Consider the following 55,581-nt stretch of genomic DNA (forward strand, 5'->3'; position numbering starts at 1 on the left):
ACGAAGCATTCTTTATCGGCGCTTTGGTGGAAGGGGTGGGGCGATGTCTCCCACGGTCTGTACTGCGGCTAACAGTCAGAAGCCAGCTTGAGGTCCCACCCACCCCTTCGAGTCCTACCATACAAGCCAGCCTGCTGGCGATTGCAGGCTCTGCGGTCTGTCAGGCTGGCGCCAGATCGAAAAACGCCTGAATCAAGCGCAACTCGCGTCGGCGCTCCACACAGCCAAGCATGTGCCGATTGAGCAATCCTTGCCCGGCAATCGGGATCGCCACCACACGCGGGTCATGGCTGACTTCCACCGAGGACACCACCCCGACACCCAACTCGGCCGCCACTGCTTCGGTCACCGCCTCACGACTGTCCAGCTCCAGCAACACCCGCGGCTGAATCGACGCCTGCGCACACGCCTGGTCAAAGGTGCGCCGGGTGATCGAACTCGGCTCGCGCAAAACCATGATCACCTGATCCAGTTCGCTGAGTTTCACTTCCCCGGCGCGATTCGCCCAGCGATGCCCCGCCGGTACCAGCGCGCAGATCCGCGATTCGCTCAGGCCTTGCAAATGCAACCCTTTGCGCGGCTCGACCTCGGTCAGCACCGCGACATCCGCATGCTCGGACAGCAACGCCGCCAGCGTTTCCTGCGCGTTGCCCAGGCGCAGATTCACGGTGATGCCGGGATATCGCGCACGCAGACTGGCGAGCATCGGCATGACCATGTGCGGGCCATCCGCTGCCACTTCCAGGCGCCCGGTGAGCAATTGCCGGTTGGCTTCAAGCATCGTCTGCGCCTCTTCGGCCAGACCGAACATCGCGCGGGTGATCGCGGCGAGTCGGGTGCCCTCCTCGGTCAGCTCCACCCGTCGCGCGGTGCGCCGCAACAGAGTGATCTGGTAGTGCTCCTCCAACGCCTTGATGTGCCCGGTGACCGCTGGCTGACTGATGAACAAGCGCGCAGCGGCGCGGGTGAAGCTGCCTTCACGGGCGACGGCATCGAAGGCGCGCAGCTGGAACAGGTTCATGAATAACTCTCACTGATGGCTGGCATAACAACAAACAATTTGATTGATGCAACGGCGAATTGCAACGTATGCGCCGTAGCTTCATCCCCAGCGCCACCCGAGGACACCCGCCATGAGTATTGCCGAACCCATCCTGCTCACCCCCGGCCCGTTGACCACTTCGGCCCGCACTCGCCAGGCGATGCAGGTCGACTGGGGTTCCTGGGATGACCGCTTCAATCAACTGACCGCCAGCTTGTGCGAGCAATTGCTGGCGATCGTCAATGGCGCCGCGACTCACCACTGCGTGCCATTGCAGGGCAGCGGCACGTTCGCCGTCGAAGCGGCCATCGGCACGCTGGTGCCGCGTGATGGCAAGGTCCTGGTGTTGATCAACGGCGCCTATGGCAAGCGTCTGGCGAAAATCTGTGAAGTGCTCGGCCGCTCGTTCAGCACCTTCGAAACCGCCGAAGACGAGCCGACCACCGCCGCCGACGTCGACCGTCTGCTGCGCGCGGACAGCTCAATCACCCACGTCGCACTGATTCATTGCGAAACCAGCACCGGCATTCTCAACCCCTTGGCAGAGATCGCTGCAGAGGTCGCGCAGCACGGCAAGCGCCTGATCATCGACGCCATGAGCTCGTTCGGCGCGCTGCCGGTGGATGCGCAGAAGGTCCCATTCGATGCACTGATCGCAGCCTCCGGAAAATGCCTGGAAGGCGTGCCGGGGATGGGGTTTGTTTTCGCACGCAAAGCATCACTGGCCGCTGCCGCCGGCCATTCGCATTCATTGGCCATGGACCTGTTCGATCAGCACACCTACCTGCAAAAAACCGGGCAATGGCGCTTCACCCCGCCGACCCATGTGGTCGCGGCGCTGCACGAAGCCCTGCAGCAATACCAAGAAGAAGGTGGCCTGCCGGCGCGGCATGCGCGTTATGCCGCCAACTGCCAGGCATTGATGGAAGCGATGGGCAAGCTCGGGTTGCGCAGCTTTCTGCCGGCAGCCATTCAGGCACCGATCATCGCCACGTTCCATGCACCGAAGGACCCGCGTTATCAATTCAAGGAGTTCTACGAGCGGGTCAAGGCCAAGGGTTACATCCTCTATCCGGGCAAATTGACCCAGGTGGAAACCTTCCGTGTCGGCTGCATCGGCCACGTCACCCCCGAGCAAATGCGCGAAGCCGTCGCGGCCGTCGGTGAGGTACTGCGCGAAATGGAAGTGCTCGATATCTGAACCCTACACACCCCCCCCCGGTAGGAGTGAGCCTGCTCGCGATAGCGGTCGTACATTGAACATCTTCGTCGACTGACACGACCTCATCGCGAGCAGGCTCACTCCTACATTTGAATTGCATTGCCATACAGGAATTTGACCGACATGAACTACAACAACCCAACCCAGCTGCAAGCCGCCATCCTCGACTGGGCCGGCACCGTGGTCGATTTCGGCTCGTTCGCGCCGACGCAGATTTTCGTCGAGGCGTTCGCCGAGTTCGACGTGCAAGTGTCCATCGAAGAAGCCCGTGGCCCGATGGGTATGGGCAAGTGGGACCACATCCGCACCCTGTGCGATCAACCGCAGGTCGCCGAGCGTTATCGCAAGGCATTCGGCCGCACGCCGACCGATGATGACGTGACCGCGATCTATAACCGCTTCATGCCGCTGCAGATCGAAAAAATCGCCGAGCACTCGGCGCTGATTCCCGGCGCACTGGAGACCATCGCCAACCTGCGCGAGCAAGGGATCAAGATTGGTTCCTGCTCGGGCTATCCGAAACAGGTGATGGACAAGGTGGTCGAACTGGCCGCGCGCAATGGTTATGTGGCCGACCATGTGGTCGCCACCGATGAAGTGCCGAACGGCCGCCCATGGCCGGCGCAGGCCTTGGCTAACGTCATTGCGCTGGGCATCGATGACGTGGCCGCCTGCGTGAAGATCGACGACACCGTACCGGGCATTCTCGAAGGCCGCCGCGCCGGGATGTGGACCGTCGCGCTGATCTGCTCGGGCAATGCGCTGGGTCTGGATTACGACGGTTTCCGCGCTTTGGACAGCGACGAACTGGCCAGCGAGCGCAAGCGCATTCACGCGCTGTTCGCAGGTTCGCGCCCGCATTACATGATCGACACCATCAGCGACTTGCCCGAGGTGATCGCTGACATCAACCAGCGGCTGGCCAAGGGTGAAATGCCGCAATCGAGTTGATTCCCTCGGTTGTTGCAGAAAAAGCGCCACTGTCATCGCGACATTGGCGTTTTTTTACGCCTGGGACTGACGCAACGCAGGGAAAGTCCAGTCAGCCTCGGGCAATTGCGCCAAAGCGGATTACAGTTAACCCATGCCGTCATTGAGAACGGCCGTTGCGACCCTGATCCGTGAGGTAATCCCGAATGCCGTGGACAAGTTCCGAATCGCGCTACAGCACCGTCTCGGTTCTGCTGCACTGGCTGATGCTGGTGCTGTTGGTGCTGGTTTACGCCAGCATGGAGTTTCGCGGCCTGTTCCCCAAGGGCAGTGGCGGCCGCACGCTGATCCGCGAAATGCATTACCTGCTCGGCCTGACCGTATTCGTGCTGGTGTGGTTTCGCCTGCTCGCACGCAGCCTCGGCCCGGCGCCGAAAATCTTTCCGGCCTCCCCGGCGTGGCAAACGCTGCTGGCGCGGCTGATGCACTGGGCGTTGTACCTGTTCATGCTCAGCATGCCGATTCTCGGCTGGCTGATCACCAGCGCCGAGGGCCATCAAGTGATGTTTTACGGCTTCGATCTGCCGCTGCTGGTCGGTGAAGACAAGGCGTTCGCCAAACAAGTCGAAGGCTGGCATGTGCTGATCGCGACCATCGGTTACTGGCTGATCGGCCTGCATGCGCTGGCGGGCATTTATCACCATTACGTGGTGCGCGATAACACGCTGCTGCGGATGATGCCCAAGCGCGGCTGAGCGTCAGCGGCCGGCGAGCATGGCACGCCGACCCTGCAAGCCACCGCTGTGGACAAACAGCAGCCGCGTACCCGGCGCAAACCCACCGGCCTCGACCTGCTGTTTGAGCGCCAGCAAGGCTTTGCCGGTGTACAGCGGCTCCAGCGGCACACCGCTGGCCTGCTCGGTCTGTTCGATAAACCCCAGCAAAGCCGGATCGACCCTGGCAAAACCGCCCCGGCTGGCATCGATCAAGGTGTAATCGGCGCTACCCTGCCCGGCCTGTTGCAGAATCGATTCGACCTGCGCCGCGACGCCATGATCTTCCGGCACCGCTAACGCACCATAAACGTGTCTTGCACCGGCCTCGGCGAGCACCAGCCCGGCCAGCGTCGTGCCAGTGCCGCAGGCCAGCCACCAGGCGTGATAATCGCTCCAGCCCAGCGCCGTCAACTGCGCTTGCGCCTGAGAATGAATGGCCGCACAGCCGCATGCGCCGGCCAATCCCCCGCCACCCTCCGGCACCGCATACAGCTGTGGATATTGCGCCTGCCAAGGCTCCCAGAATCCAGGCTCGTTACGCGCGCGATAACCACCGTAACCCAACCAGTGCAGTTGCATGCCAAACGCCTGCAAATCACTCACTGTCGGCGTTTGCTGCGCGTGCCCGCGCAGCAGGCCCACCGTGGCGAACCCCAGGCGCTTGCCCGCCGCTGCCAGCGCATGCAGGTGATTGGAATGCGCACCGCCGAGGCTGATGATGCCTTCGGCGCCGGCACGCTCGGCTGCTTCGAGGTGTTCGGTGAGTTTGAACCACTTGTTGCCGCTGATCAGCGGGTCGATCCGGTCGAGACGCAAAATCGCCACTTCGATGCCGGCAGCGCTGAGCCAGTCCAGGCAGAGGTGTTCGAGAGGGGCTTGGGGTAGCCAGTTGGCGGGGGGCAAAAGCATGAATGCCGGCTCTGTTGCAAAGAGCCGGCATCTTAACAGCCAGGCGCAAACAATCTTCCAGCGTACGCCAGTCCCTGTGGGAGCGAGCCTGCTCGCGAAGGCGTCGTGTCAGTCGACAGTTGTATTGGCTGACACTCCGCTTTCGCGAGCAGGCTCGCTCCCACAGGTCCGGCGTTGAGCTTAAAGTTCTGCCGCCAGACGCGATCCCTGATTGATCGCGCGCTTGGCATCCAGCTCCGCCGCCACGTCAGCGCCACCAATCAAGTGCACATTCTGCCCTGCCTCGACCAGGCCATCGTGCAACTCACGCAGCGGATCCTGCCCCGCGCAAATCACGATGTTGTCCACCGCCAGCACTTGCGGCTCAGCGGTTTCGCCGATGCGGATGTGCAGGCCGTCGTCATCGATACCGAGGTATTCGACGCTGTTGAGCATCTGCACCTGCTTGTTCTTCAGACCGGTACGGTGGATCCACCCCGTGGTTTTACCGAGGCCGTCGCCGACCTTGGTTTTCTTGCGCTGCAACAGGAACACTTCACGCGCCGGGGCATGCGGCGCGGCTTTGATCCCGGCAACACCACCGCGGGCCTCCAGCTGCGTATCGATGCCCCACTCCTTCCAGAATGCTGCACGATCCTGACTGGTCGCCACACCTTGGTGGACGAGGAATTCGGACACGTCGAAACCGATACCGCCAGCGCCGATGACCGCCACGCGTTTGCCCACTGGTTTACGCTCGAGAATCACGTCCAGGTAGCTCAGCACCTTGGCATGCTCGACACCCGGAATCGCCGGCACACGCGGAGCGATGCCGGTGGCGAGGATGATCTCGTCGTAGCCGCCCTCGACCAGTTTCGCCACATCGACGCGGGTGTTCAGGCACACCTCGACATGAGTGGTCTGCAACTTGCGCTTGAAGTAACGCAGGGTTTCGAAAAACTCTTCCTTGCCCGGCACACGCTTGGCGATATTGAACTGGCCACCGATTTCGCTGGCCGAATCGAACAGCGTCACCTGGTGGCCACGCTCGGCAGCCACGGTCGCAGCGGACAACCCGGCAGGGCCGGCACCGACCACGGCGATTTTCTTGATCTGTTGCACCGGCAGGTAATTCAGCTCGGTTTCATGACAGGCGCGCGGGTTGACCAGGCAACTGGTGAGCTTGCCGCCGAAGGTGTGATCGAGGCACGCCTGGTTGCAGCCGATGCAGGTATTGATTTCGTCGGCGCGGCCTTCAGCGGCCTTGTTGACGAAATCCGGATCGGCAAGGAACGGCCGCGCCATCGAGACCATGTCGGCATCGCCTTCGGCGAGAATCTGCTCGGCGATTTCCGGGGTGTTGATGCGGTTGGTGGTGATCAGCGGAATGCTCACCGAACCGCGCAGCTTGGCCGTGACTTTACTGAATGCGGCGCGCGGCACTTTGGTGGCGATGGTCGGAATCCGCGCTTCGTGCCAGCCGATCCCGGTGTTGATAATAGTCGCGCCGGCCTGCTCGATGGCTTTGGCCAAGGTGACAATCTCGTCCCAGGTGCTGCCGCCCTCGACCAGATCGAGCATCGACAGTCGGAAAATAATGATGAAGTTCGGGCCAACCGCTTCGCGCACCCTACGTACGATTTCCACCGGCAGGCGCATGCGGTTTTCGTAACTGCCGCCCCAACGGTCGGTGCGGTGGTTGGTGTGTGCGGCGAGGAACTGGTTAATGAAATAACCTTCGGAGCCCATGATCTCGACGCCGTCGTACTCGGCAGTCTGCGCCAGCACCGAACAGGTGACAAAATCGCTGATCTGCTTCTCGATGCCTTCCTCGTCCAGCTCTTTGGGCTTGAACGGGTTGATCGGCGCCTGGATCGCACTCGGCGCGACCTGTTTCGGGCTGTAGGCATAACGGCCGGCGTGCAGAATCTGCATGCAGATCTTACCGCCCGCCTCGTGCACCGCGCGGGTGACGATGCGGTGCTTGAGCGCTTCCTCTTCGGTGGTCAGCTTGGCTGCGCCGGAATACACGCCGCCCTCGTCATTCGGGCCGATACCGCCGGTGACCATCAGGCCAACACCGCCACGCGCACGCTCGGCAAAGTACGCCGCCATACGCTCGAAACCACCCGGTTTCTCTTCCAGGCCAGTATGCATCGAGCCCATCAGGGTGCGGTTGCGCAGCGTCGTGAATCCGAGGTCCAGCGGGGCCAACAGGTGCGGGTAATGAGCGGCGGTCATCGGTAACTCCACAACGAGCAATCACGGAAAAATTGCGGGCGCTCTGCGGCTCCCGTCAGTCATGCTCAACAGACTAAGAGCCGCCTCGCTGCGGCTCAATGACCGTAACTGACAACTTATTGATCCAAATGCGCAGCGCCCCTTGGCAATCGCCGCCATGCGCCCTACCCTAGTCGCCATACCCTGCACCCGGTCGTTGTTGGTTTTCATGCGCAAACTTTTGTACCTGACGTTTTCCATGGCCCTTGTGGCTGCCCTCACCACCTACGCAATGTGGGCGGCGGACCGGCCGGTCGGGCATTACCTGTCGGACCTGCGCATCAAACTGGCAGTCGACCAGGGCACACCCGCCGACCGTGGCAATCTGCTGGGCATCCAGCCCGAACTGTTTCCCACCGACTATCAAAGCCCCGAACGCCTGCACCGCAAGCTCGCCGCCTATTTGCAGCAGGCGCAGGATCAAGGCTTATTGAATGAAAAAACCGTCGTGGTCTTGCCGGAAAACATCGGCACCTGGCTGCTGCTCAGCGGTGAAAAAGACGAGCTGTATCAAGCCCCGACCGTTGACGAGGCGATGAACTGGCTGGCGGCGAGCAATCCGTTGTTGTTCGCCCGCGCCTGGTTGCGGGCCAGCGGCAACGATCGTCTCAACGACGCCCATCTGCGCATGAAAGCCAAATCCATGGCCAAGCAATATCAGGCGCTGTTTGGCGGTCTGGCCAAGGAATTTCGCGTGACCCTGGTGGCCGGCTCGATCGTGTTGCCGGAGCCGGAAATTCGCGATGGACGGCTGAAACCGGGCAGCGGCCCGCTCTACAACAGCAGCGTGGTGTTTGGCCGCGACGGCGTGCCACTCGGCCAGCCGCAGCGCCAAATGCACCCGGTGTTCGCTCAACGTGACGTAATCCGGGCGGAGGACAAAGAGCGCATCAACGTGGTCGACACCCCCGCCGGACGTCTCGGCGTACTGATCGGCAGCGACAGTTGGTATCCACAAAACTACCGCACGCTCGACGAGCAAAACGCGCAATTGGTCGCCGTGCCGGCGCAGTTGTTCGGCCAGGACGCTTGGAATCAACCGTGGCGCGGTTACAAAGGCTCGAGCACACCCGGTTCGGTGAGCCTCAAGCCCGGTGAAGTCACTGAGGGCCAGGCCTGGCACCGCCTGACCCTGACTGCCCAGCCACCGAGCAGTCGGGCGATTGCCGGCGTCAGCGTGTTTATGCGCGGGCAGTTCTGGGACAAAGCCAGTTCCGGCCAGAGTTTTCTCAGCAGCAACGGTCAGCATTTCTCCGACGGCGACGCCCGTGGCGCGCGCTTGCTGAATATCTGGCTGTAAGCCATGAAGCCACAGCCGATGCGCCTCGGTGATCTGTCGGTAGGCTTCGTTCATAGCCTCGCCGACGCCGTGCGCAGTCATGGCCTCGACCCACAGCCGCTGCTGGAACAATACGGCCTAGACGCGGCGCGACTGGCCGAAGCGGGTGCGCGCTTGTCGATCCCTCGCTACATGCGCCTGGGCCACGCAGCGATTCAACTGACCGGCGACGCCGCGCTGGGTTTGCGCATGGGCCAACTCAGTCGTCTGAGCCAGGCCGGGCTTGCCGGCGTCACCGCCGCGCAAGCGCCGACTGTGCGCGAAGCTGCGCGCTGCCTGATCCGCTTCGAACCCTTGTACGGCTCGAACTATCGCGGCCAATCGAGCTTTCACGAAGATGCCCATGGCGCGTGGCTGCGCTTCTATTCGATCAGCCCGTACAACGCCTACAACCGCTTCGTCGTCGACTCGATCGTCGCCGGCTGGCTCAATCAGCTCTCCACCATCAGCCGTCAGCCGCTGCGGGCCGAGCGCATCGAGATCGAATTTGCCGAGCCCGATTATCGCCAGGCCTACAACTCGCTTGGCGATTGCCCGATCCAGTTCAGTGCCGAGGGCAACCAATTGCGCCTGAATCTGGACAGCCTCGCACAGCGCAACCCGGAGCATTGCCCGAGTACCTGGCGGCATCTGCTGCAACTGTGTGAGCGAGAACTTGAGCAACTGACGCGAACCCGCAGCCTGCGCGAACGCATCACGCAACTGCTGGGTCCTTTGCTTAACGGCGGTCGCGAACCGGATCTTGAAGAAGTTGCGGCACGCCTGAAACTGCCGACCTGGACGCTGCGGCGCAAACTGGCCGAAGAAGGCACACAATTTCGCGCCATCCTCAACGACACACGGCGGGACCTGGCAATGACCTACATCCGCGACACCGAACTGGCGTTCGGCGAAATCGCCTACCTGCTCGGCTTTGCTTCAGCCGAAGCATTCCAGCGAGCGTTCAAGCGCTGGAGCGGCCAGACGCCGGGCGAGTTTCGCCGCAGTCATCGAATCCGGGCTTGAAGCAGCTACAAGCTAGAAGCTGCAAGCTCAGAGCTCGGTTGCGTCGTCTGCGGGTTCTGGTTGATCCAGTTCGTAGGCCTGGTATTCGAGCAGTTCTTCCTGATACTCATCCATCGTATAAATCCCCCAACTGCTCGTCATGAAAAATGGCTTGATCAATCGACCTGTGCCCCGAGCATAAAGTGCCCGTGTGAAGGAAAAGTGAAACGCAGCCTTCATGAATAAAACGTAGCAGGTGGTTGGGGATTTATCGCGGGGGGATTGTCAGGGGAATGTAACCAATCTTTAAGCTGCCCCGGATACCACTGTGGGAGCGAGCCTGCTCGCGAAGGCGGTGCGTCAGCAACAGCGTCGTCGACTGACACACCCTCATCGCGAGCAGGCTCGCTCCTACAGGGTTTTGTTGAAGTGAATTATTGCCCGGACGCAGGCATCGCCGGAATCGGCTCGGACGGCGGCGGAATGTCCGGGTTCGCTGGCGGTGTGATGGTTTCGCTGGCCGGCGCCGGCGCCTCAACGGGTGCAGGGGTAATCGGCGCCGGCTCCGCAGGCGGCACCACCGGCTGGGAATCGACTGGCGCGGTTTCCGCCGGAGCCGGGGCTGGCTCTGCAGCAGGCGCAGGCGTTGCCGCAGGTTCCGCTGCAGGTGTCGGTACCAGCGGCGCAGGTGCCGGTGCTGGCGTCGCTTTCGCCTCAGGCACACCAAGGTCAGCCTTGGGCTTCTCCTCGATATGCGCAGCCTTCTTCGCATCCGCCGGCAGGAACTGCTCGACCAGGGTAAAGAAACGCTCGTAGAACTTCTGCGCAGTGACCGTCTCACTGGCAACCTTGACCATCGAGTCGTCAGACGAGCCGATCGGCATCGACACCGAGCCCAACACACCCACACCGAGACTGGCCGAGTTATTGGTCTTCTTCAGCGCATAACGATCCTGCAAGGCATTGGCAAACATCGTCGCATGGTGCCCGGCACTGCCGTCATCGGCGCACACCACATTGAAACTGATCTCCATGTGGGTATCGCCAGTCTGCTGGAAACTCTTGTGCCCGCTGACCAGTTTCGGATCACTGCTGGTAATGATGTAGCCCTGACTGAGCAACGCCCGCCGCGCCGCTTCGCAACTGGCCACATCCGTCACCGGATAATTGCGCGAAAACGTACCGGAGTCGTCGAAGTTCTCGTGCTCATACATCGGCTTGTCTTTCGAACAGCCAGCAACGGCAGCCAACAACAGCGCCAACCCGGCTATACGCAAGGGAATGGAAATCAACATTGAACATCCTGAGAGAAAACAGTCCGGGGCGTATTGTGCAACAGATCGCAACCCCGCGGCGCATGGAATAGTGTCTTGAAACGGTTACAACGCTATGTCATCTGCGTAGCGGGGAAAAGGCCCGACACCAAATGATCGATGAACACGCGCAATTTCGCCGTGGCGTGACGACTCGATGGCCATAGGACCCAAAACTCACCGGTGTGTTCCAGGTGCGCATCGAGCACCCGACGCAAGCGTCCTTGCGCCTCGGCTTCGCGGGTCATGAAATCAGGCAGACAGGCAATCCCCATCCCGGCCAGCGCCGCATGGCTCACCGCTTCGATCGATGTACTGACCAAGCGGGCGGGCAACGTCGGCTCCACGGCCCCCTCTTCGCGGATCAATGGCCAGGCTTCCAGTTTTCCAGTGGCATGGAAGGTGTGCCGCAGGCATGCGTGAGCGGCAAGATCAGCCGGCGCCTGCGGTACGCCACGCTGCTGCAGATACGCCGGACTGGCCACCAATACCATGTGAAAGGTACCCAATCGTCGCGCCATCAGGCGCGAGTCGCGGGGCTTGCCTGTGCGGATCACGGCATCGAAACCCTCTTCCACCACATCGACCATGCGATCGGTCAGATCCAGGTCCAGCTCGATTTGCGGGTACATCGCCATGAACTCAGCCATGACCGGCATCACCAGCCCATGCACCTGCGGCAGGCTGATGCGCAACCTGCCGTGAGGTTTGGCGGAGGCGTCGCACAGTTCGAATTCCGCCGCTTCGACTTCTGCAAGAATCTTTCGGCACCGCTCAAGAAACATCGCGCCTTCGCTGGTCAGCGTGACGCTGCGGGTGGTGCGCTGAAATAGCCGCACGCCCAGTCGGGCTTCCAGCCGCGCGATGCTTTTGCCCACCGCCGACGATGAGACACCTTGTAGCCTGCCAGCCTCGGTAAAGCTGCGCGTCTCGGCGACTTGAACAAACACCGCAATACTGCCAAGGCTATCCATACCACTCCCCCATTGCTGACATCCATGTCCGATATGTTCGGAACCTTAACCCGTTTTTCATCGCCGTGCAGCGCCCTACTCTGCGCTTCTCGTCAAATTCGCACATGGAAGCCGCTCATGAACGATGCTCAACCCGCTTGCACCGCTTTCGATCAACCCGAACGCTTACCCCTCGCCGCGCTGCTGGCACTGGCCACCGCCGGATTCATCACGGTCATGACCGAAGCCATGCCGGCCGGTCTGTTGCCACAGATGAGCAGCGGGCTGAATGTCTCGCAGGCACTGATCGGGCAATTGATCACCGTATACGCTTTCGGCTCGATCCTGGCGGCGATTCCGCTGACGATCGCCACCCGAGGCTGGCGCCGAAAACCACTGCTGCTGTCCGCTGTCGCCGGTTTCGCGATCGCCAACAGCATCACCGCCGTGTCGGAGCTGTACTGGCTAAGCCTGATCGCACGCTTTATTGCCGGCGTGTTCGCCGGTCTGCTCTGGGCGCTACTGGCGGGTTACGCGAGCCGAATGGTCGCCCCGCACCTGCAAGGACGTGCCATTACCGTAGCGATGCTCGGTGCACCTCTGGCGCTGTCGCTGGGAATCCCCGCAGGCACCTTGCTCGGTACGCTGGTCGGCTGGCGCCTGAGCTTCGCGATCATGACCGGGCTGACCATCGTGCTGGTGATATGGGTACGCTGGCTGGTACCGGACTTTGCCGGCGAACGCGCGGGACACCGCATCCCTTTGCGGCAGGTATTTACCTGGCCCGGCGTACGCCCGGTATTGTTTGTAACCCTTACCTACGTGGTCGCACACAATCTGCTGTACACCTACATCGCGCCTTTTTTGCAGCCGTCCGGACTTGATGCAACGGTCGACCGGGTGTTGCTGGTATTCGGCCTCGCATCGGTGTTGGGCTTATGGATCGTAGGCGTCCTGATTGACCGCTGGCTACGCGAACTGGTGTTGATCAGTGCCGCGCTGTTCATGCTGTCCGCGCTCGCGCTGGGCCTGTGGCGCGACTCGCCGAGCGTGGTTTACGCCGCCATCGCCATCTGGGGACTGGCCTTCGGCGCAATGCCATCCTTATTGCAAACCGCATCAGCGAAAACCGCGAGCAACGCAGCCGATACCGCGCAATCGATGCTGGTGACGCTATGGAATGTCGGAATTGCGGGCGGAGGATTGATCGGCGGCCTAATGCTTGAAGACTTCGGTGCAGGAACATTTCCGTGGATTGTTGCAGGCTTGCTGGTTTTGACCGTGGGGGTGACGGTCAAGGCTCGCAGACATGGATTTCCACCTGCCGGATAGGTGACGCCTGGATTGCCGGGAAATGCTTGAGTCTGTCCGAAAATCAAAAGCCCTCACCCTAGCCCTCTCCCGAAGGGAGAGGGAACCGACCGTGGTGATTGGAAGAGATACGCTGACATGAAATACCGAGTCGAATTCAGACTTTAAAAAGCCCACAAATCGGCTCCCTCTCCTCGGGGAGAGGGCTGGGGTGAGGGGCGAATCCACCACAAATCCCTAGCCATGCGGCGCTTCTAACCACTCAACAATGAGCGTTAGCTCGAGTGCCTTTGATCTTGCCTAACCAGCGACATCGGAAGGAACCCGAGCCTGCGAGGGCCGAACGCAGGAGCAAAGCCTTTTGGTTCCTTTTTGGCGTCTGAAAAAGGGACTCGCCGTAAGGGCGAAACCGCCATATGCCACAACCGAAGCAACGGATAATCACCCAAAACACCAGGAGCCTGGTCGGCCCAAAGGCCGCCAAGACGCAAAAAAAAGCCCCGACCTAAAAAGGCCGGGGCTCCCATGTCTCCAGTCAGCTATCAGAACCGCTCGATATCCGCCTGACTCTCCAACTGCTTGCGGTACGCCGCGAAATCCTGCTGCCCCTCACGGGAAGCCAGGAACCGCCGGTACTGCGCCTTCTCTTCTTCCGTCGGCGCAGCCGCTTCGTTAACGCCGTTCAAGCGCACGATCATCAGGCTACCGTCCGGCAGCGTCACACTGCTGAACGTCGGCTTGTCCTTGGCGGCCGGCTTCGGCATGCGGAACAGCGCCTGCAACACCGCCGGGTCAACACCTTCCTGACCACGGGTCGCCGCTTCGGTGACTTTCCAGCTCTGACCGTCGATCGCCTTGTCCAGTGGCGCCTTGCCGTCGCGCAGATCAGCAATCAGCTTCTCGGCACGGGTCTTGGCGGCTGCGCTGGCATGCTCTTTGGTCAACTGAGTGCGGATCGCCGCATTCACGCTTTCCAGCTGCAACTGCGCAGGCTTCAGATGTTCCTTGGCGCGCAACACGACCACGGTTTCCGGATCCAGCTCGATGGCAGTGCTGTTGGCGCCTTCATCAATTACTTCAGGGCTGAATGCCGCGGTGACCACGGCACGGTTGGCCGCAACGCCTTCGCCACCCTCACGGCCGAACGGCTTGGAAGTGTGCACGGTCAGCTTCAGATCGGCCGCAGGTTGCGCCAGATCGGACGCTTCGAACGCCGAATCTTCCAGTTGCTTGGTCGCTTCAACGAACCGCTGCTCGACCTGCGCGGCTTTCAGCTCACGGGTCAGCTTGTCTTTCAGGCTGGCCAAGGTCGGCACTTCAGGCGCTTCGACACCCAGCAACTTGATCAGGTGATAACCGAAATCGGTGCGAACCGGCTCGGAGACCTGATCCTTGCCCAGCGAGTACAAGGCCTTTTCGAACGCCGGGTCGTAAACACCAGGACCTGCGTAACCCAAATCACCGCCATTGTTGGCCGAACCCGGATCCTGCGAGAACTCTTTGGCCAGCGCTTCGAACTTCTCGCCCTTGGCCAGGCGCGCCTGAACTTCGTCGATCTTCGCCTTGGCTTGAGCTTCGGTGGTCTTGTCGTTCACTTCGATCAGGATATGCGCCGCGCGACGCTGTTCCGACAGGTTGGCGATTTCTTTCTGATAAGCCGCTTCCAGGTCTTCATCCTTGACGGCGACCTGGTCAAAGAACGACGCCTTCTTCAACTCGACGTAATCGATAATCACCTGATCCGGGGTCATGAACTCTTTGGCGTGCTCATCGTAGTAAGCCTTGACCTCGTCGTCGGTGAGCTTCACCGCGGCCGGGTCAGCCTTGACGTTGAGCGTGGCGAAATCGCGGGTCTGTTTCTCCAGACGGGCGAATGCCAGCACTTCGGCGTCGGTGACGAAACCGCTGCCAGCAACACCAGCGCGCAGCTGGCCGATCAGCATTTCCTGCGCCAGCATCTGGCGGAACTGCATGCGGCTGTAACCCAGTTGGCGGATTACCTGGTCGAAACGCTCGGAGCTGAACTTGCCGTCCACCTGGAATTCAGGCGTCTGCAGGATCACTTGATCCAGCGCACCTTCGGAGAAAGCGAATTTGGCCTGTTCGGCACCTTGCAACAACAGCTTGCGATCGATCAGACCCTTGAGGGCCGATTCACGGAGCATTTTTTCATCGAGCAAGGAAGCATCGAAATCTTTGCCCAACTGTTGCATCAGCTGACGGCGTTGCATGTCAACGGCCTGGCTCAGCTCGTTCTGGCTGATTTCTTCGCCATTGACCTTGGCCGCCTCATTTTTATGAGTCGTGGCCTGGAAAATGGCATCGAAACCGGTCAAAGCCATCAGTGCAACGATGACTCCGATAATGGTCTTGGCAATCCAGCCTTGTGAATTGTCCCTGATATTCTGCAGCATGCGTCCCCCAGAAACGGTTGAACTTCAATTTAGGCAACCGTGGAGCGTGGGTAGAATCCGGATAGAAGAAAGGCGCATCCGAGGATGCGCCTTCTCGTAACTGGCGGAGCGGACAGGGCTCGAACCCTCGATCCCGGCGTTACAGGCGACTTTCTCAGTGGCCTGCTCTACCGCTCCGCTGCCAAGTCAGGCTTGACCCCGACCCGGATGGGTAAAAACCTGAAAACTTAGTTAACAGCTTCTTTCAGTGCTTTACCGGCTTTGAAACCTGGCTTCTTGGCAGCCGGGATTTCCAGAGTCTTGCCGGTCTGAGGGTTACGACCGGTACGAGCCGGACGGTCCGTCACGGAGAAAGTACCGAAACCAACCAGAACAACGGAGTCGCCAGCCTTCAGAGCGCCAGTGACGGATTCGATTACAGCGTCCAGCGCACGGCCAGCAGCAGCTTTCGGGATATCAGCGGATGCAGCGATAGCATCAATCAGTTCCGACTTGTTCACTCTAAGTCCCCTTATATCTATTTTGAGATGATTCTAAGTTTTTTTGGTGAAAGCAAAAACGAGTGCTGAATGGCCTACAGACACTTAAGAGCCGCTTTATAACAAGGGCTCTAAAAAACTGTCAAGGAAGCCCCCCAGGCAAAAGCCTATTAATGCGTGCTAATTCTTTCCTTAGAGTCAGACTCACGTTTTTCGTCCTTGGCAACTATCTCCGGAGCCACATCCGGCAAGGGCTCCGGCGCGTATTGCAGCGCAATTTGCAGGACCTCGTCAATCCATTTAACCGGTTTAATCTGCAGATCCTGCTTGATATTGTCAGGAATCTCCTTCAGATCGCGCACGTTCTCTTCCGGAATAATCACGATCTTGATTCCACCGCGGTGAGCCGCCAGCAGTTTTTCCTTCAAACCACCAATTGCCAGGACCTGACCACGCAAGGTGATTTCACCGGTCATGGCCACATCGGCGCGCACCGGAATGCCGGTCAAGGCCGAAACCAGCGCCGTGCACATGCCGACGCCAGCGCTTGGGCCGTCCTTCGGCGTGGCGCCTTCAGGCATGTGAATGTGCGTGTCGCGCTTCTCATGGAAGTCCAGCGGAATGCCCAGACTCTTGGCGCGGCTGCGCACAACGGTCTGCGCGGCAGTGATCGATTCGACCATAACGTCGCCGAGCGAACCGGTTTTGATCAGCTGCCCTTTACCCGGAATCACCGCCGCTTCAATGGTCAGCAATTCGCCACCGACCTGAGTCCAGGCCAGGCCAGTCACCTGCCCTACTTGATCCTGTTGCTCGGCCAAGCCGTAGCGGAACTTGCGCACGCCGAGGAAGTGCTCGAGCAGGTCAGCTGTCACTTTCACCGAGAAGCGTTTTTCCATCGCGTGCTCTTTCACGGCCTTGCGGCAAACCTTGGCAATCTGGCGCTCAAGACCACGCACACCGGCTTCGCGGGTGTAATAACGAATGATGTCGCGGATCGCTTCTTCATCAAATTCCAGCTCGCCCTTCTTCAGACCGTTGGCGGCGATCTGTTTTGGCGAGAGGTATTTGACGGCGATGTTGATCTTTTCGTCTTCGGTGTAGCCGGGCAGACGGATGACTTCCATCCGGTCCAGCAGCGCCGGCGGAATGTTCATCGAGTTCGAGGTGCACAGGAACATCACATCGGAGAGGTCGTAATCGACTTCCAGATAATGATCGTTGAAGTTGTGGTTTTGCTCCGGATCGAGCACTTCCAGCAACGCCGACGCCGGGTCGCCACGCATGTCGCTGCCCATTTTGTCGATTTCATCGAGCAGGAACAGCGGGTTGCGCACACCCACTTTTGTCATCTTTTGAATCAATCTTCCTGGCATCGAACCGATGTAGGTGCGGCGATGGCCACGGATTTCCGCTTCATCACGCACGCCACCGAGGGCCATGCGCACGAATTTACGGTTGGTGGCATGCGCGATCGACTCTGCCAGCGAGGTTTTACCCACGCCCGGAGGACCAACCAGGCACAACACCGGGCCGCGGATTTTCTTCACGCGCTTCTGCACGGCGAGGTATTCGAGGATGCGTTCCTTGACCTCTTCCAGACCGTAGTGGTCGGCATCGAGGATGTCTTCCGCACGTGCCAGATCCAGACGCACCTTGCTTTGCGCCTTCCACGGCACCTGCACCAGCCAGTCGATGTACGAGCGCACCACGGTGGCTTCGGCGGACATTGGTGACATCTGCTTGAGCTTGTTCAGTTCGGCAGTTGCCTTGGCCAGGGCGTCTTTCGGCAGACCGGCAGCGTCGATACGCTTTTTCAGGTCCTCGATTTCATTGTGGCCTTCGTCGCTGTCGCCGAGTTCTTTCTGAATGGCCTTCATCTGCTCGTTCAGGTAGTACTCGCGCTGACTGCGTTCCATCTGCTTCTTGACCCGGCCACGGATGCGCTTTTCGACCTGCAGCAGGTCGATCTCGGCATCCAGTAGCGCCAGCACGTGTTCGACACGGGCCGACAGATCAACGATTTCGAGGATTTCCTGCTTCTGCTCGATTTTCAGCGCCATGTGCGCGGCCATGGTGTCGACCAGACGACCCGGCTCATCGATGCTGTTAAGCGACGACAGGACTTCAGCAGGGACCTTTTTGCCCAGCTGTACATATTGCTCGAATTGCGAAAGCAGCGTGCGCACGAACACTTCGGACTCGCGTTCGGCGGCGTCGACTTCTTCAATCAGCGAAACTTCGGCGCGGCAGTGGCCGTCGACCTCGCTGAAGCGCTCGACCGTACCGCGCTGCTCACCTTCGACCAGCACCTTGACGGTGCCGTCAGGCAGCTTCAGCAGTTGCAGAACCGTGGCGACGGTACCTACGCGATAGAGAGCATCTTCACCGGGATCGTCGTCAGCCGGGTTTCTCTGGGCCAGCAGCAGGATCTGCTTGTCGCCCGTCATCGCGGCCTCGAGGGCTTCGATGGATTTCTCGCGCCCCACGAACAGCGGGATAACCATGTGCGGATAAACCACGACATCACGCAATGGCAAGAGAGGCAATTCGATGGTTGTCTTCATGATTTCGCCTCTACGGCGGCCATAGGGCCGTAATCAGATGGAATTGAACTTGAAACCAAGATGGGGGCTGCCTTGAAAAAAAACAAGCGTAAAGCGGCTGTAAAAAACCAGATAAAAAAAAAGAGGCCCGAGGGCCCCTTCTTTACTGCGACAGGGTGGACGCTTACGCGTCCGGCGCTGCCTTGGCGGTCGGCTCACTGTTCTCGTAGATATACAGTGGCTTGGACTTGCCTTCGATCACGCTTTCATCGATCACGACTTTGCTCACCTCGGACTGCGAGGGGATTTCATACATCGTGTCGAGCAGTACACCTTCGAGAATCGAGCGCAGGCCACGGGCACCGGTTTTACGTTCCAGGGCACGCTTGGCGACCGATTTCAGTGCGTCGGAACGGAATTCCAGATCCACACCTTCCATCTCGAACAGCTTGGCATACTGTTTGGTCAAAGCATTTTTCGGCTCGGTGAGAATCTGCATCAGCGCAGCCTCATCGAGTTCGTCCAGCGTCGCGAGGACCGGCAGACGACCGACGAATTCCGGGATCAGACCGAACTTGACCAGATCGTCAGGCTCGACTTCACGCAGGGATTCACCGACTTTCTTGCCTTCTTCCTTGCTGCGCACTTCTGCGTTGAAACCGATGCCGCCCTTGGTGGAACGGTTTTGAATAACCTTTTCCAGACCGGAGAACGCACCACCGCAGATGAACAGGATGTTACGGGTGTCGACCTGCAGGAACTCCTGCTGCGGATGCTTGCGGCCACCTTGCGGCGGTACCGAAGCGACCGTGCCTTCGATCAACTTGAGCAAGGCCTGCTGCACGCCTTCACCGGAAACATCGCGGGTGATCGACGGGTTGTCGGACTTGCGCGAAATCTTGTCGATTTCATCGATGTAGACAATGCCCATCTGGGCCTTCTCCACGTCGTAATCGCACTTCTGCAGCAGCTTCTGAATGATGTTCTCGACATCTTCGCCCACGTAACCGGCCTCGGTGAGGGTGGTTGCGTCAGCGATGGTGAACGGAACGTTCAGCAAGCGGGCCAGGGTTTCGGCCAGCAGGGTTTTACCGGAACCTGTCGGGCCGATCAGCAGGATGTTGCTCTTGCCGAGTTCGACGTCGTCAGCCTTCTTGTCACGCTGGTTCAGGCGCTTGTAGTGGTTGTACACCGCTACGGCCAGAACCTTTTTCGCACGCTCCTGACCAATGACGTACTGGTCAAGGATGCCGCTGATTTCTTTAGGCGAAGGCAATTTATGCGCGCTGCTCTCGGCCTGGGCTTCCTGCACCTCCTCGCGGATGATGTCATTGCACAGGTCGACGCACTCGTCGCAGATAAAGACCGAGGGGCCGGCAATCAATTTGCGCACTTCATGCTGGCTTTTGCCACAGAAGGAGCAATAGAGCAGCTTGCCGTTGTCCTCGCCGTTGCGGGTGTCAGTCATTCGTTCGATCCAAATCCGATAGGCTTGCAACACAAGATGAAGGCTATTGCGGGCTTTTTCAAGCCCGCTGCTGATCGGACTTGCCGACCAGGCCTCTATGCGTCGCTTATTTTAAGCTGGGCGCTGGTTGATCACTTCGTCGATCAGGCCATATTCCTTCGCCGCTTCTGCACTCATGAAATTGTCGCGATTGGTGTCGCGCTCGATTTCTTCCAGAGTACGGCCGCTGTGCTTGGCCATCAGCGTGTTCAGACGCTCGCGAATGAAGAGGATTTCCTTGGCGTGGATTTCGATGTCCGACGCCTGGCCCTGGAAACCGCCCAGTGGCTGGTGAATCATCACGCGCGAGTTCGGCAGGCAGAAACGCTTGCCCGGAGCACCTGCGGTAAGCAGGAACGCGCCCATGCTGCATGCCTGACCGATGCAAGTGGTCGATACGTTGGGTTTGATGAACTGCATGGTGTCGTAGATCGACATGCCCGCAGTCACCGAACCGCCCGGGGAGTTGATATAGAGATGGATGTCCTTGTCCGGGTTTTCCGCTTCAAGGAACAGCAGTTGCGCACAGATCAGGTTGGCCATGTAGTCCTCTACAGGACCCACCAGAAAGATCACTCGTTCCTTGAGCAGGCGCGAGTAGATGTCATAGGCGCGTTCGCCACGAGCAGATTGCTCGACAACCATCGGGACCAGGCCGCCGGCGGCCTGGATATCAGAGTTCTGCTGAATATACGAATTACGGAACATGCTCTGCAGTCACTCCCAAATAGTTATGTCTTGAATACGCATAAGCCAGCTCGAAGGCTGGCTTATGTGTGTACTTCTAACGCAAAAACAATCAGTCGGCTGCTGGAGCTTCTACCGGTTTGACCGCTTCTTCGTAAGAGACCGATTTGTCGGTCACGCTAGCTTTCTGCAGAACAGTATCCACAACTTGTTCTTCCAGCACAACCGAACGCACTTCGTTCAGTTGCTGCTCGTTTTTGTAGTACCACGACACGACCTGCTCAGGCTCCTGGTAAGCCGAAGCCATTTCCTGAATCATCTCGCGAACGCGGGCTTCGTCAGGCTTGAGGTCGAACTGCTTGACCACTTCAGCAACGATCAGACCCAGCACGACGCGGCGCTTGGCTTGCTCTTCGAACAGCTCGGCCGGCAGTTGGTCAGGTTTGATGTTGCCACCGAACTGCTGAACAGCCTGCACGCGCAGACGGTCAACTTCGTTGGACAGCAGCGCCTTTGGCACTTCGATCGGGTTGGTGGCCAGCAGACCGTCCATTACCTGATTTTTTACTTTGGACTTGATCGCCTGACGCAGTTCACGCTCCATGTTCTTGCGAACTTCGGTGCGGAAGCCGTCGATGCCGCTTTCCTTGATGCCGAATTGCGCGAAGAACTCTTCGTTCAACTCAGGCAGCTTAGGCTCGGACACGGTGTTCACGGTAACGGTGAACTCAGCGGTTTTGCCCGCCAGGTCGAGGTTCTGATAGTCCTCTGGGAAGGCCAGGTTCAGAACGCGTTCTTCACCGGCCTTGGCGCCGACCAGGCCTTCTTCGAAGCCTGGAATCATGCGGCCGGAGCCCAGTACCAGCTGAGTACCCTTGGCGGAACCGCCAGCGAACACTTCACCGTCAACCTTGCCAACGAAATCGATATTCAGTTGGTCTTCGTTCTGCGCAGCGCGATCGGCCACTTCAAAACGGGTGTTCTGCTTGCGCAGGATGTCGAGCATCTTGTCCAGGTCAGCGTCGGACACGTCAGCGCTCAGGCGCTCAACGTTGATGCCTTCGAAACCGGCAACAGTGAACTCAGGGAACACTTCGAATACAGCAACGTATTCCAGATCTTTACCGGCCTCGAGCGACTTTGGCTCGATCGACGGCGAACCTGCCGGGTTCAGCTTTTGCTCAACCACAGCTTCGTAGAACGACGACTGGATCACGTCGCCTACCGCTTCCTGGCGAGCATCGGCACCGAAACGGCGCTTGATTTCGCTCATTGGCACTTTGCCTGGACGGAAGCCAGCAATCTTGGCCTTTTGGGCAGTCTGCTGCAGACGCTTGTTGACCTGAGTCTCGATGCGCTCAGCCGGCACGGTGACGCTCATGCGGCGCTCGAGAGCAGTAGTATTTTCAACAGAAACTTGCATGGATATTCCTCGTTGCACAGACGTTAGCCGGCCGTTTCCGACCCCAGAATCAAGGGCATGCATTCTAGTGGGTCAAACTCAAGAAGTCACCCTACGGAAAACGGGTAAAAAAACAGCAGGCAGTTTATTCGGAGCGATACATCAAAGCAGCGCGCTCCGCAGACGAATACAAACCTTCACGCCAGGGCTCTGCAGCAACCGCTTCTATATATAGAAGAGACTGCCAGTCACTCCTGATGGCCGCACTTGCGAGCAAGTACGCCGGACAGCGCGGCATCATCGAGCAACATGATTACGACGAAGCGCCCCGCCCTCGCGCCTCGAAACCGGCCATGCCGGATTTCGAAAGCGCTAAAACAAAAAAGGCGCCAGACTGTTAAATCTGGCGCCTTTCGAAATATGGGGTGGACGATGGGGATCGAACCCACGACAACGGGAGTCACAATCCCGTGCTCTACCAACTGAGCTACGCCCACCATATTGCGTAACAAAAAAGCCAAACAACTTCTTTGTTGAACCTCACCCGCCCGAAGACTCGAATGAAGCTTTGATTGGTGCGGATGAAGAGACTCGAACTCTTACGCCTCGCGGCGCTGGAACCTAAATCCAGTGTGTCTACCAATTCCACCACATCCGCGGATGAAGCTTTTAAAGCAAAGGCGCCAGACTGTTACATCTGGCGCCTTTCGAAATATGGGGTGGACGATGGGGATCGAACCCACGACAACGGGAGTCACAATCCCGTGCTCTACCAACTGAGCTACGCCCACCATATCGCGCTACTTGTGCCAATGCTGCCTAATGGCGCACCCGGCAGGACTCGAACCTGCGACCATCCGCTTAGAAGGCGGATGCTCTATCCAGCTGAGCTACGGGCGCCTTATTAATCTGTACTCTTAAAGGACTACAAACTAAGTGCTTTCCAGCGTCGCAGAACCTTGATTCCGCTTCACCTTCTTAACCAGTGCTAGGCTGTGCCCGACAAGTGCGACGAATAGTATAGAGGGCTCTGAAGGTCGTCAAATCCTTTTTGAAAAAAATTCATTTAATTAAAGGAGTTAGAGGAATTTGCTGACCAAGCGCCTTTGCCCTCACCGCTCGACATGCGAGAATGCGTTCTCATTTTTTCCCCTCTCGATGGTTAATCACGCGCAATGACTGCACAACTAATCGACGGCAAATCGATCGCCGCCAGCCTGCGCCAGCAGATCGCCCAACGAGTTGCCGAGCGTCGCCAGCAAGGCCTGCGCACTCCCGGCCTCGCGGTGATCCTGGTCGGCAGCGATCCTGCCTCTCAGGTTTATGTCTCGCACAAGCGTAAAGACTGTGAAGAGGTTGGCTTCCTCTCTCAAGCCTACGACCTGCCCGCCGAAACCACGCAAGACGCGCTGACCGATCTGATCGATCGCCTCAACGACGACCCGGCAATCGACGGCATCCTGTTGCAACTGCCACTGCCTGAGCATCTCGACGCGTCGAAACTGCTGGAGCGCATCCGCCCTGACAAGGACGTCGACGGTTTCCACCCGTATAACGTCGGTCGCCTGGCCCAGCGCATCCCGCTGCTGCGCCCGTGCACGCCCAAGGGCATCATGACCCTGCTGGAAAGCACCGGGGCTGATCTGTACGGGATGGACGCGGTGGTCGTTGGAGCCTCCAACATCGTTGGCCGGCCAATGGCGATGGAACTGTTGCTGGCCGGCTGCACCGTCACCGTCACTCACCGTTTCACCAAGGACTTGGCAGGCCACGTCGGCCGCGCCGATCTGGTGGTCGTGGCCGCCGGCAAGCCGGGCCTGGTCAAGGGCGAGTGGATCAAGCAAGGCGCGATCGTGATCGACGTCGGCATCAACCGTCAGGACGACGGCAAACTGGTCGGTGACGTTGTCTACGAAACCGCCCTGCCCCGCGCTGGCTGGATCACTCCGGTGCCAGGCGGCGTCGGCCCGATGACCCGTGCCTGCCTGTTGGAAAACACGCTATACGCGGCAGAAACCCTGCACGCCTGAGTGGCATTGCCAGCATCAAAAAAAACCCGCCGCGTGCGGGTTTTTTATTCGCTGAGAAAAAACTCTAACCGTTCGCCGGAAACCCCTCTTTTTACAGGCCTTTTCACGAGATTTTCAGGTCGTTCAAACAACCATCGACAGATCTTCAGCCATACTCCTAGAATGCGACCCTTTGAAGAAATAACCCGTTACAAACTAACGGAATATCCAACCTTATGAGTTCGCCCGCGTGAAAATTCGTCTTTCGATCCTGAGCCTGTTTTTTGCATTCACAGGCACATTCATCACGCCAACGATCAACGCTGCGGAAACCACCGCTGCCCCACGCGATGCCTCGACCCTGAAGATCGCCTCTGGCAGTGCCCTGCTCATGGATATGCAGACCAACAAAGTCATCTACTCCAGCAACCCGGACGTAATCGTGCCGATCGCCTCCGTGAGCAAATTGATGACCGGACTGGTGGTGGTTGAAGCGCGGCAGAACATGGACGAATGGATCAATGTCGACATCAGCAACACTCCGGAAATGAAGGGGGTGTTCTCCCGAGTCAAACTCAAGAGCGAACTGCCGCGACGCGAGATGCTGCTGATTGCCTTGATGTCCTCGGAAAACCGCGCGGCCGCCAGCCTCGCCCACCATTATCCGGGTGGCTACGCTGCGTTCATCGCTGCAATGAACGCCAAGGCCAAGATGCTGGGCATGACCAGCACACACTTCGTTGAGCCAACGGGCCTGTCCGAGCGCAACGTTTCCACCGCACGCGACCTGAGCAAGTTGCTGGTTGCTGCACACAAATATCCGCTGCTGAGCGAATTGACCACCACCAAGGAAAAAACCGTCGCCTTCCGCAAACCCAATTACACCTTGGGCTTTCGCAACACTGATCACCTGGTCAACAAGGCTGACTGGGACATCATGATCACCAAGACCGGCTTCACCAATCCTGCCGGCCATTGCCTGGTATTGGTGACGAAGATGGCCAATCGTCCGGTGGCACTGGTGATCCTCGACGCGTTCGGCAAGTACACGCATTTTGCCGACGCCAGCCGCATTCGCAGCTGGGTGGAGACCGGTCGCAGCGCGGCAGTACCGGCGGTGGCCCAGCAGTACAAGGCGCAGAAAAACCTCAAGTCGCGCCAGAGCGGCGTGGTCGAAGCCTCTAAATAAGCTTTTCGCACAGGAAAAAGCCCCGAATCTTCGGGGCTTTTTTTCGTCTGCCTGATCAATCGTTGGGCAGCGGCATCTTGTCGTCATCAGGGATGCCATCGCCCGCACTCGGCTCGCGGGACGGCTCGGGGGTCAGCACATTCGGCCGCGCCAACGGGTCACGCATCGGGCTGTCCGGATCGAGCACCGGGTCGACGTCTGACTCTGGCGTGGTCGGCACGCTGTCCGGTTTCTGGTCATCGAAGCTTGAATCGGTACTCATACGCACCTCGCTCAGGGTTTCAGATCGCCCAACGGGTCGTAGGCTTTGCCGGGCTTGCGCTGCTCATCGTCGGGTTTTTCATCCAGCGGAGCCTTGGCGGGGCCGACCGGGTCCACCTGGGGATCATCGAGATCGGGCGAATCCGGATCGAACCCCAGGTCATCGCCTGAAGAATGTTCGGAAGAATGTGGGCCTTTCGGGGATGAATCTGCCATGTGCGCCTCCTGGTGCGCCCGCAAAATCACGGGCTCTACGCATAGGAGGCGAGCCGGGCGCAGTCGTGCCCGGCAAGTGACGAACGGAGCTTAGTGCGCCGCGAGCGCCTTGCGCGCCTGTGCCGCTTCGTTTTCCTGACCAGCCTGGGCCAGCGCATCGGCCGCTTTCAGCCAGCGCTGTTGATCAACGGCCGCGGGGATCTGTGAAGGTTTCTGGATCAGAATGGCCCAGCCGCCGGACTTGTCCAGCGCCGACTCGAAGGCACTGAAACTCATCAGTTGCCGACGGTTCATCCCCGCGCGCAACAGCACGTTCTGCTTGTTGCGATCGTAGCCGGAAAGAATCGCATAGCGCGGCTCGGCCCAGAACGCCGAACCCTCGCTAAAGCGCACCATCACCGGATAACCGGCGGCCACCTGGGTCAACAGCGCTGGAAGATGACTGTCCAGCGGGTAGACCACCATGCCGTATTCGCGGGCGAGGTTTTCCATATTGCGCTGCAACTTGTCTTCAGCGCCCGGCAAGTGCAACGGTTTTTCCAGCAGGCCCGGGGTAATCACGATGCCTTGCTGCGACAACAGGCTGGCCAGCACCTGCGGCCCGCTCTGATGGGCTTCGCCACGGTAGAACGTGCCGCTCAACTCGACCCGCTCCGGCAGACGCTTGACCTCTGGCGCCACAGTGCCTGCGCAACCGTTCAAAACTGCCGCTGCAACGGCAATGAGCAGCGCCGCTCGCACTCGGGAAAATAGCTGGACCATCATCATTCTCTGTTCAGACGCCGGTCATCGTGTCCCGGCAACGCCTGCGATCATAGGGCCGTGATTGCTTGCGGTATAGCTTTTAGCGGCAGACCAGTCGATTGCATAGAGCGAACTGATTGGTCACCAACGACCTTTGGTCAATAGCCTGAAACACCCCATTGGCTAGACTGTCAGTGAAACAGAGCGAATTGAAAAGTGTGCGCCCGCTGCAGGGCGAAGAGGAGGCACTGATGAGCCTGACCATGACCATCGTGATGTTGATTGCCGGCTGGCTGGCTGTGGCGACTGCCATGTTGTGGGGGGTGTTGCGGATTTCGCGGCGGCATCATCACCATCCGGTTCAGCATGCGCCTGTCGAGAAGAACGAGGAGCACCGTGGGCGGCATGTGACGGCGCATTAAGATCAAGAGCCCCTCACCCTAGCCCTCTCCCGGAGGGAGAGGGAACTGACCGGGGTGTTTATTCGAAGCATGCCAACCTGCACTATTGAGCCGAACTCAGAATTTGAACTCCCCCAAATCGGCTCCCTCTCCCTCGGGAGAGGGCTGGGGTGAGGGGCGGCTTCACATCACGCCACCAATATCAAAGCAAAAAAAACCGCCTGAGCCCAAAAGCCCAAGCGGTCTTCACGTTGCCAGCCATTACGCCTGCTGAGCAACCTTCTTCTGTTTAGCCCGACGCGACATCATGTTCAACACTTCGATACCCGCCGAGAATGCCATCGCCGCATACACATAACCTTTCGGTACGTGGGCGCCGAAGCCTTCGGCAATCAAGGTCATACCGATCATGATCAGGAAGCCCAGGGCCAGCATCACCACGGTCGGGTTGTCGTTGATGAACTTGGCCAGCGGATCAGCTGCCAGCAGCATCACCAGAACCGACACCACCACCGCGATGATCATGATCGGCAAGTGCTCGGTCATGCCGACAGCGGTAATGATGCTGTCGATCGAGAACACCATGTCGAGCATCAGGATCTGACCGATCGCTGCAGCGAAGCCCAGGGTCACGGTCGAGGTCGCGGTTTTCGGATCTTCCGGCGCTGGGTCCATGCTGTGATGGATCTCGGTGGTGGCTTTCCACACCAGGAACAGGCCACCGGCGATCAGGATCATGTCCTTCCAGGAGAACGCCTGGCCCAGGATTTCGATCACAGGCTCGGTCAGCTGCACGATGAAGGCGATGGTGCTCAACAGCGCAAGACGCAGAATCAACGCCATGCCGATACCGATGCGGCGCGCCTTCTGCCGATGTTGCTCAGGCAGCTTGTTGGTCAGGATCGAAATAAAGATCAGGTTATCGATGCCGAGCACGATTTCCATTACCACCAGTGTGGCCAAAGCAACCCAGGCGGTGGGGCTGGCGGCGAGTTCTAACAGATATTCCATGGGTCAGTCCTGACTCTGTGTAAGACGGGGTTAGATAGTCTTGGAAGAAGATTCGGATTCTTCCGTTTGTTTTTCCGGTGCTTCTTTCTTCTGGATCAAGCCACCGGTGGCATCGCTGAGCGCTTGCTCGGCGGCCTTGTGGGTGTCGTCGATCGCTTGCTTGGCGGTTTCAGCCGCCGCGCCCATCAATTGCTGAGCGCTTTTTTCGGCTTGGTCGCAACCGGCCAGAAACAGTAAAGACGCAAACATCAGCGCAGGAAATGTGTATTTCATAGTGATTCCTCGAATAAACCAGCGCGGCACGCAAAGCAGCCGTCGATGGCTGGGCATTCTAGGGAGGCGAACACTTCAGGAAAATTCGTATTTTTAGCGGCTATACTTCGGTTTTCACGAACTGAAGACCGCCATGCTCAATTACCGTCAACTGCATTACTTCTGGGTTGTCGCCAAGACTGGCAGCATTGTGCGCGCCTGCGAGCAACTGAACCTGACCCCGCAAACCATCAGCGGGCAGATTTCCCTGCTCGAACAGACTTACGGCATCGAATTGTTCCGTCGTGTCGGCCGGCAACTGGAACTCACCGAAGCCGGGCGCCAGGCCCTACCCTACGCCGAACAGATGTTCCAGCTCGGCGGCGAACTCGAGTTGATGCTGCGCGCGCAGCCCAACGAACAGCAGATCCTGTTTCGCGTCGGGGTTGCCGACGTGGTGCCGAAATCCATCGTTTATCGTTTGATCGCGCCGACCATGGAATTGAGCGAACCGCTGCGCATCACTTGCCGCGAAGACAAACTCGAACGCTTGCTCGCGGATCTGGCGATCCAGCGTCTCGATCTGGTGATTTCCGACAGCCCGATGCCTTCGCACCTCGACATCAAGGGCTACAGCCAGAAACTCGGCGAATGCGGCATCAGTTTTTTCGCCACCGCTGAACTGGCGGCGACTTACGGTCGGGATTTTCCGCGCAGCCTGCACGGCGCCCCGCTGCTGATTCCCGGCGCGGAAACCGTGGTGCGCAGCCGTTTGCAGCGCTGGTTTGCCGAACAGCAGATCCAGCCGCAGATCGTCGGCGAGTTCGATGACAGTGCGTTGATGCAGGCGTTCGGCCAATCCGGCAGCGGGATTTTCATTGGCCCGAGCGTGATTGCCGATGAAGTGAAGCGCCAGTACGGCGTCGTGGTGATCGGCCAGACCGACGCGGTAACCGAGTCGTTCTATGCCATTTCAGTGGAGCGCAAGGTCAAGCACCCGGGCATCGTGGCGATTACCGAGGGTGCCCGACGCGAGCTGTTTACCACTTTATGAAGCGCAGGCTTCGCGCGGCTTCAAGGTCATCAGCACCATGGCGAGGAACACCGACAGCAGGATAAACCCGGCAGCGGCAAAGCCGAGGAAACCGAGGCCGGCGCTGTCGATGACCCGACCGCCGATCATCGCGCCCAGACCGATGCCTAGATTGGCCCCGGCGATGTTCAGCGACGCGGCGAAGGCCGGCGCTTCCGGTGCAGCTTTCATCAGGCGCACATGGCTGACCAGGAACAGCGCCGCCTGGGTCACGCCCCAGATCGCCATCGCCACCGCCAGGCCCAACGGTGAATGAATGTTCGGCACCAGCGAGACCATGCCAGCGATCATGAACGCGCAGAACAGCACCGAGGCGCCGAGCGGATGCCGGTCCACCGCACGGCCGCCCAACGAGTTGCCGATCAGCCCGACCGCACCGAAGCCCATCAGGCACCAGCCGACCACGGTGCCGTTGAACCCGGCCAGCCGTTCAAGGATGTCAGCCAGATAGGTGTAAGCGGTGAACATGCCGCTGAACACCAGGATCGACAACAGCACATGGCCGAGCATCAGCGGGCTGCGCAGGATCTTGAACTGCGAACGGAAGCTGACCTGATGCTGATGCAGGCTGGTTTTCGGCAGGTAGACGAACAGCAGCAGCGCCTTGGCAAACGCGACCACCGCAAGAATCGCGAAAGCCGTGCGCCAGCCGAAGGCGTCAGAAATCAGCGTGCCGACCGGGATGCCGAACACCGTAGCGCAAACGATGCCGAAACCGATCTTGGCGATAGCGCGCCCGGCGAAATCCGGGCCGACGATATCCACCGCGGTCTCGCTGGCCAACGCCCAGAACACCGGCAACCCCAACGCCGGGATCAACCGGGCAATGGCCATGATCCAGATATTCGGCGCCAACGCCGCGACGGTATTGGCCAGACCGAACATGATCAGGATGCTGATGAACAATTTGCGCCGTTCGAAACGGGCGAAATACGCAGTCAGGAAGGGGCCGAACATCGCCACGGTAAACGCGAACAGCGTCACCAGTAATCCGGCTTGGGGAATGGTGACTTCAAGATCGCGGGCAATCGCCGGCAACAGGCCGACGATAACGAATTCCGTGGTCAGCACCGTGAAACCGGCAGCGGACAACAGAAGAATAGGCAACAGCATGCGCAACTCCAGCAAAACGACGACACCAGCGATGGCCTTGAGGCCCGCTGGCGAAATTTGAAAATGAGGATGGCGCAGCTTAACAGAGAGTGCCCCGGCGTGACTTGCACAAACCTGTCTGATTGGCCGATCAAACGGGCGGCAGATCGTCACATGCCTGAAGGACAAGGGCTACGCTGTGATAAAGTCCGCGCCCTGCAAAACGTACAGCTCGTTCAGCGGCCGGTTTTTGGCGCTGATGTCGATTCGACACTCGGTTCGTGCCTGCCCACGCAACCTCGCACCCTATAAAAAACAGAGATGCCGTTCATGACCGCCTCATCCCCTTCTTTCCTGCAACGCTTGAAAAAACTCAGCCTGGTGACCCAGATCGTGATCGGCCTGATCGCCGGTATCGCCCTGGCGCTGCTTGCCCCGGAAGTTGCCAAGTCCACCGCGTTCATCGGCAAGGTGTTTGTCTCGGCGTTGAAAGCCGTGGCGCCGATTCTGGTGTTCGTCCTGGTGATGGCCTCGATCGCCAACCACAAGCATGGTCAGGAAACCCACATCCGGCCGATCCTGTTCCTGTACCTGCTGGGCACGTTCAGCGCAGCGGTGGTGGCCGTGGTTGCCAGCATGGCGTTCCCGTCCCATCTGGTGCTGTCGACCGACAACGTTGCGGTCAGCGCACCGGGCGGGATCGGTGAAGTCCTGCAGAGTCTGCTGCTGAGCGTGGTCGATAACCCGGTCAACGCGCTGATGAATGCCAACTTCATCGGTATTCTGGCGTGGGCGATCGGCATGGGCATCGCGATCCGCCACGCCGGCGATACCACTCGCGAAGTGCTGGGCGACTTGTCCAACGGTGTCACCGTCATCGTGCGCGTAGTGATTCGCTTCGCACCGCTGGGTATTTTCGGTCTGGTCGCGTCGACGCTGGCCACGTCCGGTTTCGGCGCGCTGCTCGGTTACGCGCACCTGCTCGCGGTGTTGCTCGGCTGCATGCTGTTCGTGGCGCTGGTGATGAACCCGCTGATCGTGTTCTGGAAGCTGCGCCGCAACCCTTATCCGCTGACACTCAAGTGCCTGCGTGAAAGCGGCATCACCGCGTTTTTCACCCGCAGTTCGGCGGCGAACATTCCGGTCAACCTCGAACTGAGCAAGCGTCTGGGCCTGCATGAAGACACCTACTCGGTGTCGATCCCACTGGGCGCGACCATCAACATGGCCGGCGCGGCGATCACCATCACCGTACTGGCCCTGGCCGCGGTGCACACACTGGGGATTGCCGTGGACATTCCGACGGCGATCCTGCTCAGCGTCGTGGCGGCCATTTGTGCCTGCGGCGCTTCGGGTGTGGCCGGTGGCTCGCTGCTGTTGATTCCGCTGGCGTGCAGCCTGTTCGGCATCCCGAGCGAGATTGCCATGCAGGTGGTGGCGGTCGGTTTCATCATTGGCGTGCTGCAGGATTCGGCGGAGACTGCGCTGAATTCGTCGACTGACGTGCTGTTTACCGCAGCGGCTTGCCTGGGTGAAGAAGCGAAGGCGCAACGTACCGCCTGATATTCACGGTACCCCGATCGTTCCCACGCTCCGCGTGGGAATGCCCCCACGGACGCTCCGCGTTCGGCTCGAAAAAGGGACGCGGAGCGTCCCGGGCTGCATTCCCACGCGGAGCGGTGGGAACGATCAAATGAAAAGCCCGCCTCGGTGTGAACCTTGGCGGGCTTTTTTGTAGCTGGCTGTTTTAGAACGCGCCCATGTAATCGCGCTTGCCCACTTCCACACCGTTATGACGCAGCAGCGCATAGGTGGTGGTGACGTGGAAGAAGAACTGCGGCAGACCGTACGTCAGCAGATACGACTGACCACTGAAGCGCTTCTCTTTTGGCGTGCCGGGACGGGTGACGATCTCGATACCTTCCTTGCCATCGATCTGCTCTGGCTTGATCTCGCCGATAAAGGCCAGAACCTTGGCGATCAGGGCTTGCAGCTCGGCGAAGGTGGTTTCGCTGTCGTCGTACTTCGGCAGTTCGACTTCAGCCAGACGCGCCGACACGCCTTTGGCGAAGTCGACAGCGATCTGCACCTGACGGGTCAGCGGGAACATGTCCGGGTACAGACGCGCTTGCAGAAAGGCGTTCGGGTCGATGTTTTTCTCGCTGGCGTGGGCTTCAGCCTTTTTCAGCACATCGCTCAGGGCGTTGAGCATTTGTTGAAAAACCGGGACGGATGCGGCGTACAGGGAAATGGTCATGGCAGTCTCGTGTGATGGCTGGGTGGAACAAGGTGGCGATTATAGCCATGCTTGATGACCACACGGCTTGCCTTTTGTTGGGCAAGGATTAGGCTAGGCGCCTTCGACTGCAGAGGGAACGCGCGATGACCACCGAACCAGAATCCAGCTCCGAACAGCCACGGCTCAACGCCACGGAAATCCGCATCCTCGGCTCGCTGATCGAGAAACAGGCGACCAGCCCGGAAAGCTATCCGCTGACCCTCAATGCGCTGGTGCTGGCCTGCAACCAGAAAACCAGCCGCGAACCGGTGATGAACCTGACTCCGGGCCAGGTCGGCCAGAGCCTGCGCGCCCTTGAAGGTCGCGGCTTTGCCAGGCTGGTGATGGGCAGTCGCGCCGATCGCTGGGAGCACAAGGTCGACAAGGCGCTGGAGCTGGTGCCGGCGCAGGTGATCTTGAGCGGGCTGATGTTTCTGCGTGGCCCGCAGACCGTCAACGAGCTGCTGACCCGCAGCGGCCGCATGCATGAATTCGAAGACGCCGAACAGGTGGTACATCAGCTCGAGCGCTTGATTGCGCGCGGCCTGGCGGTGCTGATCCCGCGTCAGGCCGGGCAACGCGAAGACCGTTACACCCATGCGCTGGGCGATCCGGCGGATATCGAGGCGATCATCGCCGCGCGGCAGAATCCGGCGGAGCGCGCGGTGAGTGGCGTTTCGGTGGAGCGCATCGAAGAACTCGAAGCGCGGATCGCCGCACTGGAAGAGCGCCTGGCGCGCCTCGAGTAAGCCATACAAATCGAATGTGGGAGCGAGCCAGCTCGCGAAGGCGATATGTCATCCGACATATCGGTGTCTGACACTACGCCTTCGCGAGCAGGCTCGCGCCCACAGGTGGTGCGGGGGATCGAGATGTCGGGGCGATTCCCCGGCCCAGTAATCCACCCCATCGGCCTGCCGCGCCACGGCGACAAAACCGGACGGGGTGCCCTCGCTATCAACGCTGAAGTTATCCATCACCGCGTATTTGTTCGAATCCGGGTATTCGCAGATCTCGGGTTGCTGCTGCGTGCTGATCGCCAGGTAACGCAACTCGGCCGAGCTGGTATTGATGATCTGATGCGCCTGCTCCGGGCCGCCTGGCGGGCAAGCGATCACGTCGCCTGAGCGGATCGGAAAACGCTCGGCGCCCAGACGCACCTCGCCCTCCCCGGCCACCACGAAGAACATTTCCTCATTGACCCGATGGCTGTGAAACGGACTGCCGCGCATGCCCGGCGGCAAGGCGTACAGGCGGTAGCCGAGTTTTTGCGCGCCCAACTGCTGGCCGATGCGGGCGAAGCGCTGCTGATAGCGCCCGGCAGTTTCGCCTTGCGGGGCAAGGGCTTCGGGCAGGGGTTCGAGTTCGACCTCGTCGAGGTTGAGGATGGGCGGATGCATGGGCGGCCTCGGTTACTTTTATTGTTGGTCAGGCGGGTCGGGGCTTGCTGAAGGGATTATAGAGAGTGATTGATGACCGCAGCGTGGCCTTCGCCAGCAGGCTCACTCCCACATTCAATCGCATTCCCTGCTGATGACTACGATCAACCTGTGGGAGCGAGCCTGCTCGCGAATAGGCCCGCCCAGTTGCTACAAAAATCAGCTACGCGCAAACGCCACCGCCGCCGCAAACTGCGCTTCATTCGGGCGCACGCCGGTGTACAGCACAAACTGCTCCAGCGCCTGAATCGCGATCACTTCCAGTCCGGTGATGACCCGTTTGCCCTCGGCCCGAGCGCGCACGATCAACGGCGTTTCCGAGGGAATCGCTACCACATCGAAAACCGTCTGCGCCGCCTTGATGACTTCCGGCTCAAACGCCAGTTGCCCCGCTTCCGGCCCGCCGTCCATCCCGACCGGCGTCACGTTGATCAACATCTGCGGGCGCTCCTCGCCCAACTCTGCCTGCCAGCGATAGCCCAGCGAGTCCGCCAGCGCACGCCCGGCGCGCTCGTTGCGGGCGACGATCAAGCCGTTCCTGTAGCCGCCGTCGCGCAAGGCACTGGCCACCGCTTTGGCCATGCCACCGCTGCCACGCAGGGCGAAAGTCGAGTCCTTGGGCACCGCGTGGCTCTGCAGCAACTGGGCGACGGCGATGTAATCGGTGTTGTAGGCCTTGAGATGGCCGTTGGTGTTGACGATGGTGTTGATCGACTGGATCGCTGCTGCCGAGGCGTCCAGTTCGTCGACCAGCGCAATGCAGGCTTCCTTGAAGGGCATCGATACGCCGCAACCACGAATGCCCAGTGCACGAATCCCGCTCACGGCGCCGGTCAGGTCTCGGCTGCTGAACGCCTTGTAGTAGAAGTTCAGGCCCAGCTGTTCATACAAATGGTTATGGAAACGCAGACCGAAATTGCCTGGCCGCCCCGACAGGGACATGCACAGCTGGGTGTCTTTGTTCGGGTTCATCTGCATGAAACTTCTCCTTCAAACGCACTTTCGGATAGACGGGATTAGCCAGCCCCGCGGGCTCTGAACGATCATGGGGCGTGTTTTAGAGGGCTTTCGCGGCGATCGTTCAGCCGGGTAAAGAAACCGCTACAGACCTTACACAAAATTTACCCAGCGGCTGTGCTGATTTTGCGAATTCCAGTGTCTCAGATGTATCCCCGCGACAATTGTGGGCCTGGTGCAGGCCCTGCCGCCGGGTCGAAGAACCGAGGATTTATCATGATTCGTAAACTTCCCATTATGGCTTTGCTGATCGGCGCGCTCGCGGTCACGGGTCAGGCAGAAGCGGGTGGTGGCCACGGCTGGCAAGGCCCTGCAGTGTTTGGCGCGATCGTCGGCTCGGCCATCATCGGCTCGGCACTGATCAATCAGGATCGGCCGGTGTATGTGCAGCAACCGGTGTACGTTCAGCCGCAGCCGGTTTATGTGCAGCAGCCGCCGCCACCGGTTTATTACCAGCCGGCGCCGGTTTACGTGCAGCAACCGGTATATGTGCAGCCCGCTCCCGTTTATTACGGCCCGCCTCGCGGGTATTACGGCCGGCCGCATGAGTATTACGGCGGTCCGCGCTGGTAACCGATACACGGAGCCCCGCTTTTTCAAGCGGGGCTTTTTTTGGGGCGTCGTCAAGAGCGCGAGGCCGGCTTTGGATTGGCGGTGGATTCGCCCCTCACCCCAGCCCTCTCCCGAGGGAGAGGGGGGCCGATCTGCGCGGGCTTTGAAGTTTGTGTATGACTCGCGATTTCACGTCGGCCATCTTGCATACGACCCGGTATTTCGCCTCGGCGCCTCTCTCACATCCCACTCGGTCAGTCCCCTCTCCCTCTGGGAGAGGGCTAGGGTGAGGGGCTTTTGATCTTGAGCGGCGCACTGAGCATATTCGACCATTCGTCGCCCAACGTCTGAAAAAATCTCGCCAAGGTCGCTGCGAGAACAGTTTATGCAGCTAAAGTCGGCATGATTGACTCGACCGTCATGGGCATTTCCATGAAACGGTCATGGTTTTGTCATGACGGAGCCGCAATCTGAATCCGTCCGTAAACAACAGGTTGATAACAACAAGGACGACGGTATGCCAACACAAAACCCGCACCGCATTGTCGGCTTGTGCACCTCAAGCAAGGTGTACAGCGCGCTGACCGAGCTCAAGCACCTGGAAGGTCACCGCTGCGCCAAGTTTCTTTCGCTGCTGGCGGAGAACCTGGTGCACAAAGGCTTGCTCAACGAGCGCGAAGTCATGCACATGCTCGATCAAGTGGTCGATTGAGCCAGCCCTCAACGGCATCAATGACCACTATCGAAAGCGTTGATTGTCCGTAGCAGCGGTGAATCTCTAAGGTAGCTCCATTGTTGAATGGAGATACAGGTCATGGCTCAGGTTCAAATCATGTCGGTGATCGGCAGCGCGGTTCCCGCTTCGCTCAGGGCGTCGGGGTTGCTCGCCTGCTGGTATCTGATGCGCGACGGCGAGGCGATCAGTGGCCCGCTCACCTCGTTACCCGCCGCACAGGCCTTGTCGCAAAAGATCGTCAGCGCGTCGTTTAACGCCTAAGGCAGTTGCACCTTGGGTTTGGTTTCGACGAACAGCGCCCAGCTCGACAGGAACAACGCGGCGATCAACGGGCCGATGACGAAGCCATTCAGGCCGAACACCGCGAGGCCGCCCAGGGTCGAGATCAGAATCATGTAATCCGGCATTTTCGTGTCCTTGCCCACCAGAATCGGGCGCAGGACGTTGTCGACCAGGCCGATCACGAAAACCCCGAACAAGCCTAGCACCACGCCTTGCCAGATCATGCCGCTGAGCAGGAAATACACCGCCACTGGCGCCCAGACGATTCCCGCGCCGACCGCTGGCAGCAACGACAGAAACGCCATCAGCACCGCCCAGAGCAACGCGCTGGGAATGTCGAGAAACCAGAAAATCGCCCCGCCCAGCGCACCTTGCGTCACCGCCACCAGCACGTTGCCTTTGACGGTCGCACGCACCACCCGGTTGAATTTCAGTTGCAGGCGACGCTTGTGGTTTTCTTCCAGCGGCACGGCGGTGCGCATCTTGCGCGCCAGTTCGGGGCCGTCACGCAGGAAGAAAAACAGCAGGTACAGCATGATGAAAAAACTCACCACGAATTCAAAGGTGCCTTGGCCGAAACTGAACGCCTGAGTCGCCAGCACCTGGCTGCCCTGCATGGCCGCCTTGACGATTTTCTCGCGCAGGCTGTCGAGTTCGCCCATGCCGAAACGGTCGAGCAGATGCTGAAAATACGGCGGCAGGCTGTGTTTGAACTGGGCCAGATAGGCGGCAATGTCCAGCTCACCGCTTTCAATATTCTTGTAAACCGTCGCCCCCTCCTGCACCAGCAAAACGCTGACGATGATCACCGGCAGAATCGCGATGACCAGGCACAGGCTCAACGTACACAGTGACGTCAGGTTACGCGGCCAGCCGAATTTGATTTGCAGCCTGCGCTGCACCGGCGCAAACAGAATGCCGAGAATAACTGCCCAGAACACCGCGCCGTAGAACGGCAGCAGGATCCAGATGAAGGCCACCGTGACCAGCACCAGCAGCACTGTCAGGGATTTGAATTGAAGACTCTTTTCGTTCATGTCCGGTCCATGTCTGTCAGGCGTCATGCACGCCCCGAACCTTAGTCACCCGCGGCGTGCGCGAGTGCCCTGTTTATTCGTTGAGCATAGATCCAGATCAATAAACTCTCGCTGCGCCTCGCTTACCCTGCCGCGCTTTTGCGACCGCCATCATGCACTCGACCCTCAGCGCCCCCGAACTGCTCGCCCCCGCCGGCACCTTGAAAAACATGCGTTACGCCTTCGCCTACGGCGCCGATGCGGTGTATGCCGGCCAGCCGCGTTACAGCCTGCGGGTGCGCAACAACGAATTCGATCATGCCAATCTGGCGCTGGGCATCCGCGAGGCGCAGGCGCAAGGCAAGCGCTTCTATGTGGTGGTCAACATCGCCCCGCACAACGCCAAGCTGAAGACCTTTCTCAAGGATCTGGCGCCGGTGATCGAGATGGCGCCGGATGCGCTGATCATGTCCGATCCGGGGCTGATCATGCTGGTGCGCCGGCATTTTGCGCAGATGCCGATTCATTTGTCGGTGCAGGCCAACACGGTGAACTGGGCGAGCGTCGAGTTCTGGCAGCAGCAAGGCGTCAGCCGGATCATTCTGTCGCGGGAATTGTCGCTGGAAGAAATCGGCGAAATCCGCGAACAGGTGCCCGGCATGGAGCTGGAAGTTTTCGTCCACGGCGCGCTGTGCATGGCCTACTCCGGGCGCTGCCTGCTCTCCGGCTACCTGAACAAACGCGACGCCAATCAGGGCAGCTGCACCAATGCCTGTCGCTGGAAATACTCGGCCCAGCGGGCCACGGAAAATCAGCTCGGCGAGATCGTGCAGACCTTCCAGCCCGAGCCGACCCTGGGTCTCGGCGCGCCCACCGATCAGGTGTTCCTGTTGCAGGAAGTCAATCGCCCGGACGAATTGATGCCGGCCTTCGAAGACGAGCACGGCACCTACATCATGAACGCCAAGGACCTGCGCGCCGTGCAGCACGTCGAGCGCCTGACACGTATGGGCGTGCATTCATTGAAGATCGAAGGCCGGACCAAATCGCATTTCTATTGCGCGCGCACCACTCAGGTGTATCGCCGCGCCATCGACGATGCAGTCGCCGGCCGCCCCTTTGATCGCAGCCTGATGAGCGACCTCGAATCACTGGCCCAGCGCGGCTACACCGAAGGCTTTCTGCGCCGGCATGTGCATGATGAATATCAGAACTATCAGCACGGCAGCTCCGTGTCAGAGCGTCAGCAGTTCGTCGGTGAATTGACCGGTGAACGGCGTGAACGGCTGGCCGAGGTCAAGGTGAAGAACCGCTTTGTCTTGGGCGATCATCTGGAATTGATGACGCCCAAGGGCAACTTTCATTTTGACCTGCATGAACTGCTGAACCTCAAGGGCGAGGCCATTGACGTGGCGCCGGGAGATGGCCACACGGTCTATCTGCCGATACCGGATGCGGTGGATCTGCGTTTCGGCTTGTTGATGCGCGATATCCACACGACCTGATATCCCCAAGCAAACCCGATCCCCTGTGGGAGCGAGCCTGCTCGCGAAGAGGCCAGCCAATCCACCATCAAATCTCAAGGCTCAAGACTCAGCGCCGATCATCCGACAACGGCGTCGGCTCATCCGCCGGCGGCACATCTTCCTCAGCGGCAGGGTCTTTCCAGTCTTCCGGCCGGTCGCCGTCGCTCAGCGGATCGCGCCCCGGGTCCATGCCCGGCGGCGCATCGTGATCGCTCAGGGTCGGCTCGTCGGTGCCGGGAACGCGGTGGGTCTGGTCGGTGGGCGCAATGCCGCCCGGAAACAGCGAATCATCAGCCATGGTGCACCTCACAAAAACAGCGCCGGAACATCCGGGCGTATTGTTTGGAGGCGTTCAACATGGGCGGCGTGCTACGCAGCAGACCAGCGGCATTCAACCTTGCGCAGAGAAACGATCACGGCTGTTGGTCAGGTGCAGCCACATCGCCGCCCGCGCCGCTTCCGGGTCGTGGCGCTTGATCGCATTCAGAATCGCCTCATGTTCCAGATTGGCCAGTTGCCCGAGCTTGCTCAGATCCGCCGCGCCCCGTTCGGCAGCATTGAGGCGAGTACGCGGAATCATCGCGCTGCCCAGGTGCTGCATGATCTCGCTGAAGCAGACATTGCCGGTGGCCTCGGCGATCAACAGGTGAAATCGCCGATCCGCCTCGACGCAACTGTCGTTGTTGTCCAGCAGCCGCTGATAGTCATCCAGCGCCTGGCGCATCTGCAGCAGTTGCTGCTCGCTGCGCCGTTGTGCCGCCAGTGCGGCCGCCTGGGTTTCCAGCCCGAGGCGCAGTTCGAGCATGCTGCGCACGCCCAGCGCCGTGTCGACATTCAGGCGCAAACCCTGCTCCGGCGCGCGTTCGATGACGAATGTGCCGATGCCATGGCGGGTTTCCACCAGACCCGACGCCTGCAATTTGGAAATCGCCTCACGCACCACCGTGCGGCTGACGCCGTGCTCCTGAACGATGGAATTCTCCGACGGCAGCTTGTCACCCGGCGTCATCTGGCCGAGCAGAATGCTCTGGGTGAGCTTTTCCACCAGGTCATGGGCCAGGTTGTGCGCACGTTTGCGGGCGGGGGCGTCGAAGTCTTCTTGCATGGTCGAATCCGGTGATCGGGGCTTGCCGATCGTAGCACCGCGCGTGGCGTTGGCGAGACTGATTTTGGCCCTCTAATGCAACCAGCTTGTATGACAACATTAGAATCCATCCGATATTCTCATTAAACCTTTAGTCACCCAGCCGCACTGTGAAAAGGCAAGCAGCGATGCACACACCACAAAAAAGCCAATGAATACGCTGCTTTCCAAGTAAAAAAGCATAAAAACCACCTTCTCAAGACGAAATTAATCACCTCGCCCCACTTGTAGGACAAAAATTTCCAGTTGTATGATGTCTATCAACAACGCAGCACCCAGACCTACCCGCATAAAAATAATCAGTGGGAGAAAACCAAGTGAAAACCTCCGTCTCGGGGATGCACGAGGATGTCGAGCCGACGCTCGCCTCGGCCATCTCGAAAGTCAAACACCACGTCCTGCCGCTCTTCGTGATCATGTTCATCGTCAATTACATTGACCGGGTGAACATCGGTTTCGTCCGCACCCATATGGAACACGACCTCGGTATTGGCGCAGCCGCCTACGGCTTCGGCGCCGGGCTGTTCTTCATCGGTTACGCATTATTCGAAGTCCCTTCCAACATGCTCTTGCAGAAAGTCGGCGCGCGTATCTGGCTGACCCGCATCATGTTCACCTGGGGTCTGGTCGCCGCCGGCATGGCGTTCATCCAGAACGAAACCCACTTCTACATTCTGCGATTCCTGCTCGGTGTGGCTGAAGCCGGTTTCTTCCCGGGCGTGATCTATTACTTCACCCGCTGGCTGCCCGGTGCCGAGCGCGGCAAGGCGATTGCGATTTTCCTCAGTGGTTCGGCCGTGGCGTCGTTGATCTCCGGGCCGCTGTCCGGCCTGCTTCTGCAAATCAACGGTCTGGGCATGCATGGCTGGCAGTGGATGTATTTCATCGAAGGGATGTTCTCGGTGTGCCTGTGCGTGTTCGTCTGGTTCTGGCTCGACGCCAAACCCCACGATGCGAAATGGCTGACCCGCGCCGAACAGGACGCTCTGGTCACGGCCATCGACGACGAGCAAAAGGCCCGCGAAGCGGCGACACCGATTCGGCCGTCGCTGGGCAAATTGCTCAAGGACCGGCAGATCATTCTGTTCTGCCTGATCTACTTCTTCATTCAGTTGACCATCTACGCCGCAACGTTCTGGCTGCCGAGCATCATCAAGAAAATGGGTGAGCTGAGCGACGTGCAGGTTGGCCTGTTCAACTCGATTCCATGGCTGCTGTCGATTGTCGGCATGTATGCGTTCGCCTCGCTCTCGGCGAAGTGGAAACACCAGCAGGCGTGGGTTGCCACGGCGCTGTTGATCGCTGCGGCGGGGATGTTCATGTCCACCACCGGCGGGCCGATTTTCGCTTTCGTGGCGATCTGCTTCGCGGCGCTGGGGTTCAAGTCAGCGTCGTCGCTGTTCTGGCCGATTCCGCAGGCTTATCTGGATGCCCGCATCGCCGCAGCGGTGATCGCGCTGATCAACTCGGTAGGCAACCTCGGCGGCTTCGTTGCGCCAACAACCTTCGGCTTGCTCGAAGAACACACCGGTTCGATTCAGGGCGGCCTCTATGGTCTGGCCGCGACCTCGATCATCGCCGCGATCATCGTCTTCGCCGCGCGCACCACACCAAAACCTGCCGCTGAAAACGCCGTGGCCGATGCCGCGCCGAAACACGCCTGAATTCGTCTGCAAAGGAAAACAACAATGAGCGTACACGACACCGCCAAAGCCCCGATCATCACCGACATGCAGGTCATTCCGGTAGCTGGTCACGACGGCATGCTGCTGAACCTGAGCGGCGCCCACGGGCCGTTTTTCACCCGCAACATCGTCATCCTCAAGGACAACGCCGGCCACACCGGCGTCGGTGAAGTGCCTGGTGGCGAGCGCATTCGCCAGACCCTGGAAGACGCGCGCAATCTGGTGGTCGGCAGCCCGATCGGCACCTATCAGAAAATCCTCAACCAGGTGCGCCAGACCTTCGCCGACCGCGACGCCGGCGGCCGTGGCCTGCAGACTTTCGATCTGCGCATCACCATCCACGCCGTCACCGGCCTCGAAGCCGCCCTGCTCGATCTGCTCGGTCAGCACCTCGACGTGCCGGTGGCGGCGCTGCTCGGCGAAGGTCAGCAGCGTGACGAAGTGAAGATGCTCGGTTATCTGTTCTACGTCGGCGATCAACGCGAAACCGACCTCGCCTACCGCAGCGAACCGGAGGCCGACAACGACTGGTTCCGCGTCCGCCACGAGAAAGCCATGACCGCTGAAGCCGTGGTGCGTCTCGCCGAAGCGGCGCATGCCAGGTACGGTTTCAAGGACTTCAAACTCAAGGGCGGCGTGCTCAGCGGCGACGCCGAAATCGAAGCGGTCACCGCCCTCGCCGAGCGTTTCCCGGAGGCGCGCATCACCCTTGATCCGAACGGCGCCTGGTCACTGAAAGAGGCGATCCGCCTGTGCCGCGATCAGCATCATGTTCTGGCCTATGCCGAAGACCCGTGCGGTGCGGAAAACGGTTATTCCGGCCGTGAAGTGATGGCTGAATTCCGCCGCGCCACCGGGCTGAAAACCGCGACCAACATGATCGCCACCGACTGGCGCGAAATGGGCCACGCGATTCAGTTGCAGTCCGTGGACATTCCGCTGGCCGACCCGCATTTCTGGACCATGCAGGGTTCGGTGCGCGTTGCACAGATGTGCCACGAATGGGGCCTGACCTGGGGCTCGCATTCCAACAACCACTTCGACATCTCGTTGGCGATGTTCACCCACGTCGCCGCTGCCGCGCCGGGCGACATCACCGCCATCGACACCCACTGGATCTGGCAGGACGGTCAGCGCCTGACCAAAGCACCGCTGCAAATCGTCGACGGCTGCGTGCAAGTGCCGCAAAAACCGGGGCTGGGTATCGAGCTGGACATGGATCAGGTGGGCAAGGCCCACGAACTCTACAAAGGCATGGGTCTCGGTGCGCGGGATGACAGCGTGGCGATGCAGTTCCTGATTCCGGGCTGGAAGTTCGATAACAAGCGGCCGTGCCTGGTGCGTTGAGCCCTGTTAGCACGGTAATTCCCTGTGGGAGCGAGCCTGCTCGCGAATGCGGTATACCAGCCAACATTATTGTCGACTGGCACGCCGCTTTCGCGAGCAGGCTCGCTCCCACAAGGGTTTTGCATTATCCAGTCATTTGCAGCAGCCAGTGCCTAAACACACTCATCGCCGCCGACTCGGGGCGCGACTGCAACCGCGTAAGCCAGTAACTGCCGGTGGTGATCTCGATCGCAAACGGCTGACAAATCACCTCCGCCGCCAATTGCCGAGCGAACATCAGTGGCGGCGCCAACGCCACGCCACCTCCCTGAATGGCAGCCTCCATCATCGCCAACGACGAATCGAACATGATGCTTTGCGGCGGCGCGGCGTGAGTTGTCAAACCGGCAGCCTGAAACCATTGCGGCCACTCATCGGTACGATAGGAACGCAGCAAGGTCTGCTGCAACAGGTCCGCTGGTGCATGCAGTTGTCGAGCGATCTCCGGCACGCACAGTACCGACAGCGGCGCATCGAGCAAACGCGTCGCTTCGATGCCATGCCACGCCCCCGCTCCGAAGCGAATCGCGTAATCCAGCCCTTCCGCCGCGACATCCACGCGGTTGTTATTGGTCGACAGCCGTAAATCTATGAGCGGATGTTTCACCCGGAAGTCCGCCAGCCTCGGCAACAGCCAGCCCACCGCGAATGTCCCCACTGCGCCGACGGTCAATGTTTCGCGATACTGCCCGCCGGCGAGGCGTTCGAGGATCTGTGCGATGTGATCGAAGGACGTGTTCAGCACTGGCAACAGGGTTTCACCTTCGCTGGTCAGCATCAGCCCGCGGGGCAGGCGTTTGAACAGGCTGACGCCAAGCTGCGCCTCAAGGCTTTTGACCTGATGGCTGACCGCCGCTTGCGTCACGCACAATTCCACGGCGGCGCGAGTGAAGCTCAAATGACGCGCCGACGCTTCAAAGGCGCGCAGTGCGTTCAGCGGCAATTGCGGTCGAATCATGCCCTACCCCAAATTTTTCTAATGGCTCATGCGAGTTTTCATCGTTTGTCGTCGGCTGCCGAGCTGACTAGATTGGCGGCGCTGATCAGCGACCTCACGAGAAAATCGCCCGCAGTGTAGCGGGATAACAACATCAACACTCATGGAGAGTGGTTCATTCATGCCATCCATCCCTTCAAGCAAAGCCCTTTCCTGCGCAGCGTTCAGCCTGTTTTTCGGCTCCACGGCCTGCCTCGCCGCCGTACCTGACGATGCGCAGCTGCAAGCACTGGTCAGCGCAACGGTGACGCCGATCATGCAGCAGCAGAACATCGCCGGCCTGACCGTAGCGCTGACCGTCAATGGAAAGCCGCATTACTTTAACTACGGCGTCGCCGCCAAGGACACCGGGCAAAAAGTCAGCGAGAACACCCTGTTCGAAATCGGCTCGATCAGCAAAACCTTCACCGCCACCCTCGCAGGTTTCGCGCAAACCACCGGCAAACTGGACCTGTCGACCAAGGCCAGCACACTCTGGCCTGAACTGAACGGCAGCGCCTTCGACAACATCAGCGTGCTGCAACTGGGCACCTACAGCGCTGGCGGCTTGCCGCTGCAATTCCCCGCTGACGCGGATTCGCCTGAGACCATGCTCGGCTACTTCCAGCAGTGGAAACCCACTTGGCCGGCCGGCAGCCATCGCCAGTATTCCAATCCAAGCCTCGGCCTGTTCGGCTACCTGACGGCAAAAAGCCTCGGCCAGCCGTTCGACCAAGCGATGACGCAAACCTTGCTGCCGAAACTGGGTTTGCAACACACATACCTCAGCGTCCCCGCTGAACAGATGAGCCTGTACGCGCAAGGCTACGACAAGGACGACAAACCCGTGCGCGTCCGCCCCGGCGCCCTCGACCTGCAAGCCTACGCGGTGAAAACCAGTGCCGTGGACCTGCTGCGTTACGTGCAGGCCAATCTCAAACCTGAGACCCTGGCGTCCCCCCTGCCCCAAACCATCGCCAACACCCACACCGGTTACTACCGCGTCGGCGACATGACCCAGGGCCTGGGCTGGGAAATGTACCCCTACCCGATCAGCCTCGAACGCCTGCTCGCCGGCAACTCCACGGAAATGGCCATGCAGGCGCACAAGGTGCAATGGCTGAACCCACCGCAGCCACAACCCGAGAACGTACTGATCAACAAGACAGGTTCTACCGCAGGTTTTGGCGCGTATGTAGCGTTTGTACCGAGCGAAGACGTCGGCATTGCGATCATGGCGAACAAGAACTTTCCGATTGCGGAGCGGGTGAAGATTGCGCACAGGATTATCAGCGCTGTGACTGACTGATTGGTTGGTTGCGAGGCAATGAAAATGGGCGACCTGTTGAGAGTCGCCCATTTTTGATTCAGCTGTTAAAGCTGCGCCTGCAGTTTCCACCCGATGACATCCATCAGGTCGCAGCTGTCACGCAAGGGAATCGCCAGCACCCGTGCCAAGTCCTGCAACAGTAAAGCGTCGTGTCCTTTGTTATCGCCCAGCGCGACGGTCTCCAACAGTTGCGTCACACATCGCAACCGGTAGGCCGCCGTGCCATGCAGCACATCCACCGGCGCTTCGCTGTCGATCAGCAAACAGGGAATCTTGCAGTCGATCCCGGTAATCGGTACGTATCTCGCCATGCCTGAACCTCCATGTTCAATGTTGGATGACCGTGGGTGGATCGAGATTGTCCAGCGCGCGGTTGAGCAGCAACTCGCCAAGCAGGGCCAATTGCTGGATCGACAAGGCATGGCTGCGCGATGAGCCTTGCAGTTTCGCTGCCAGATCGGTGCTCAGGACATTAAGTGAAGCGAGGGTTTCGCAGGCGTGGCAGAGCAGCGTCGGGGTATCGATGTCGGGCCGGAGGGTGAAGAGATGGCTGATGGGATCGGGATGATGGGGCTGGCGTAATCGGGGGTTGTTGGCGTCGAAGGAACCCGAACATATGGGAGATTCGGTAAGGTTGGGTGTGATGTTGTCCATGGTTGCATTCCGTAGTGGATTGTTGAAAACGCTACCTTTCTCACTTCCACATGAGGGTGGCAGCTGCACGCAGGTGTGGAAGACCAGGCCAATCCACCAATACCCGGCGCACTCGAAAGTGCTCCTGCGCACAGCCGCCAAAACGCGGCGATGTTGACATAAATCATGTCGACATGCGCTTTTGAGACATTGATGGATGTAACCGAACAACCGGACTTCCACATCCGGCCACTGTGTTCTACAGCGGCCAAACAAGACTATCCCCACCCCGCCCAACCCACCAGTTCACCACCGCCGCCGCGACTTGCAGGAAAAATCCGCGGGGCTTGCAGGGCATTTGTGTCAGACGTTTCGGCTGGCACATGCTGCAATGACTTCTAATTAACGAATGGATTTGTTGTGCCTACACTTCGCTCGATTACGCGTTATGCAATCCGGAACTCATCCGGACACCTGCAATGCGATCATCTAACGAGGCGCAATCAATGGAAATCAAAAGCGTGAGGCTCTCGGATGTCGGGCGCTTTGAAGAACTGGATATTCAGTTTGCCCCGACCTCGACACACCGTTCGAAGATCACTGTGCTGATGGGGAGAAACGGCAGCGGGAAAACCACCGTTCTGAAATCGCTGAATATCTGCCTAAGCTGGCTGATCGCTAGAATCCGCTCCGGCACTGCCAGTGGTATGCAACTCCCGACTGAAGACATCCGCAACGATGCGCCCGGAGCCGTCGTTTCGATCGGCATCACAGACCTTTCGCACCCACGAGCATCTATCGGTGATGATCATCGCGAAAACGAGCTTTTCGTATGGGGTTGTGCTCGCAGTCGAGAAGGACGTGTAGCGACTGCCGGCGGAGCAATGAGCGAGATCAGACTGCTCGCAGATCATTACCGCACTCAACTCACCGCCGACGAAGGCGCATCGCTCCCACTGATCGCTTATTACCCATCTGAACGTCGCATACTCGATATTTCACTGAAAACTAGCGGTAAACAAGCCGTCGATCAATTTGACGGGTACGACAACCGCTTCAATGGCGGCGTTGATTTACATGATTTCTTCGGATGGTTCCGCGAACGTGAAGACAGCGAAAATGAGGACGGGATTCCAGATGCAATACTGGCGCAAATCGCCGAAAAATTCGGCAGCGCAAGCGAAGTATGGCAAACACTTTCCAATCTGGAAGGATGCTCCCGCGACCCTCAACTGACAGCCGTCCGTTCAGCTATCGCAGCGCTCATGCCAGGCTTCACCAACCTGCGCGTACACCGCAGCCCGCATCTGCACATGACTGTTGAAAAGCATGGCGCAACGCTCAACGTCACGCAGCTCTCTCAAGGCGAGAAGTCGCTTTTCGCTCTGGTCGGTGATATCGCCCGCCGTCTGACGATCACAAATCCTTCGATGGACAACCCGCTGCATGGTAACGGGATCATTCTGATAGACGAAGTCGATCTTCACTTGCACCCGCAATGGCATTTAAACCTGATAGCGCGATTGCGGGAAACCTTCCCTAATTGTCAGTTTGTATTGACCACCCATTCGCCTACGGTTATCGATCAGGGCACGGATGCGCTGGTTCACCTTCTTGATGACGGTGAGTTTTGCGAACCAAAAAAAGGTCTTGAAGCCATTGCCGCAAAATAAAGAAACATCAAGCACAGTGGGAGCGAGCCTGCTCGCGAATCCCGGTATGTCAGCCACCGATGGTGGTGACTGATATATAGAAATCGCGAGCAGGCTCGCTCCCACAGGGGTTAGCGTTTATTCAGTTAAGTGCGTAATTAGTCATCCGGCATTTCCGGCGGCTTGCTCGGTTTTGCAGGCTTGCTCGGCTTGGCGCCTTTCGCGCCTTTGGCTGGCTCCGGTTCGGCAGCGGCCGGGGCGGCCTGAGCGGCGGCGGCGGCTTCTTTTTCGGCCATGGGCATGGCGTCGATGGTTTCGAAGATTTTCGTCAGGCTCAAAGCTTTGGCTTCGTCACCGGAGGCGGAGAGTTTGGTCTCGCCATCCTTGCCCACCAGAAACACTTTCGGATACGCCCCGGCGCCCAGCTTGAGCGAGCGTAGCAGCGCCATGGTGTCCTGTTGGCCCATGTCCTTGCCGTCGAGTTGGCCAGACATGTTGAGAATGGTGTAGACCTTGATGTTGCGGTCGGTGACGCCCTTTTTGTTGGCCGGGTCCTCCAGCGACTTTTTCAGGCTGACCCACACCGGGTCGACGGTGCTTTGTGCGATGACGATCAGCGGTCGGGCTCGGCCGACATCGCCGGCCAGCGGCGAATCGCTGTCGGCGGCGAACAAGGGACCGGCCATCGCCAGCAAGAATGTCAGGGTCAGTGACCTGATGAGCATGCGCATCTCCTTTTGATATCCACGCTCTACTGATTGCGCATCGCGGCGATTGTTCCGGTGCAGTCGGGCAAATATGTTTCGCCTTTCCCGAAGCTTAGGACAGACACGACATTGCGCAACAAGAGCGGCATGATCACCGCACGGATTTGCGTACCTGCTGTGGGCGCATTAGGGTGGCTGTTTTCGCTGATGAAATGGAGTTCACACGCATGCACATCGATTACTTATGCGATCACCCCGAATTGATTGAAGAACTGGCGACACTCAACTTCAACGAATGGGGCGAGTTTCGTCCGGGGCAAACCGTCGAGGACCGCATCGAACACATGCGCGAGTCTTGCGGCAAGGGTGCCGTCCCCAGCGTTGTGGTGGCGCTTGAAGGCTCGCGACTGCTCGGCGGCGCACTGCTGATCGAAAGCGATCTGAAGCTACGCCCGGAACTGACGCCTTGGTTGGCAGGGGTTTACGTAAAGACTGAAGAGCGTGGACGCGGTATCGCCTCACAACTGGTCAACCGGGTGGTTGAAGAAGCGACCGCGCTAGGCGTGCCACAATTGTATCTGTACACCGATACGTCGCAGTCGCTGTACGCGCGACTGGGATGGGAGGTGGTCGAGGACCTGGTGTACGAAAACCTGCCGGTGACGGTGATGAAATTCGTCATACAGCACTGACTGTGCCGAGGCGATTGAGCCTCACTCCAGCGCTGAAAGCAACTGCGCAGGATCCACCGCCCGGCTGCCGAGCTTGAGTGCACCGCTGACCAGTTCAACACTCAGCGTCACGGAAGCCCGGTCGCCGGGGTACTTGCGCAACAGCAGATCGATGCCATTGGCCGTCTCGTTAGCGGTTCCGATCAAATCCCACAGGCTGCCCGTCAGATCCAGCAACACTTGCTCGCGCTGCCGATCGACCATGCGCGGCGCATACAACCAATGGCTCATGCGCATCTCGCGCGGCTCCAAGGTGATGACGAGGCGACCCTCGCAGTGGACGGTGGTTTCAGTCATACCGGGATCAAAACGCCAACTTGTACCCGATCAGCACCAGCATCGTCGCCAGGCATGGGCGCAGGACTTCGTCGGAGATGCGTCCGGTCAGGTGGCTGCCGAGCCAGATGCCGGGCAGCGAGCCGACCAGCAGAAAGCCGAGGACGCCCCAGTCCATGTTGCCCATGCTCGCGTGGCCGAGGCCGGCGACGAGGGTCAGGGGGACGGCGTGGGCGATTTCGGTGCCGACCAGGCGGCGGGTTGGCAGCAACGGGTAGAGGATGAACAAGGCGACCGTGCCGAGGGCGCCGGCGCCGATCGAGGTCAGGGCGACCATGGTGCCGAGGATCAGGCCGGTGATCACCGTCATCACGTTAAGGCGTGAACCGCTGGGGTTGTAGTTGCCGCCAGCGCGTTTGTGGGCAAATGCTAGCAGGCGCTTTTTGAAGAAGATCGCCAGCGCGGTGGCGAACAGCACGAAGCCCAGCGCCTGTTTGATGATCGCGTTCATCGCCTCGGGCGCGGTGTGCAGGGTGCTGAGAAACCACAGGGTCATGGCCACCGCTGGCACGCTGCCGAGGGTCAGCCAGCCGGTGATGGCCCAGTCGATGTTCTTGTTTTTCCTGTGGACGAGGACGCCGCTGGATTTGGTAATGGCGGCGTACAGCAGGTCGGTGCCCACTGCGGTTGCCGGGTTGATGCCGAACCACAGCAGGATCGGCGTCATCAACGAACCACCGCCGACACCGGTCATGCCGACGATAAAACCCACCACCAGCCCGGCAATCACCAGGCCGAAATTTGCCAATTCCATTAAACCGTCCAGAAAAACGACAGGAAAAATCTGGCCCGCAGCATAGCGATTTTTCTTATAACCACATATATCGATGCGGTCTATCGTTATGCCATATCGAATACACCGCCAATTTCCCTCTGTGGGAGCGAGCCTGCTCGCGAAGGCGTCGTATCAGCCGACAACTGAGTCGCCTGACCCACCGTTTTCGCGAGCAGGCTCGCTCCCACAGGTTTAGGGCTGCTCCAGAGATTCAGTGCAGCCGCCGCCCCGCTTTAAAGCTGTGGGTTCGGTTGCACCACACCGTGACCAACGCAATCAGCGAAAGGATCAGCAGCGCCCACGGAAACGACATCGCCCCGGCCCGGTCCAGCAACACACCGCCAAACAGACCACCGCCAGCAATCGCGACGTTCCATGAAGTGGTGAGCATCGCCTGCACCACGTCGACATGGTCGCCTGCCGAGTCCGCTGCCGAGGTCAACAACAATGTCGCCGAACCGCCGAACGACAGGCCCCACACCGCCATGCAGCCATAAACAACCAGCGGTGATGGAGCGGCCAGCGCCAGCACCAGCGCCGTCACAGCGAACAGCGCGAGACTGATCAGGGTCAGCTTGCGCAACCAGCGATCGACCAGCAGGCCGATAATCCAGATGCCCACCAGCGAGCACAGGCCAAACACCAGCAGCACCAGATCGACCCGATCGGCCAGACCGGCCCGGGTCAGAAACGGCGCGATGTAGGTGTAAAGAATGTTGTGCCCGAGCATCCACGTCAGCACTACGAACAGCACCGGCCGCACACCCGGCAAGCGCAGCGATTCAAGCAAGGGCAGGCGTTCATCGCTGGCCTGGCCCGGACGATCCGGCACGGCGATGACGATCCACGCGGCCAACACCAGCGCCAGCGCCGACATGATCCCGAACGAGGCGCGCCAGCCGATCAGATTGCCCAGCCAGGTCCCGGCCGGCGTACCCAGCGACAGCGCCACCGGGGTGCCGAGCATGGCAATCGCCAGCGCCCGCCCCTGCTGATGCACCGGCACGATGCCACGCGCATAACCGGCCATGATTCCCCACGACAGCCCCGCCGCCATCCCGGCGAGGAACCGTGACGCCAGGGTCAGGCCGTAATGACTGGAAAACGTGGTCACCGTGTTGAACAGCAGAAAGCCGCCGACCGTCATCAACAACACCCGCCGCCGTGGCCAGCCGCGCGTGGCCACGGTAAGCGGAATCGCCGCAACGATCGAACCCAGCGCGTACAGCGTGACCAGTTGCCCGGCGAGCACTTCGCTGACGTTGAGGCCCGCGCCGATCTGCGGCAGCAACCCCGCCGGCAGAGTTTCGGTGAGGATGGCGATGAAACCGGTCATGGCGAACGCCAGTAACGCGGCGATGGGCAGTTTGTCGGTGCGAACGCTGGGGTCGACGCGGCTGAAATCGGCGCTGGCGGGGTCGGTCATGACGGGTGCAGCTCCATTTGGATCAATCGAGGCGAACGATTGTATACAAAATCCGTGTGGGAGCGAGCCTGCTCGCGAAAGCGGTGGGTCAGTCAATATCTCTCTATCTGAAAGACCGCCTTCGCGAGCAGGCTCGCTCCCACAGAGGGTTTCCGACCGATCAGAAAACCGTGGATGCTCACTGCACCGGCAAAAAATTCAAGAACAGCAAACTCTGCGCGTAATTCAAACCGATCCTGCGATAGCGCTCGTCGAGCATCTGCGTCAGCAGATCCAGACGCGCCACAATCTTGCTGAATTCGGTGGCGAAACTCAGGTTCGTGCCCTCCTCCGAGATCTCATTGGAAAACAGCAGCGGCTGACCTTCCTTGTTCTGGCGCTGGGACAAAATCCACGTGGCTTTTTCGATATTGCGTGCAGCGTTGTGAACGAAGGTCGGGTTGATCGCGTCAGTCATGTAGAACTCGGTGCGATTGCCGTGCGCGGTGACGAGCATGCTGCCGATCGCATAGATGAACGCGCCGACGCGGTCGCCGAGAAATTCCGGGCTCATCGCGTAGCTCAACGCCGCGAGGTCCTTGCGCCCGCCGAGCACCGGCAGCGGCTGTTGCTGCTCGACGGCCAGGCGCACCTGTTTAACCGCGGTGTTGATGTTGAGGAAACCCGATTTGCGCAGCTCTTCCGGGTTGCGCAAGTACAGCTTGCCCATCAGGCGATAGAGGCTGTTGAGGTTGTCGCGCATCGCTAACGTGGCCATGCGGTCGACGCTGGTTTGCAGGAACTCCTGCGGTTGGCCCTCACGCATCTGGTTAATGAAGCCGTTGCCGTTCTGGTGGCTGCAACCGCTGAACAGCAGCGACGACAGGCAAGCCAACAGCAGGCTCGGGCGACGAAACAGAGAGACGATCAGGTTAAAAGCGCTCGGCATGAATTCTCGAACTGGCACATTCCGGTGCGACGGGAGTCACCGCATCCTGGCCATGGATAGAGCCGCCGATTGCGAAAAAGTGCAGTGCCCGCCGCGTGAACCGACCTTCGGCCAATCACATACACTCAATTAGTCGGACTTTATATTTGCATTTGCGTTTATGTCGGCTATAAATCCTCTGTTAATTTTCCAATAGCATGACTAATTGCAGATTTCAAAAACAACAACAAAAAGGAAGGTCAACCATGCTTCAATCCCGTCACCTGCTTTCCGGCCTCGGACTGTCCCTGATGATCACTACCCTCTCTGCGAACGCGGCGGGCCTGACCGCCGAACACAAAGGCTTCGGCAAGACCAATGACGGCACGCCCGTCGAGCAATATATCCTGCGCAACAGCCACGGCATGCAGGCCACCGTCATCACGTACGGCGCGACCCTGCAATCGCTGAAAGTCGCCGACAAGCACGGCAAATTCGACGACGTGGTGCTCGGTTTTGACGATGTGCAGGGCTACCAGAAAGGCACCGCGTATTTCGGCGCGACCATCGGCCGCTTCGGCAATCGCCTGGCCGACGGCGCCTTCGAACTGGACGGCAAGCGCTATCAAGTGCCGCAGAACGACAAGACCAACGCGCTGCATGGCGGCACCCAGGGTTTCGACAAGAGAGTCTGGAAAGCCGAGGAAACCAAGGACAAGGATTCGGTCGGCGTGACCCTCACCTATCTGTCGGCGGATGGTGAAATGGGTTTCCCCGGCAACCTCACCACCGAAGTGACCTACCGTCTGACCGATGCCAACGAGCTGCGCATCGATTACAAGGCGACCACCGATAAACCGACGGTGCTGAACCTGACCAACCACAGTTACTTCAACCTCGCCGGCGCCGGCAATGGCGACATTCTCAAACAGGTCGCAACCCTGCACGCCAGCCATTACACCCCGGTCACCGCCAAGCTGATTCCGACCGGTGAACTGGCGCCCGTTGCGGGCACGCCGATGGACTTCACCCAGCCGACGCCCATCGGCACGCATATCAAGGCTGACCATCCGCAACTGAAATTCGCCGAGCCGAAACAGGGTGGCTTCGACTTCAACTGGGCGCTGGACACCAAGGGCGACATCAGCAAAGTCGCCACCGAAGTGAGCGACCCACAATCGGGCCGCACCTTGCAGCTGTTTACCAGCGAGCCGGGTGTGCAGTTCTACACCAGCAACTTCCTCGACGGCACGGTCAAGGGCAAGGGCGGCAAGGTGTATCCGCACTGGGGCGCGTTCACCCTCGAGACCCAGCACTACCCCGATTCGCCGAATCAACCGAACTTCCCGAGCACCCGTCTCGACCCGGGGCAGACTTATACCCAGAGCGTCGTGCTGAAGTTCTCCGCAAAATAACCCCACCCCAGATCGTTCCCGTGCTCCAGCGTGGGAATGCAACCCGGGACGCTCTGCGTCCCCTCACGAGCTGGAACGCGGAGCGTCCCTTGAGGCATTCCCACGCGGAGCGTGGGAACGATCAAACGATCAGAGCCCCCCCTCACCGATCGTTCCCACGCTCCCGCGTGGGAATGCAGCCCGGGACGCTCTGCGTCCCTTCTCGAGCCGGAACGCAGAGCGTGGGAACGATCTGGACTATCCTGCTGCCCCATTAGAGGAATCGACACACTCACATAAGGAGGTTTGCATGCGTACCCTCGAGTTGGCCGGCGTGCAGGTGCCGGTAATTGGCCAGGGCACCTGGCGCATGGGCGAGGACCGCTCGGCGCACAAGCGTGAAGTGACGGCGTTGCGCAGCGGCATCGAGCTGGGCATGACGCTGATCGACACCGCCGAAATGTACGCCGAGGGCGGTGCGGAAACGGTGGTTGGCGAGGCCATTACCGGCCTTCGCGACCAGGTATTTCTGGTCAGCAAGGTCTATCCGCACAACGCCAGCCGCAAAGGCATTCCACAAGCCTGCGAGCGCAGCCTGCGCCGGCTCGACACCGATTACATCGACCTCTATCTGCTGCATTGGCGCGGCCAGTATCCGCTGGAAGAAACCGTCGAAGCGTTCGAACGCCTGCGCGAGGACGGCAAGATCGGCCGCTGGGGCGTGTCGAATTTCGACGTCGACGACCTCGAAGAACTCTCCAGTTCGCAATGCGCGACCAATCAGGTGCTCTACAACCTCGAAGAGCGCGGTATCGAATTCGATCTGTTGCCGTGGTGCCAGCACCAGCGCATGCCGCTGATGGCCTACTGTCCGATCGGCCAGGGCGGCGCCATGCTGGCCGAGCCGGTGCTCAAGGACATTGCCGCTCGTCACGGCGTGACCCCGGCCCAGGTTTCGCTGGCGTGGATTCTGCGTCAGGATGGGTTGATTGCGATTCCCAAGGCTGTGCGCCCGGAGCATGTGCAACTCAATGCCCAAGCCGCGCAGCTGCAACTGGAGGCCGGGGATCTGGCGGCGCTGGACCAGGTATTTCAAGCGCCACAACGCAAGCAGCGGCTGGCCATGGTCTGAGCCGCTGCCGACTGGCGAGGGCTTCGCGATGAGAAGCACGGATCAGCACGACCCGTTCAACCTGCAACGTTTCGTCCAGGCGCAAGACCCGGTGTTCGAGCGCGTCCAGCGTGAGCTTGGCGAGGGCCGCAAGCGCAGCCACTGGATGTGGTTCGTCTTTCCGCAGTTCGCCGGGCTGGG

At 59.7% G+C, this 55,581-nt stretch carries 54 protein-coding genes, 4 tRNA genes and 1 pseudogene (1 of these 59 only partly in view); 24 read left to right on the forward strand and 35 right to left on the reverse strand.

Annotated features, from left to right (window positions below; all coding sequences use genetic code 11):
- Positions 1-160: 160 nt before the first annotated feature.
- A complete protein-coding gene (locus tag ACGSLL_RS22605) occupies positions 161-1,021 on the reverse strand; it encodes a LysR substrate-binding domain-containing protein (protein WP_394507993.1) in 861 nt (286 codons plus the stop codon).
- A gap of 112 nt (positions 1,022-1,133) precedes the next feature.
- Here ACGSLL_RS22605 and ACGSLL_RS22610 point away from each other — a divergent pair, with 112 nt between their 5' ends.
- The 3 genes from ACGSLL_RS22610 (at position 1,134) to ACGSLL_RS22620 (ending at position 3,949) form a co-directional block, all read left to right on the forward strand.
- The gene (locus tag ACGSLL_RS22610; protein WP_394507994.1) at positions 1,134-2,243 is read left to right on the forward strand and encodes a 2-aminoethylphosphonate--pyruvate transaminase; all 1,110 of its coding nucleotides are present in this window, start codon (positions 1,134-1,136) and stop codon (positions 2,241-2,243) included.
- Between the two features lie 144 nt (positions 2,244-2,387).
- Positions 2,388-3,215: a phosphonoacetaldehyde hydrolase gene (gene phnX / locus ACGSLL_RS22615; protein ID WP_394507995.1), complete on the forward strand. Its 828-nt coding sequence runs from the start codon at positions 2,388-2,390 to the stop codon at positions 3,213-3,215.
- A 185-nt stretch (positions 3,216-3,400) separates the two neighbouring features.
- Positions 3,401-3,949: a cytochrome b gene (locus ACGSLL_RS22620; RefSeq protein ID WP_208940577.1), complete on the forward strand. Its 549-nt coding sequence runs from the start codon at positions 3,401-3,403 to the stop codon at positions 3,947-3,949.
- A gap of 3 nt (positions 3,950-3,952) precedes the next feature.
- Here ACGSLL_RS22620 and ACGSLL_RS22625 read toward each other — a convergent pair whose 3' ends face one another.
- Together ACGSLL_RS22625 and ACGSLL_RS22630 are read right to left on the reverse strand one after the other, a co-directional pair.
- Positions 3,953-4,879 carry a 1-aminocyclopropane-1-carboxylate deaminase/D-cysteine desulfhydrase gene (locus ACGSLL_RS22625; protein WP_394507996.1) on the reverse strand — a complete coding sequence of 309 codons (927 nt, stop codon included), beginning with the start codon at positions 4,877-4,879 and terminating at the stop codon, positions 3,953-3,955.
- 180 nt (positions 4,880-5,059) lie between these two features.
- Complete coding sequence (locus ACGSLL_RS22630; protein ID WP_394507997.1) at positions 5,060-7,099, reverse strand: oxidoreductase; 2,040 nt, start codon at positions 7,097-7,099, stop codon at positions 5,060-5,062.
- Positions 7,100-7,307: 208 nt separating this feature from the next.
- Between ACGSLL_RS22630 and ACGSLL_RS22635 the strand changes: the two genes are divergently transcribed.
- Together ACGSLL_RS22635 and ACGSLL_RS22640 are read left to right on the forward strand one after the other, a co-directional pair.
- On the forward strand, positions 7,308-8,438 hold the full coding sequence (locus ACGSLL_RS22635) for a carbon-nitrogen hydrolase family protein (protein ID WP_394507998.1): 1,131 nt from the start codon (positions 7,308-7,310) through the stop codon (positions 8,436-8,438).
- Between the two features lie 3 nt (positions 8,439-8,441).
- Positions 8,442-9,482 (forward strand): AraC family transcriptional regulator, encoded by a 1,041-nt coding sequence (locus tag ACGSLL_RS22640; RefSeq protein WP_394507999.1) that lies wholly within the window; start codon positions 8,442-8,444, stop codon positions 9,480-9,482.
- A 413-nt stretch (positions 9,483-9,895) separates the two neighbouring features.
- Here the strand turns inward: ACGSLL_RS22640 and ACGSLL_RS22645 are convergent, their stop codons facing one another.
- Complete coding sequence (locus ACGSLL_RS22645; protein WP_394508000.1) at positions 9,896-10,756, reverse strand: DUF2242 domain-containing protein; 861 nt, start codon at positions 10,754-10,756, stop codon at positions 9,896-9,898.
- A gap of 92 nt (positions 10,757-10,848) precedes the next feature.
- Complete coding sequence (locus ACGSLL_RS22650; RefSeq protein WP_394508001.1) at positions 10,849-11,748, reverse strand: LysR family transcriptional regulator; 900 nt, start codon at positions 11,746-11,748, stop codon at positions 10,849-10,851.
- Positions 11,749-11,865: 117 nt separating this feature from the next.
- Between ACGSLL_RS22650 and ACGSLL_RS22655 the strand changes: the two genes are divergently transcribed.
- A complete protein-coding gene (locus ACGSLL_RS22655; protein ID WP_394508002.1) occupies positions 11,866-13,059 on the forward strand; it encodes an MFS transporter in 1,194 nt (397 codons plus the stop codon).
- A 521-nt stretch (positions 13,060-13,580) separates the two neighbouring features.
- Here the strand turns inward: ACGSLL_RS22655 and ACGSLL_RS22660 are convergent.
- From ACGSLL_RS22660 to ACGSLL_RS22705, 10 genes are all read right to left on the reverse strand, one after another.
- On the reverse strand, positions 13,581-15,452 hold the full coding sequence (locus tag ACGSLL_RS22660) for a SurA N-terminal domain-containing protein (RefSeq protein WP_394508003.1): 1,872 nt from the start codon (positions 15,450-15,452) through the stop codon (positions 13,581-13,583).
- A 227-nt stretch (positions 15,453-15,679) separates the two neighbouring features.
- Entirely contained in the window at positions 15,680-15,952 is a 273-nt protein-coding gene (locus ACGSLL_RS22665) for an HU family DNA-binding protein (protein WP_003183171.1), read from the reverse strand.
- A gap of 149 nt (positions 15,953-16,101) precedes the next feature.
- Positions 16,102-18,498, reverse strand: a complete 2,397-nt coding sequence (gene lon, locus ACGSLL_RS22670) for an endopeptidase La (RefSeq protein WP_394508004.1) — start codon at positions 18,496-18,498, stop codon at positions 16,102-16,104.
- 163 nt (positions 18,499-18,661) lie between these two features.
- On the reverse strand, positions 18,662-19,945 hold the full coding sequence (gene clpX / locus ACGSLL_RS22675; protein ID WP_016775335.1) for an ATP-dependent Clp protease ATP-binding subunit ClpX: 1,284 nt from the start codon (positions 19,943-19,945) through the stop codon (positions 18,662-18,664).
- A 111-nt stretch (positions 19,946-20,056) separates the two neighbouring features.
- Complete coding sequence (gene clpP, locus ACGSLL_RS22680; RefSeq protein WP_007951559.1) at positions 20,057-20,692, reverse strand: ATP-dependent Clp endopeptidase proteolytic subunit ClpP; 636 nt, start codon at positions 20,690-20,692, stop codon at positions 20,057-20,059.
- Between the two features lie 91 nt (positions 20,693-20,783).
- Positions 20,784-22,094, reverse strand: coding sequence for a trigger factor (gene tig, locus ACGSLL_RS22685; RefSeq protein WP_394508005.1), 1,311 nt, complete (start codon positions 22,092-22,094; stop codon positions 20,784-20,786).
- Positions 22,095-22,494: 400 nt separating this feature from the next.
- Positions 22,495-22,570, reverse strand: a tRNA-His gene (locus ACGSLL_RS22690).
- A 76-nt stretch (positions 22,571-22,646) separates the two neighbouring features.
- Positions 22,647-22,731 (reverse strand) — tRNA-Leu (locus tag ACGSLL_RS22695).
- A gap of 57 nt (positions 22,732-22,788) precedes the next feature.
- Positions 22,789-22,864 (reverse strand) — tRNA-His (locus ACGSLL_RS22700).
- 32 nt (positions 22,865-22,896) lie between these two features.
- A tRNA-Arg gene (locus ACGSLL_RS22705) sits at positions 22,897-22,973 on the reverse strand.
- 275 nt (positions 22,974-23,248) lie between these two features.
- On the opposite strand from ACGSLL_RS22705, the gene folD reads away from it, so the two are divergent.
- Positions 23,249-24,103 (forward strand): bifunctional methylenetetrahydrofolate dehydrogenase/methenyltetrahydrofolate cyclohydrolase FolD, encoded by an 855-nt coding sequence (folD, locus tag ACGSLL_RS22710; RefSeq protein ID WP_394508006.1) that lies wholly within the window; start codon positions 23,249-23,251, stop codon positions 24,101-24,103.
- A gap of 229 nt (positions 24,104-24,332) precedes the next feature.
- Positions 24,333-25,271, forward strand: coding sequence for a D-alanyl-D-alanine endopeptidase (gene pbpG, locus ACGSLL_RS22715; protein ID WP_208940567.1), 939 nt, complete (start codon positions 24,333-24,335; stop codon positions 25,269-25,271).
- Positions 25,272-25,326: 55 nt separating this feature from the next.
- Here pbpG and ACGSLL_RS22720 read toward each other — a convergent pair whose 3' ends face one another.
- From ACGSLL_RS22720 to ACGSLL_RS22730, 3 genes are all read right to left on the reverse strand, one after another.
- Positions 25,327-25,533, reverse strand: a complete 207-nt coding sequence (locus tag ACGSLL_RS22720; RefSeq protein WP_394508007.1) for a hypothetical protein — start codon at positions 25,531-25,533, stop codon at positions 25,327-25,329.
- A gap of 11 nt (positions 25,534-25,544) precedes the next feature.
- Complete coding sequence (locus tag ACGSLL_RS22725) at positions 25,545-25,748, reverse strand: DUF6021 family protein (protein ID WP_208940565.1); 204 nt, start codon at positions 25,746-25,748, stop codon at positions 25,545-25,547.
- Positions 25,749-25,838: 90 nt separating this feature from the next.
- The gene (locus ACGSLL_RS22730) at positions 25,839-26,510 is read right to left on the reverse strand and encodes a cysteine peptidase family C39 domain-containing protein (RefSeq protein ID WP_394508008.1); all 672 of its coding nucleotides are present in this window, start codon (positions 26,508-26,510) and stop codon (positions 25,839-25,841) included.
- 233 nt (positions 26,511-26,743) lie between these two features.
- On the opposite strand from ACGSLL_RS22730, the gene ACGSLL_RS22735 reads away from it, so the two are divergent.
- A complete protein-coding gene (locus tag ACGSLL_RS22735; protein WP_394508009.1) occupies positions 26,744-26,914 on the forward strand; it encodes a hypothetical protein in 171 nt (56 codons plus the stop codon).
- Positions 26,915-27,154: 240 nt separating this feature from the next.
- Here ACGSLL_RS22735 and ACGSLL_RS22740 read toward each other — a convergent pair whose 3' ends face one another.
- Both ACGSLL_RS22740 and ACGSLL_RS22745 read right to left on the reverse strand, forming a co-directional pair.
- Entirely contained in the window at positions 27,155-27,904 is a 750-nt protein-coding gene (locus ACGSLL_RS22740; RefSeq protein WP_203418679.1) for a TerC family protein, read from the reverse strand.
- 30 nt (positions 27,905-27,934) lie between these two features.
- Complete coding sequence (locus tag ACGSLL_RS22745; protein ID WP_394508127.1) at positions 27,935-28,177, reverse strand: hypothetical protein; 243 nt, start codon at positions 28,175-28,177, stop codon at positions 27,935-27,937.
- A gap of 133 nt (positions 28,178-28,310) precedes the next feature.
- Here ACGSLL_RS22745 and nhaR point away from each other — a divergent pair, with 133 nt between their 5' ends.
- Positions 28,311-29,210 (forward strand): transcriptional activator NhaR, encoded by a 900-nt coding sequence (gene nhaR, locus ACGSLL_RS22750; RefSeq protein ID WP_394508010.1) that lies wholly within the window; start codon positions 28,311-28,313, stop codon positions 29,208-29,210.
- Here the strand turns inward: nhaR and ACGSLL_RS22755 are convergent.
- Entirely contained in the window at positions 29,205-30,362 is a 1,158-nt protein-coding gene (locus ACGSLL_RS22755; RefSeq protein WP_394508011.1) for an MFS transporter, read from the reverse strand. The genes nhaR and ACGSLL_RS22755 overlap by 6 nt on opposite strands.
- 309 nt (positions 30,363-30,671) lie before the next feature.
- Here ACGSLL_RS22755 and sstT point away from each other — a divergent pair, with 309 nt between their 5' ends.
- Positions 30,672-31,904, forward strand: coding sequence for a serine/threonine transporter SstT (gene sstT / locus ACGSLL_RS22760; protein ID WP_394508012.1), 1,233 nt, complete (start codon positions 30,672-30,674; stop codon positions 31,902-31,904).
- A 184-nt stretch (positions 31,905-32,088) separates the two neighbouring features.
- Here the strand turns inward: sstT and ACGSLL_RS22765 are convergent, their stop codons facing one another.
- Positions 32,089-32,598, reverse strand: coding sequence for a DUF1993 domain-containing protein (locus ACGSLL_RS22765; RefSeq protein WP_208940558.1), 510 nt, complete (start codon positions 32,596-32,598; stop codon positions 32,089-32,091).
- Positions 32,599-32,723: 125 nt separating this feature from the next.
- Between ACGSLL_RS22765 and ACGSLL_RS22770 the strand changes: the two genes are divergently transcribed.
- Positions 32,724-33,368, forward strand: a complete 645-nt coding sequence (locus ACGSLL_RS22770) for a YceH family protein (RefSeq protein WP_394508013.1) — start codon at positions 32,724-32,726, stop codon at positions 33,366-33,368.
- 135 nt (positions 33,369-33,503) lie between these two features.
- Here the strand turns inward: ACGSLL_RS22770 and ACGSLL_RS22775 are convergent.
- Together ACGSLL_RS22775 and ACGSLL_RS22780 are read right to left on the reverse strand one after the other, a co-directional pair.
- Positions 33,504-34,019, reverse strand: a pseudogene (locus ACGSLL_RS22775) (cupin domain-containing protein); the annotation flags it as partial.
- Between the two features lie 198 nt (positions 34,020-34,217).
- Positions 34,218-35,036, reverse strand: a complete 819-nt coding sequence (locus ACGSLL_RS22780; RefSeq protein WP_394508014.1) for a shikimate 5-dehydrogenase — start codon at positions 35,034-35,036, stop codon at positions 34,218-34,220.
- A gap of 255 nt (positions 35,037-35,291) precedes the next feature.
- On the opposite strand from ACGSLL_RS22780, the gene ACGSLL_RS22785 reads away from it, so the two are divergent.
- The 3 genes from ACGSLL_RS22785 (at position 35,292) to ACGSLL_RS22795 (ending at position 36,624) form a co-directional block, all read left to right on the forward strand.
- Positions 35,292-35,648, forward strand: coding sequence for a hypothetical protein (locus ACGSLL_RS22785; RefSeq protein WP_394508015.1), 357 nt, complete (start codon positions 35,292-35,294; stop codon positions 35,646-35,648).
- Positions 35,649-36,144: 496 nt separating this feature from the next.
- Entirely contained in the window at positions 36,145-36,339 is a 195-nt protein-coding gene (locus ACGSLL_RS22790; protein ID WP_016984641.1) for a hypothetical protein, read from the forward strand.
- A gap of 102 nt (positions 36,340-36,441) precedes the next feature.
- Positions 36,442-36,624, forward strand: a complete 183-nt coding sequence (locus ACGSLL_RS22795; protein WP_394508016.1) for a hypothetical protein — start codon at positions 36,442-36,444, stop codon at positions 36,622-36,624.
- On the opposite strand, the gene ACGSLL_RS22800 is transcribed toward ACGSLL_RS22795, so the two are convergent.
- On the reverse strand, positions 36,621-37,682 hold the full coding sequence (locus tag ACGSLL_RS22800; RefSeq protein WP_208940555.1) for an AI-2E family transporter: 1,062 nt from the start codon (positions 37,680-37,682) through the stop codon (positions 36,621-36,623). The two genes, ACGSLL_RS22795 and ACGSLL_RS22800, sit on opposite strands and share 4 nt — an antisense overlap.
- Positions 37,683-37,834: 152 nt before the next feature.
- On the opposite strand from ACGSLL_RS22800, the gene trhP reads away from it, so the two are divergent.
- A complete protein-coding gene (gene trhP / locus ACGSLL_RS22805; RefSeq protein ID WP_394508017.1) occupies positions 37,835-39,166 on the forward strand; it encodes a prephenate-dependent tRNA uridine(34) hydroxylase TrhP in 1,332 nt (443 codons plus the stop codon).
- 88 nt (positions 39,167-39,254) lie between these two features.
- Here trhP and ACGSLL_RS22810 read toward each other — a convergent pair whose 3' ends face one another.
- Together ACGSLL_RS22810 and ACGSLL_RS22815 are read right to left on the reverse strand one after the other, a co-directional pair.
- Complete coding sequence (locus tag ACGSLL_RS22810) at positions 39,255-39,485, reverse strand: hypothetical protein (protein WP_394508018.1); 231 nt, start codon at positions 39,483-39,485, stop codon at positions 39,255-39,257.
- Between the two features lie 93 nt (positions 39,486-39,578).
- On the reverse strand, positions 39,579-40,292 hold the full coding sequence (locus ACGSLL_RS22815; RefSeq protein ID WP_394508019.1) for a FadR/GntR family transcriptional regulator: 714 nt from the start codon (positions 40,290-40,292) through the stop codon (positions 39,579-39,581).
- A 356-nt stretch (positions 40,293-40,648) separates the two neighbouring features.
- Between ACGSLL_RS22815 and ACGSLL_RS22820 the strand changes: the two genes are divergently transcribed.
- Positions 40,649-41,995: an MFS transporter gene (locus ACGSLL_RS22820; RefSeq protein WP_394508020.1), complete on the forward strand. Its 1,347-nt coding sequence runs from the start codon at positions 40,649-40,651 to the stop codon at positions 41,993-41,995.
- 24 nt (positions 41,996-42,019) lie between these two features.
- Positions 42,020-43,363, forward strand: coding sequence for a glucarate dehydratase (gudD, locus tag ACGSLL_RS22825; protein ID WP_394508021.1), 1,344 nt, complete (start codon positions 42,020-42,022; stop codon positions 43,361-43,363).
- 124 nt (positions 43,364-43,487) lie between these two features.
- Here gudD and ACGSLL_RS22830 read toward each other — a convergent pair whose 3' ends face one another.
- Positions 43,488-44,360, reverse strand: coding sequence for a LysR family transcriptional regulator (locus ACGSLL_RS22830; protein WP_394508022.1), 873 nt, complete (start codon positions 44,358-44,360; stop codon positions 43,488-43,490).
- Between the two features lie 160 nt (positions 44,361-44,520).
- On the opposite strand from ACGSLL_RS22830, the gene ampC reads away from it, so the two are divergent.
- Entirely contained in the window at positions 44,521-45,687 is a 1,167-nt protein-coding gene (gene ampC / locus ACGSLL_RS22835) for a class C beta-lactamase (RefSeq protein ID WP_394508023.1), read from the forward strand.
- A 65-nt stretch (positions 45,688-45,752) separates the two neighbouring features.
- Here ampC and ACGSLL_RS22840 read toward each other — a convergent pair whose 3' ends face one another.
- Positions 45,753-46,019, reverse strand: a complete 267-nt coding sequence (locus ACGSLL_RS22840; protein WP_394508024.1) for a hypothetical protein — start codon at positions 46,017-46,019, stop codon at positions 45,753-45,755.
- Between the two features lie 16 nt (positions 46,020-46,035).
- Positions 46,036-46,362, reverse strand: coding sequence for a DUF6124 family protein (locus tag ACGSLL_RS22845; RefSeq protein ID WP_394508025.1), 327 nt, complete (start codon positions 46,360-46,362; stop codon positions 46,036-46,038).
- A gap of 485 nt (positions 46,363-46,847) precedes the next feature.
- Between ACGSLL_RS22845 and ACGSLL_RS22850 the strand changes: the two genes are divergently transcribed.
- Complete coding sequence (locus ACGSLL_RS22850) at positions 46,848-48,014, forward strand: AAA family ATPase (RefSeq protein ID WP_394508026.1); 1,167 nt, start codon at positions 46,848-46,850, stop codon at positions 48,012-48,014.
- Positions 48,015-48,151: 137 nt separating this feature from the next.
- On the opposite strand, the gene ACGSLL_RS22855 is transcribed toward ACGSLL_RS22850, so the two are convergent.
- Positions 48,152-48,718, reverse strand: a complete 567-nt coding sequence (locus ACGSLL_RS22855) for a DUF4174 domain-containing protein (RefSeq protein ID WP_394508027.1) — start codon at positions 48,716-48,718, stop codon at positions 48,152-48,154.
- Positions 48,719-48,927: 209 nt separating this feature from the next.
- Here ACGSLL_RS22855 and ACGSLL_RS22860 point away from each other — a divergent pair, with 209 nt between their 5' ends.
- Complete coding sequence (locus tag ACGSLL_RS22860) at positions 48,928-49,392, forward strand: GNAT family N-acetyltransferase (RefSeq protein ID WP_394508028.1); 465 nt, start codon at positions 48,928-48,930, stop codon at positions 49,390-49,392.
- Between the two features lie 21 nt (positions 49,393-49,413).
- Here the strand turns inward: ACGSLL_RS22860 and ACGSLL_RS22865 are convergent, their stop codons facing one another.
- The 4 genes from ACGSLL_RS22865 to ACGSLL_RS22880 form a co-directional block, all read right to left on the reverse strand.
- Positions 49,414-49,728 carry a hypothetical protein gene (locus tag ACGSLL_RS22865; protein ID WP_394508029.1) on the reverse strand — a complete coding sequence of 105 codons (315 nt, stop codon included), beginning with the start codon at positions 49,726-49,728 and terminating at the stop codon, positions 49,414-49,416.
- 7 nt (positions 49,729-49,735) lie between these two features.
- Complete coding sequence (locus ACGSLL_RS22870; RefSeq protein WP_208940545.1) at positions 49,736-50,521, reverse strand: sulfite exporter TauE/SafE family protein; 786 nt, start codon at positions 50,519-50,521, stop codon at positions 49,736-49,738.
- A gap of 232 nt (positions 50,522-50,753) precedes the next feature.
- On the reverse strand, positions 50,754-51,968 hold the full coding sequence (locus ACGSLL_RS22875; RefSeq protein ID WP_394508030.1) for an MFS transporter: 1,215 nt from the start codon (positions 51,966-51,968) through the stop codon (positions 50,754-50,756).
- A 178-nt stretch (positions 51,969-52,146) separates the two neighbouring features.
- Positions 52,147-52,896 carry a hypothetical protein gene (locus tag ACGSLL_RS22880; protein WP_394508031.1) on the reverse strand — a complete coding sequence of 250 codons (750 nt, stop codon included), beginning with the start codon at positions 52,894-52,896 and terminating at the stop codon, positions 52,147-52,149.
- Between the two features lie 245 nt (positions 52,897-53,141).
- Between ACGSLL_RS22880 and ACGSLL_RS22885 the strand changes: the two genes are divergently transcribed.
- The 3 genes from ACGSLL_RS22885 to ACGSLL_RS22895 form a co-directional block, all read left to right on the forward strand.
- Positions 53,142-54,290, forward strand: a complete 1,149-nt coding sequence (locus tag ACGSLL_RS22885) for an aldose epimerase family protein (RefSeq protein ID WP_394508032.1) — start codon at positions 53,142-53,144, stop codon at positions 54,288-54,290.
- 289 nt (positions 54,291-54,579) lie between these two features.
- Positions 54,580-55,401: an aldo/keto reductase gene (locus tag ACGSLL_RS22890; RefSeq protein WP_394508033.1), complete on the forward strand. Its 822-nt coding sequence runs from the start codon at positions 54,580-54,582 to the stop codon at positions 55,399-55,401.
- A gap of 28 nt (positions 55,402-55,429) precedes the next feature.
- Positions 55,430-55,581 carry the beginning of a DUF1810 domain-containing protein gene (locus ACGSLL_RS22895; RefSeq protein ID WP_394508034.1) on the forward strand. 319 nt of this gene lie beyond the right edge of the window, so only the first 152 of its 471 coding nucleotides appear in the window; the start codon lies at positions 55,430-55,432; its stop codon lies off the right edge, out of view.

The sequence above is a fragment of the Pseudomonas retamae genome (genome assembly GCF_043496865.1).
Classification (GTDB): domain Bacteria; phylum Pseudomonadota; class Gammaproteobacteria; order Pseudomonadales; family Pseudomonadaceae; genus Aquipseudomonas; species Aquipseudomonas retamae.

What these genes read in the sequence shown, in the direction of transcription:
- ACGSLL_RS22605 (WP_394507993.1), bottom strand. Translation starts at nt 1,021, where the DNA reads ATGAACCTGTTCCAGCTGCGCGCCTTCGATGCCGTCGCCCGTGAAGGC.
- ACGSLL_RS22610 (WP_394507994.1), top strand. Translation starts at nt 1,134, where the DNA reads ATGAGTATTGCCGAACCCATCCTGCTCACCCCCGGCCCGTTGACCACT.
- phnX (WP_394507995.1), top strand. Translation starts at nt 2,388, where the DNA reads ATGAACTACAACAACCCAACCCAGCTGCAAGCCGCCATCCTCGACTGG.
- ACGSLL_RS22620 (WP_208940577.1), top strand. Translation starts at nt 3,401, where the DNA reads ATGCCGTGGACAAGTTCCGAATCGCGCTACAGCACCGTCTCGGTTCTG.
- ACGSLL_RS22625 (WP_394507996.1), bottom strand. Translation starts at nt 4,879, where the DNA reads ATGCTTTTGCCCCCCGCCAACTGGCTACCCCAAGCCCCTCTCGAACAC.
- ACGSLL_RS22630 (WP_394507997.1), bottom strand. Translation starts at nt 7,099, where the DNA reads ATGACCGCCGCTCATTACCCGCACCTGTTGGCCCCGCTGGACCTCGGA.
- ACGSLL_RS22635 (WP_394507998.1), top strand. Translation starts at nt 7,308, where the DNA reads ATGCGCAAACTTTTGTACCTGACGTTTTCCATGGCCCTTGTGGCTGCC.
- ACGSLL_RS22640 (WP_394507999.1), top strand. Translation starts at nt 8,442, where the DNA reads ATGAAGCCACAGCCGATGCGCCTCGGTGATCTGTCGGTAGGCTTCGTT.
- ACGSLL_RS22645 (WP_394508000.1), bottom strand. Translation starts at nt 10,756, where the DNA reads ATGTTGATTTCCATTCCCTTGCGTATAGCCGGGTTGGCGCTGTTGTTG.
- ACGSLL_RS22650 (WP_394508001.1), bottom strand. Translation starts at nt 11,748, where the DNA reads ATGGATAGCCTTGGCAGTATTGCGGTGTTTGTTCAAGTCGCCGAGACG.
- ACGSLL_RS22655 (WP_394508002.1), top strand. Translation starts at nt 11,866, where the DNA reads ATGAACGATGCTCAACCCGCTTGCACCGCTTTCGATCAACCCGAACGC.
- ACGSLL_RS22660 (WP_394508003.1), bottom strand. Translation starts at nt 15,452, where the DNA reads ATGCTGCAGAATATCAGGGACAATTCACAAGGCTGGATTGCCAAGACC.
- lon (WP_394508004.1), bottom strand. Translation starts at nt 18,498, where the DNA reads ATGAAGACAACCATCGAATTGCCTCTCTTGCCATTGCGTGATGTCGTG.
- clpX (WP_016775335.1), bottom strand. Translation starts at nt 19,945, where the DNA reads ATGACTGACACCCGCAACGGCGAGGACAACGGCAAGCTGCTCTATTGC.
- clpP (WP_007951559.1), bottom strand. Translation starts at nt 20,692, where the DNA reads ATGTTCCGTAATTCGTATATTCAGCAGAACTCTGATATCCAGGCCGCC.
- tig (WP_394508005.1), bottom strand. Translation starts at nt 22,094, where the DNA reads ATGCAAGTTTCTGTTGAAAATACTACTGCTCTCGAGCGCCGCATGAGC.
- folD (WP_394508006.1), top strand. Translation starts at nt 23,249, where the DNA reads ATGACTGCACAACTAATCGACGGCAAATCGATCGCCGCCAGCCTGCGC.
- ACGSLL_RS22720 (WP_394508007.1), bottom strand. Translation starts at nt 25,533, where the DNA reads ATGAGTACCGATTCAAGCTTCGATGACCAGAAACCGGACAGCGTGCCG.
- ACGSLL_RS22725 (WP_208940565.1), bottom strand. Translation starts at nt 25,748, where the DNA reads ATGGCAGATTCATCCCCGAAAGGCCCACATTCTTCCGAACATTCTTCA.
- ACGSLL_RS22730 (WP_394508008.1), bottom strand. Translation starts at nt 26,510, where the DNA reads ATGGTCCAGCTATTTTCCCGAGTGCGAGCGGCGCTGCTCATTGCCGTT.
- ACGSLL_RS22735 (WP_394508009.1), top strand. Translation starts at nt 26,744, where the DNA reads ATGAGCCTGACCATGACCATCGTGATGTTGATTGCCGGCTGGCTGGCT.
- ACGSLL_RS22740 (WP_203418679.1), bottom strand. Translation starts at nt 27,904, where the DNA reads ATGGAATATCTGTTAGAACTCGCCGCCAGCCCCACCGCCTGGGTTGCT.
- ACGSLL_RS22745 (WP_394508127.1), bottom strand. Translation starts at nt 28,177, where the DNA reads ATGAAATACACATTTCCTGCGCTGATGTTTGCGTCTTTACTGTTTCTG.
- nhaR (WP_394508010.1), top strand. Translation starts at nt 28,311, where the DNA reads ATGCTCAATTACCGTCAACTGCATTACTTCTGGGTTGTCGCCAAGACT.
- ACGSLL_RS22755 (WP_394508011.1), bottom strand. Translation starts at nt 30,362, where the DNA reads ATGCTGTTGCCTATTCTTCTGTTGTCCGCTGCCGGTTTCACGGTGCTG.
- sstT (WP_394508012.1), top strand. Translation starts at nt 30,672, where the DNA reads ATGACCGCCTCATCCCCTTCTTTCCTGCAACGCTTGAAAAAACTCAGC.
- ACGSLL_RS22765 (WP_208940558.1), bottom strand. Translation starts at nt 32,598, where the DNA reads ATGACCATTTCCCTGTACGCCGCATCCGTCCCGGTTTTTCAACAAATG.
- ACGSLL_RS22770 (WP_394508013.1), top strand. Translation starts at nt 32,724, where the DNA reads ATGACCACCGAACCAGAATCCAGCTCCGAACAGCCACGGCTCAACGCC.
- ACGSLL_RS22780 (WP_394508014.1), bottom strand. Translation starts at nt 35,036, where the DNA reads ATGCAGATGAACCCGAACAAAGACACCCAGCTGTGCATGTCCCTGTCG.
- ACGSLL_RS22785 (WP_394508015.1), top strand. Translation starts at nt 35,292, where the DNA reads ATGATTCGTAAACTTCCCATTATGGCTTTGCTGATCGGCGCGCTCGCG.
- ACGSLL_RS22790 (WP_016984641.1), top strand. Translation starts at nt 36,145, where the DNA reads ATGCCAACACAAAACCCGCACCGCATTGTCGGCTTGTGCACCTCAAGC.
- ACGSLL_RS22795 (WP_394508016.1), top strand. Translation starts at nt 36,442, where the DNA reads ATGGCTCAGGTTCAAATCATGTCGGTGATCGGCAGCGCGGTTCCCGCT.
- ACGSLL_RS22800 (WP_208940555.1), bottom strand. Translation starts at nt 37,682, where the DNA reads ATGAACGAAAAGAGTCTTCAATTCAAATCCCTGACAGTGCTGCTGGTG.
- trhP (WP_394508017.1), top strand. Translation starts at nt 37,835, where the DNA reads ATGCACTCGACCCTCAGCGCCCCCGAACTGCTCGCCCCCGCCGGCACC.
- ACGSLL_RS22810 (WP_394508018.1), bottom strand. Translation starts at nt 39,485, where the DNA reads ATGGCTGATGATTCGCTGTTTCCGGGCGGCATTGCGCCCACCGACCAG.
- ACGSLL_RS22815 (WP_394508019.1), bottom strand. Translation starts at nt 40,292, where the DNA reads ATGCAAGAAGACTTCGACGCCCCCGCCCGCAAACGTGCGCACAACCTG.
- gudD (WP_394508021.1), top strand. Translation starts at nt 42,020, where the DNA reads ATGAGCGTACACGACACCGCCAAAGCCCCGATCATCACCGACATGCAG.
- ACGSLL_RS22830 (WP_394508022.1), bottom strand. Translation starts at nt 44,360, where the DNA reads ATGATTCGACCGCAATTGCCGCTGAACGCACTGCGCGCCTTTGAAGCG.
- ampC (WP_394508023.1), top strand. Translation starts at nt 44,521, where the DNA reads ATGCCATCCATCCCTTCAAGCAAAGCCCTTTCCTGCGCAGCGTTCAGC.
- ACGSLL_RS22840 (WP_394508024.1), bottom strand. Translation starts at nt 46,019, where the DNA reads ATGGCGAGATACGTACCGATTACCGGGATCGACTGCAAGATTCCCTGT.
- ACGSLL_RS22845 (WP_394508025.1), bottom strand. Translation starts at nt 46,362, where the DNA reads ATGGACAACATCACACCCAACCTTACCGAATCTCCCATATGTTCGGGT.
- ACGSLL_RS22850 (WP_394508026.1), top strand. Translation starts at nt 46,848, where the DNA reads ATGGAAATCAAAAGCGTGAGGCTCTCGGATGTCGGGCGCTTTGAAGAA.
- ACGSLL_RS22855 (WP_394508027.1), bottom strand. Translation starts at nt 48,718, where the DNA reads ATGCTCATCAGGTCACTGACCCTGACATTCTTGCTGGCGATGGCCGGT.
- ACGSLL_RS22860 (WP_394508028.1), top strand. Translation starts at nt 48,928, where the DNA reads ATGCACATCGATTACTTATGCGATCACCCCGAATTGATTGAAGAACTG.
- ACGSLL_RS22865 (WP_394508029.1), bottom strand. Translation starts at nt 49,728, where the DNA reads ATGACTGAAACCACCGTCCACTGCGAGGGTCGCCTCGTCATCACCTTG.
- ACGSLL_RS22870 (WP_208940545.1), bottom strand. Translation starts at nt 50,521, where the DNA reads ATGGAATTGGCAAATTTCGGCCTGGTGATTGCCGGGCTGGTGGTGGGT.
- ACGSLL_RS22875 (WP_394508030.1), bottom strand. Translation starts at nt 51,968, where the DNA reads ATGACCGACCCCGCCAGCGCCGATTTCAGCCGCGTCGACCCCAGCGTT.
- ACGSLL_RS22880 (WP_394508031.1), bottom strand. Translation starts at nt 52,896, where the DNA reads ATGCCGAGCGCTTTTAACCTGATCGTCTCTCTGTTTCGTCGCCCGAGC.
- ACGSLL_RS22885 (WP_394508032.1), top strand. Translation starts at nt 53,142, where the DNA reads ATGCTTCAATCCCGTCACCTGCTTTCCGGCCTCGGACTGTCCCTGATG.
- ACGSLL_RS22890 (WP_394508033.1), top strand. Translation starts at nt 54,580, where the DNA reads ATGCGTACCCTCGAGTTGGCCGGCGTGCAGGTGCCGGTAATTGGCCAG.